A 57,671-nucleotide genomic window follows, 5' to 3' on the forward strand; every position below is an offset into this window, starting at 1 on the left:
CATCAACATCCCCATTGGGACTCAAATAAAAACTGGAAGAGTGGCTTAAATAATCTCCGTATACTTCTTATTCCTTTGATATGCTTTAACGTAATTCTCTATTGGTTAGAGGTCTTTCCTATCCCTCACTTATCTTTGGGGTTCCCACGATTAATTTCCTTGATTAATCGTGCTTGTCTTGCTCTCTTTCCTCTCTCTCTTGACCCTGATTTCTTATTTTCCTCTGCCTAGAGTGACAAAAGAGGGCTATTGTCAGTCCTCACATTGCTGGAGTAGCAAAGAAGGTGATCGCCAACCCTTAACCCGCCTTAGCGGTCAACTGGCTCTAGGCGGATGAGCTGGCCGTTCGATGCGTCTGTTAGCACATATAGCATCCCATCAGGGCCTTGTCGGACATCCCGTACGCGCTGACCGATCGCGATCGCCTCTTCATTTAACACATTTCCCGACTCGTCGAGCGCGATACGGCGCACATCTTGAGAAACCAAACCCCCAGCAAACAGGTTACCTTGCCACTCAGGAAACGTCCCCGAATAAACAGCCAGCCCAGAAGGAGCAATTGAGGGAGTCCAGATCACTTTAGGGTCTACCATCCCCGGTAGGGAGGTTTCTGGAGAAATCAGCCCGCCAGAATATTCCCGACTGTGGGTTGCCACCGGCCAGCCATAGTTTTCACCGGCTTTAACCCAATTGACCTCATCCCCTCCCCTAGCGCCATGCTCCGTCGCCCAAACCCGGTTGGCGATCGCATCGAAGGCCAGTCCTTGGATGTTACGATGGCCGTAGCTCCAAACTTCTGGGGCTGCCTGGGCATCATTCACCAAAGGGTTATCTGATGGGATCGAGCCATCGTCATTGATGCGGATAATCTTGCCCAGATGACTGCTGAGGTTCTGGGCTTGTTGGCGGATAAATTCTCCCTCAAGTTCTACAGGAGGATTACCCCCATCGCCAATGGATGCTAACAGCGTGCCATCGGGCAACCAGAGCAGACGGGAGCCGAAATGCTGTCCTCTAGATTTGGTTTGGGAAACTTCAAAAATCACCTGCCAATTGCTCAGGGAACTGCCATCAAAGGTGGCTCGCGCGATGCGGGTTCGGTTGGCTGAATTGTTTCCATACGCATAAGTAAAGTAAACCAGACGGTTGTCTGCAAAATTGGGATGCAAGGCAATATCGAGCAGGCCCCCTTGGCTCTGTGCAAACACTTCCGGTACTCCAGCAATCGGGGTGGGATCGAGGACTCCCTCTCGGACAATACGCAATTGCCCCGATCGCTCGGTAATCAGAATAGAACCATCCGGCAGCCAGGTCAAACCCCATGGATGTTCTAGATTCTCCACCACCGTAACACTCTGAACCTCTGGATTGCCCCTAGCAGATGCTGTTTCTGCTTGGATCGCAGTTGGAGGTTCCGATTGAACTTGTGTCGTACACCCCGTTACCCCTAAACAGGCGATCGCCGCTCCTACGGCAACCAGAGTGCAGGTCTTGATTGTTGTAGGCAATTTTCGATTGCGATCGATTGGAAACATCATCAATTGGCTCATTTACACACAGGCTATAGCTCTAGTTTTAAAGCAAATCCTGGTATTTGGGATTGTCTTTGAGCAGTCCCAACACTTTTTTAATGTCTTGGGTGCGCTCTTTTTTTACAATCAAAGTGGCATTGCCATCGCGCACAATCACGATATCTTCTAAGCCAATGGTCACGACTAAATCCTCTGGATCTTGATCGTAAACGATCGCCCCTTGAGTATCCAGACTCACATGGTTCCCCAACTCTAAATTCGGCTGCTCTCCTTGCAATAAACGCGCCATGGCATTCCAGTCTCCCAAGTCATCCCAGCCAAAATCAGCCGGTAAAATATAGGCCAGTTGGGTTTTCTCCATCAAGGCATAGTCGATGGAAATTTTCCCTAACTGACCATAGGCCGCTTTACCCTGGCTTTGCAGAGGGGTTAAAATTTCGGGCGCATGGGTAGCCAGTTCCCGCAACACCACCCCCGCGCGGAAGATGAACATGCCACTATTCCAGCTAAAGTTACCTTGAGCGATGAACCGTTCGGCGGTAGTAAGATCGGGCTTTTCCGTGAACCGTTGCACCCGATACACCGGTAAATCCAGATAGCTGCCCTTGGCTTCTCCCTGTTCGATATAGCCGTAGCCGGTGGAGGGATAGGTAGGCTTAATCCCTAGAGTAACAATCGCATCTTTTGTGGCCGCGAGTTCTACGGCAGCTTGAATGGTTTTCTCGAAGGCAGGATAATCTCCGATCCAATGATCGGCGGGGAAAAAGCCGATGACCGCATCTTCACCATAGCGCTTGGCAATTTCCAGGGTTGTCCATGCTACTGCTGGGGCGGTATCTCGGCCTTCAGGTTCTGCCAGAAGGTTTTCGGGGGGCAGTTCGGGTAACTGCTCTTGGACTCCGGTGGCAAGTTGGCTAGAGGTGCAGATCCAGAGTTTATCCCAACCTGGGGCCAGTTGAACCAGGCGATCGGCGGTAGTCTGCAACAAACTCGAACCCGTGCCACTGAGCTTCAAAAACTGCTTCGGCCGATGTTTGCGACTCAGGGGCCAAAAGCGTTCTCCTTTTCCCCCAGCTAAAATCACAGGCACAACGGTATGAGACATGGTGCAGAACTCCTAAAGGTTGCAAGGTTCAACTGTGGCTATGGTAGCATTCAATTAACAATTAACAATTATGAAATATTAGTGAGTTGAGGAAATTTTAGACGGACTCTCTTGAGAAATTTTAGCTCATATGATAAAATAAATCAAATCTCTATCGCCAGTTGATTCAAGAGTGCTTGAACGAGTAAGCGCTATAATTTAGAAATAAGCTCACAACAATTGCTCCAAAGATCGGAGGTTTCTCCCTATGGTGATGCAAGTAGAAAAAACTAAAACCTATACTCCCGAAGAGTATCTAGAGCAAGAAGTGAATAGTGATGAACGACATGAATATATGGATGGGGAGATTATTCTGATGACGGGTGGAATGCCAAATCATAACTTAATCGCTGGTAATTTATTCGCGACGTTAAACTTTTGTCTGAAACGTCAACCCTACTTTGTATTTGTCACCGATCAGCGCTTGTGGATTCCCGAAAAACGGATCTATACTTATCCGGATGTGATGGTTATTCAGGGAGAATTAGAATTACAAGAAGGACGGAAAGATACCCTCACCAATCCTATTCTGATTGCTGAAGTTTTATCGCAGTCTACCCAAGGATACGATCGCGGCCAAAAATTTCAAGCCTATCGCACGATTCCCAGCTTACAAGAATATCTGTTAATCGATCAATATACGATGCAAGTGGAGCGATATTATCGCACTGAAGTTAATCAATGGGTGTTATCAGAATATAGTCAGCCCGAATCTGTTATCCAGTTGAATAGCATTCCCGGCGAAATTTCCCTAGTGGATTTGTATGATAAGGTTGATTTTCAAAGGGATTCAAAATAGAAGGCATAGCGGTTTAGGGCTGTCATCAGCAGGGGAATAATGCCCAAACCCAGATAAACCAAGAGTGTCCAGATGACAGAAAGGTATTCAAAGCGTTTACCGGAACCGGAGACTGGAGAGCCTAAAAATTTATGGGCAAGAGTCCCGGAAATTCCCAACATTAGCCAAGTTGCGATCGCCAGGGGTAAGCCAAACCCAATTAATCGAGCGGCGATCGCACTCAGAACGGCCATAATTGTACAAACGGCTAACCAGACGAAAACCGCCCGTTTGCGTCCCCATAGGTAACTGTAAGTTTCTACACCCACTTCCTCATCTTTGGGCGATCGGATTTTGCGCCCAATTTCAATCATGACACCATTGAAAAAACTGACTCCTAAAAACCAGCCTAAACCCCTCGGCATCACCCCCGTGGTTACCTGCCAATCACAAGCCGTTGCCAAGCCATAGATTAAGGGCATAATCATCATATGGCTGATTAAATAAATGGCGGGATGAGCCTTCAGCCAATCGCGGATAAAAAATTCTTGGCTCATTAAGCCTAAATATAGCCAAACGGCCATCAGAGATAGCCCTAGGTTAACCCCCCCCAAATAGAGTGCCAAAGCCCCTTGAATTATGGCCGTGAAAGCGCCCAATTCGCCCAATTCGCCCAAACTAACCAAACCCCTGGGAACCGGTCGATAGGGGCGAAACTGGCAATCTTCTTCATAGTCCTTGAACTCATCGGCAATACGCAACTGCAAGAAGAACAAAAAGGCGATCGCAAAAGCCACTACACTAGAACCCAAAGGGGGAAGCCCTCCCCGCAGCAGCGCCGAATAACTCACCGCCGAATAACTAAACACTCCAATTAACAGCCCATTGGCTACAATTGGAAACCGCTCTTTCTGATACGTCCACCATCGGTTAACCATAGTTTTCAAGTTACCATCAATGTATCTAACACATATCAGTATATTGGCTGGACTGGTGTTGTTGGCGATCGCCACCTACCAAGTCTATCAACAAATTGCTCGTCGCCGCCGAGCCGAACTGAGCCTAAGACAACAAACCCAGCGAGAGCGATTAATTCACGAAATCGCCCAACATATTCGCCAATCTTTGAACCTCGATGAAGTCTTAGCCACCACCGTTGCTGATGTACGCCAATTTCTAGAGTGCGATCGCGTTTTAATCTATCAAATTTACGCCGATGGAACCGGTTGCGCCATTACCGAAACCGTTTTACCCGATTATCCCCGTATTTTAGGCGAAGTCTTTCCCGCAGAAGTCTTTCCCCAGGAATATCATCAAGCTTACCTCAACGGCAAAAGTCGGGCGATCGCCAATATCGAACAAGCCGAAATTGAAGCCTGTCTCGTCGAATTTGTGCAACAATTTGCCGTCAAAGCCAAATTAGTCGTTCCCATCATCCAAACCCTAACCGACATCGAAAACCCCCATCCAACCCCCCATCTGTGGGGCTTACTCATCGCCCATCACTGTCGCCAAACCAGACAATGGCAACCCCACGAAATCGAACTGATGAAACAACTCGCTACCCAAGTGGCGATCGCCATCCGCCAATCTGAACTCTATCAACAACTGCAACAACTCAACACCCAACTCGAACAGCGCGTCGAGCAACGCACCCAAGAACTCGCCCGCACCAACCACGCCCTCCGCCTCGAAATAGCCGAACGTCAACGCACCGAAATCGCCCTCCGGCACACCAACCACACCCTACAATCCCTCATTGCCGCCTCTCCCCGTGCCATCTTTACCCTCGATCTCCAAGATCGAGTACAACTTTGGAATCCAGCCGCCGAAAAAATGTTTGGCTGGACAGAACCAGAAGTCTACAATCAACCCAACCCCATCCTCTGCCAAGAAACTGTAGAAGACTACCGCAACCTTCGCCAAGCCTGTCTGCAAGGCATCACTCCCCCCAGTTTAGAACTGCGCCGATCTAAAAAAGACGGCTCCCCCATTGATATCGTCTTCTCTGCTGCGCCTCTACTCGATAGCAGCGATCGCATCAGTGGCATGGTCGCTGTTGTCGCCGACGTTACCGAACAAAAACGGCAAGCGGAACAGGTGCGCTTGCTTCAGTCAGTAGTCATCAATACCAATGATGCCGTCTTAATCACGGAGGCAATCCCCCTCGATCCCCCCGGCCCCCGAATTCTCTACGTCAATCAAGCCTTTACCCGCATGACCGGTTATACCCTCGAAGAAGCGATCGGCCAAACCCCCCGCATTCTCCAAGGGGCAAAAACTGACCGGCAAAAACTCGAACAAGTCAAAGCTGCCCTTTCTCAGTGGCAACCCTTAACCATGGAATTAATCAACTATCGTAAAGACGGCTCCGAGTTTTGGGTTGAGTTTAGTTTAGTTCCCGTTGCCAACAAACAGAATGAATATACCCATTGGGTTTCCATTCAGCGAGATATTAGCGAACGCAAACACACCGAAGAAGCTCTCAAGCGCTCCGAAGAACGGTTCCGTTCCCTGATTGAAAATGCCTTAGATATTATCACCATTGTCGATCGCCAAGGCACTATTTACTATGCCAGTCCCTCCGTAGAAAAAGTCCTGGGTTATCCCCCCACGAAACTGATGGGTCAAAACTTTTTTGACTTAGTGCATCCCGATGACTCCTGCAAAATCTATCAGCAGATCATCAATAGCTTAGAAAGCCAAGAAGGGCTACTGCCCATGGAATTTCGCGCCCAACATCAGGAGGGGTTTTGGCGTATCCTAGAAGCCGTTAGCCATGCAGATCGATCGTCCGTGAGGGAAAATGGCATAGAAAGCTACCCAGAACCCCGATTTGTGGTCAATTCCCGCGATATTACCGCCCGCAAGCGACTCAATGAGGTGAAACTGGCTCTAGAGCGAGAAAAGGAACTGCATACCCTGAAAACGCGCTTTTTCTCCATGGCTTCCCATGAGTTTCGCACCCCCTTGAGTACCGCTCTAGCAGCGACCCAATTGTTAGAACAGTCCTCCCCTCTCCATCAAGCTGAAGATCCCCTCAAGCGCTCTAGGAATTTACGCAGGATTCAGGATTCAATCAAACAAATGGTACATCTTTTAGATGATATTCTCACCATTAATCGCGCCGAAGCAGGTAAACTGGAATTCAACCCCCAACTCTTTGATTTACCTCAATTCTGCCGCCAGTTGCTCGAAGAAATTCAGTTGAGTGCCGGTCATCAATATTCCCTGAAATTTTTGAGTAATTATCAACAAAAAAGTGTTTATTTAGACCAAAAGCTGCTGCGATCCATACTGTCTAATTTGTTGTCGAATGCGATTAAATATTCTCCCGTTGGTAGTGAGGTGGAACTGCGCTTAAGATTGGAGCAGCAACACATTATCTTTGAAATTGGCGATCGCGGTATCGGCATTTCCCCAGAGGATCAAAACCACCTATTTGAACCCTTCCAACGAGGTCACAATGTGGGCCATATTCCCGGTACAGGATTAGGGCTAGTGGTGACTAAAAAATGTGTAGAATTGCAAGGCGGAACCCTCAAAGTCAATAGCCAGATCAACGTCGGCACAACCTTAACCGTCATCTTACCCTTGAATAATTGTTAATTGTTCTCGACTTTCCCCAAGCGATAGCCAATGCCATGCACCGTCTCAATAAAGTCTTCGGGCGCACCAGCAGCTTTTAACTTTTGACGTAAACTGCGAATATGCACTTTAATCGTATCTTCTTCTGGAGGATCTTTAAGCGACCAAATATGCTCAATCATCACATGACGACTTAACACCCGACGACCATTACGCATCAATAATTCTAACAGGGAATATTCTTTAGGCGTTAAATGTAGGGGTTGATGATTATAGTTGGCTTCATAGGTACTCGGATCAAACGTCAAAGCTCCCCACTCTAAAATCGGAGCCGATACGCTACCTCGACGCAAAAGAGCGCGAACCCTGGCAAATAATTCACCCAAATCAACCGGTTTAACAATATAATCATCTGCGCCAGCATCCAAACCCGCAATTTTATCGCTAACGGTATCGCGGGCTGTGATCATTAAAATCGGCATTTGATAACCTTGAAGACGCAGTTGCTTACAGAGACTAATGCCATCGAGATCGGGAAGCATCACATCCAAGAGCAAGAGATCGTAGTCAAGAGCGTCAAAGTATTCCCAAGCGACGGCTCCATTGGCGGCAATGTCCACAACATACAGTTGATCGGTGAGGGCTTCTGCTAGAGTCTCAGCCAGACTTATGTCATCTTCAATTAAAAGAATCCTCATAGGTTACAGTTGCCTTGACTCATTTATTTCAGCTTACAAGAAAACTAAGCATATTCCCTCAGCTCTGACGAGAGCAAGTATTACAAAATGTTAAAATCTGCGAAATTTTAGCAATCTTTCCGATTTCTTTACCGTTTCTTCCCTCTTTTAATTACTTCCCATCTGCTAAGTTCCTAAGTTATGGGAAAAGACAGACCCCAAGACTTGCAGAGCGGCGATCGCTCAGGGATTTAGAATAGAACTATTGAGTAAGTCCATCTTTAGGAATTTTTACTTACTCTAACCCGAAATAACCTAGGAGGTCTTATGGCAATTCCCTTACTTCAATATCCCCCAACCAGTCAAAATCATCGAGTGGAGGGATTTGAAATTCCGACTCCGGAAAAGCCTCGACTCTATACCACTGAACTCTTGACCTCATCCACAGACATGGATGAACTGATTTGGGCGGCCTATCGCCAAGTTTTTAATGAGCAACAATTGCTCTCGATCACCTATCAGAAGTCTCTAGAATCTCAGTTGCGATCGGGTCAAATTACAGTTCGTGATTTTATGCGATCGCTACTCCTATCCGAAGCTTTTCGGATTAACAACTATGAACCCAATAATAATTATCGGTTTGTAGAACTCTGTATTCAACGGGTACTGGGACGAGAGGTGTATGGAGAGCGAGAAAAATTAGCCTGGTCGGTCGTTTTAGCCACTGAAGGCTTACATGGATTCATCGACCAACTTCTCAATAGTGAAGAATATCTGACCCATTTCGGCGATCGCACCGTTCCCTATCAACGGCGGCGCATTTTGCCCCAACGTTCTCAGGGAAACTTACCCATTGCCCGGATGCCTCGTTATGGAGAAGATTATCGCCAGAAATTAGAAGAACTGGGTTATTTTCGACCGTCTCAAGAAGAGTATCGTTGGTCATGGCAACGGCCTCCTTATCCCGGTTGGATTCGCCTAACAGGTAAGCTGATTGCTTTCAGTGGTGCTGGATTACTAGCATTGGGAATCGGGGCGGTAGCCTTAGCTGCCTGGGGCATTATTCCCCTATAACAGCACCACCAATTCTGTTAAAAAACTTTGAAAAAAATTAGGACAATATCAATGAGTATTGTATTAGATGAACCCCTTGAACTTTGGAAAACCAATAGCTTAGATGAACAGCAAGCAGTGATTCGTGCTGTTTATAAACAAGTGTTGGGCAATCCCCATGTGATGGAAAGCGAACGACTGATTAAGGCTGAATCTCAATTGACTCAAGGGAAGATTACCGTGCGTGAATTTGTGCGGGCGGTAGCTAAATCCGACTTTTACCGTAGCCGGTATTTTGAATCTTGCGCTCCCTACCGCTTTGTAGAGTTAAACTTCAAGCATTTATTGGGACGTGCCCCTGTGGATCAAAAGGAAATTTCTGAACATATTTCTTTGTGTATTGAGCAAGGGTATGATGCCGAGATTGATTCCTACATCGATAGTATGGAATATCAAGAAAAGTTTGGAGAAAATATTGTTCCCTACTATCAAGGTGCAAAGAGTCAGAAGGGGCAAAAACAGGTTGGCTATAACCGCACTTTGTCCTTGTATCAGGGCAATGCGGGTGTAGATAGTGCGTTTAGGGATTCCCGGTTGGTGCAGGAAGTGGCTACCAACTCAGCCACTAAAATCAAATTGCCTTCCACTGGTGGTCGTCTCGTTGGGTACAAAGATGCCACAGAGAAGACGTTTGAAATTTTGGTGAAAGGCTCTAAATTTGATGCTCCCCGTCGCGTGAGTAATACTCGATATGTCGTCTCTGGGGCGAAATTGAGTCCCCAAATTCAGCGAATTCATCGAGCAGGCGGTAAAATTGTTAGCATTCAAGAGATCCGTTAACAAGCGTCAGACCCCAGTACCCCAGTGCCCTGGTAGTCAATGATTAGACAAAGAAACAAGGGGTTTAAGCCCCTTGTTTTGATCTAAGAGAGTTGAAAAGTGCTGAGTGGAGAGAGCTGTGATACCTTCAGTAGCTTGTCAAAAAATGCGAAATTGGATCAGAAATCGCTATTTAATCTGCTCCGGTAGTTTTTTTATCTTTCAAACTTTAGAATACTCGGCCGTAGAACGATTTGAAGAATGTGTCTCTAGTCTGGGTGGAACATTGATTTCAGTAGAACCGGCTAGACGGGTTTGGATTGGTCAACATCGACAGGTGATTTTGTATCAAGCAAAGGCCAGCTTACATACTCCCAATCATGGTTTAAAACAGTATTGGTTACAATACGGTAGTTTCTATACGAAATTTAATGACCCTTGCGGCTCTGATGGGTGATCCGGGAATTGCAACTGCTTTATTCGGTTCTACTCCTAGTCAATGGGCTGAAAATACCGATACCCTCACAGATATATAGCTGTCATAACTTGCAGAGATTGGGGGGACATGGTGATGTTTGAGTGGACGCTGCCAAGGTTAAGTGAGATTTTAGGGGGGGCTGAGGCGATCGCCGATCGCCAAAATAAGGCCGAACGGTGTTGGTATGGGGCGATCGCCGCCTTAAATGAGTTACTCGATCGAGCGGAAGTAGCTCAAGGGCTAATCCTCTCTAGCTCTCCGATTTTGGCCCATCCCCATCCTCACGTCACCAGTTGGCTGTTTTCGCCCCTACAAGAAGGCCACTCGACCCTATTTCAGCTCCCTCCAGCCTCTTCCCAACCGGGGCTGGGGTTGCGGTTTACGCCGGTATGGTCAGGCGATCGCCAATCTTGCCCTCTCACTCCCACCACCCCATTAGTCCCCGAAGATCCTCTGCGGGCTGAACAATTTGCCCTGGTGTTAACCCCCTCGTTTAGTTTGGTGATGGTGGTTTCCCCCCAGACGCAGACAGAGCTGGGTTTTCAGTTTTCCTTTGACCCCCAGGATATCGACAGCGCTTGGAGAGCCTTGCGATCGCGAGTCTCTGCCACCGGAATTCCAGACCAGATCGCCTATCTCGATCGCTTTTACGAGCAGTTTCCCCCCGTTGCTCCCCCCTATCAAACAGTGATGGCTTTTAGTCGATTAATCCTGCAATATCTCCCAGAACCCGAAGGAACTGGATCGAAGCCTGAGAACCCCTCAGAAATCGCCAAAACGATCGCTTCCCCAGCACCTTCTGCGACTAACCCTGCTCCTCAACCCGATCTGGAGTTACTCAAGGCGATCGCCCATGAAGTCAAAACCCCCCTAGCCACCATCCGCACCTATACGCGGCTATTGCTCAAACGCTCCAATCTTCCCCCGGAAGTCTGGAAACGCCTGCAAACCATCGACCGCGAATGTACGGAACAAATCGATCGCTTTAATCTAATTTTCCGGGCCGTTGAACTCGAAACTACTCCCACCAAGTCTCAATCGACTCATTTAACCCCAACCTCTCTAGCCCAGGTGTTTCAAGAGAGTATTCCTCGATGGCAAAAACAAGCCAGCCGTCGTAATGTCACCTTAGATGTAGTTTTACCTCAACAGACCCCTACCGTGGTCAGCGATCCCCATCTGTTGGATCAGGTGTTAAGCAATGTGATTCAAAATTTCACCTCCACCTTACCCACGGGTTCCCATGTGCAAGTCGAAGTAACTCCCGCAGGCGATCAACTGAAACTGCAATTAATCTCGGAAACCTCTCAAAGTTGCTCGAGTTTGTCAGGGTTTAAGGCCTTGGGTCATGTGTTGATGTTTCAACCGGAAACAGGGAACTTGAGTCTCAATTTGAGCGTGACCAAAAACTTGTTTGAGGCGATCGGGGGTAAACTGTTGATTCGTCAACGACCTCAGCACGGAGAGGTGATGACGATTTTCTTACCCATCCGATGAAGGATTCCATAGGCGATGCTAGATTAAAAGTATTGGGGCAAGAGCTGGATCGGTTAAAATTTCCAGTCCGATGCTGAATGGGGGTGCAGGGAGTGAACTCTCCATAAGAACCCTAGTTTATTTGTGCTAACACTGAAGGAACATTAAATCATGCAATTCCCCCTCATCCACCCAAAACTGGAAAAACCTCTGCCTTGGCTGTTGGGACTCGTAGCCGTTTCTGTCTTTACCGGCACTGGAATCATGTACCTGAGCAGTGGGAGATCGACTTCTCAAGGGGAGGCGATCGCCTCCTTGACGGTTCCTGCCCAAGCCTCGACCCTCACTATTCGCATCAATGCCAGTGGGGTAGTGCAACCCGTTAGGCGCGTTAATGTCAGTCCCAAAGTGCAAGGACGATTAGCCGAACTCTATGTGGAACAAGGCGATCGCGTGGAAAAAGGACAACCGATCGCCCGCATGGAACGGGAGGAACTCGAAGCCCAACTGCGGCAAGCCCAAGCCAGATTTACCCGCGTCCAAGCCGAACTCGATAAGGCGATCGCCGGAACTCGCTCTGAAGACATTGCCGAAGCCCAAGCCAGACTCAGACGCGCCCAAGCCAATTTAGCCGAACTACAAGCCGGAAGTCGTCCGGAAGACATTGCCGAAGCCCAAGCTGCCCTCAGCCGCGCCCAAGCTCTGGTGGCTGAAGCCCAATCTCGGTTAGATTTAGCCCAAGAACGGGCGCAACGGAATCAACGCCTCGCCGATGAGGGAGCCATTTCCAGAGATGAACTCGATCAACGGCTTGACGATCGCCGCCGCGCCCAAGCCTATCTGGAGCAAACCCAAGCTGGGGCGATCGAGGCCCAACGCCGTCTAGAGCGCCTGCAAAATGGCACGAGAATTGAAGAGATTGCCCAAGCCCAAGCCACCGTCGCCGAATCCCAAGCCGCCCTAGACCGACTGGTGAATGGTACTCGCCCCGAAGATATTGCCCAAGCCCAAGCCCAACTCGCGGAAGCCAAAGGAAATCTGGAATACTACCAAGTGCAACTCGACGATACGGAAGTCAAAGCCCCCTTTTCTGGGTTAATTGTGCAGAAATATGCCGACCCCGGAGCCTTTGTTACCCCAGTCACCGCCGCCTCTTCAGCAGACTCGGCCACCTCAACCTCGGTTGTGGCTTTGGCCCAAGGATTGGAGGTTCTCGCCAAAGTCCCCGAAGCGGATATTAGCCAAATTTACCCCAATCAAAAGGTGGAAATTGTTGCCGATGCCTATCCCGATCGCACCTTTGAAGGTCGCGTTCATCTGATTGCCCCGGAAGCAATTAATGAACGGGATGTTACTTTGTTTCAAGTGCGAGTAGAAATTGAAACGGGCTTAGACTTGCTCCAGTCGGGGATGAATGTCGATTTGTCGTTTGTTGGCGATGAACTTACGGATGCCTTAGTTGTGCCCACCGTTGCCATTATTACCAATCAGGGAGAAACCGGGGTGTTAGTGCCTGGCGATCGCGATCGACCGGAATTTCAACCAGTAACAATTGGTTCCGTCTTAGGCAATCAGATCCAAATTTTAGAAGGCATTGAACCCGGTCAACCCGTGTTTGTGGAATTACCCGACGGCAAAACCCTAGATGAAATTATTAAACGGGAGATCGAATAGAGCGTATGGACATTCTAGAAAGTATCACCATTGCCGGTAAAACCCTGCTGGGCAATAAAGTCCGCAGTAGTTTAACCATGCTGGGCATTATTATCGGTAACTCCTCTGTGATTGCCATGATTGGCATTGGTGAAGGGGCCCAAAATTTTGTCCGGGCTGAGGTCGATTCCTTGGGGCCCAATGTGTTATTTGTGTTACCCGGTAGTCCAGAAGCGCAAAGACGACCCGTTTTTTCTCCCCAAACCCTGGTGCTTGAGGATGCCGAGGCGATCGCCGAACAAGTCCCGGATGTGGAAGCCGTCGCTCCCATGCTCACCGCCAGTGAAATGATTCAGTATCGGGGTCAAAATGTCTCCAGTTCTATTACCGGAAGTACCCCGGAATTACTCCCCGTTCGGAGTTTAGATGTGGCTAAAGGTCGGTTTATTACGGAATTGGATTTGAAGCGCCGAGAAACTGTCGTGGCTTTAGGCTCGGAATTAGCAGAACGGTTATTTGGCGACTTAAATCCTGTGGGGGAAACCGTGCGCTTAAAGTCCGTCAGTTTTCGCGTGGTTGGCGTGATGCAAGCGAAGGGTTCATCCTTTGGCGATAACATGGATATGAGCGCCTATATTCCCCTGACTACCATGACCAATCGGATTACGGGGAACACTTCACCCTATGGGACTCAAGTGACGTTTATTTCCATTTCCATTCAGTCGGAAGATCGCATGGATGCCGCTAAGTTCCAGATCGAGAACCTGCTGCGTTTCCGACATAAAATCACCGATGAGGATGATTTTACCGTGCGCTCCCAAAAGGAATTAATGAGTATTTTAGGGAGCATTACCGGAGCGCTCACGGTGATGTTGGCAGCGATCGCCGGAATTTCCTTACTCGTTGGCGGCATCGGTATTATGAATATCATGCTCGTCTCTGTGACCGAACGCACCCAAGAAATCGGGTTAAGAAAGGCGATCGGAGCATCGGAGCAAGATATCTTGGTTCAGTTTATGATCGAAGCCGTAATTTTATCGATCATGGGTGGATTAATTGGTACGGGTGTGGGAATTGGTGGCATCTGGATCATTAGTATCTTCACTCCCCTAGAAGCCCAAATTTCCCTAATGGCCATTTCCACAGCCGTTGGTGTTTCCGGAAGCATTGGCCTATTTTTTGGCGTATTTCCCGCTCAACAAGCAGCCAAACTTGACCCCATTGTGGCCTTGCGTAGTGCTTAAGCCACCCTCAGATACCCATTACCCATTACCCATTTTTCCCTCCCCACCACTAAACCTGGAAAAAAGATAAATCCTTGACCGGTTTGCCAAAAGGATCTGGTAGCCTGGTACGTGCTTTAACCGAACACCGGTAAGCACAAATCCTTAATGTCAGGAATGATTACCTTATGTACGAGAAAATTACCCCTCCCGAAACCGGCGAAAAAATCACCTTTGCTGAAGGTAAACCCATTGTTCCCGACCATCCCATCATTCCCTTCATTCGTGGAGATGGTACGGGGGTAGACCTTTGGCCCGCCTCTCAGAAGGTCTTTGATGCGGCAATTCAAGCGGCCTACGGCGGAAAACGGAAAATTTCCTGGTGTAAGGTGTATGCGGGTGATGAAGCCTGCGATCGATATGGAACCTACCAGTATTTACCCGAAGATACCCTCAAGGCGATCGGCGAATATGGAGTCGCCATTAAAGGCCCCTTAACCACCCCCATTGGTGGCGGTATTCGCTCCCTCAACGTGGCTTTGCGGCAAATCTTCGATCTGTATGCTTGTGTGCGTCCCTGTCGTTACTACGCTGGAACGCCCTCACCCCACAAAACCCCAGAGAAAATGAATGTGATTATCTATCGGGAAAATACCGAAGATATTTACTTGGGTATTGAGTGGCGCGAAGGCACAGAGATCGTTAAGAAGTTAATTGAATACCTCAATACTGACCTCATTCCGGCCACCCCTGAACATGGCAAAAAGCAAATCCGCCTCGACTCTGGCATTGGCATTAAGCCCATCAGTAAAACTGGAACCCAACGACTGGTGAAGCGGGCGATCGAAAACGCCCTCCGGCTACCCAAAGAAAAACAAATGGTGACCTTGGTTCATAAAGGTAATATTATGAAATATACTGAGGGAGCCTTCCGCGACTGGGGTTATGAGTTAGCAACCACTGAGTTTCGCGACCAATGTGTTACCGAGCGCGAATCCTGGATTTTGAGCAATAAAGAAGAAAATCCAGACATTAGTTTAGAAGACAATGCTCGCAAACTTGAACCGGGTTATGATGCCTTAACCACCGATAAAAAACAAGAAGCCTGTGCGGAAGTTAAAGCCGTTCTGGAGGCGATCTGGGAAACCCACGGTAATGGCAAATGGAAAGAAAAAGTCATGGTCAATGACCGGATTGCCGATAGTATTTTTCAACAACTACAAACCCGTCCCGGAGAATATTCGATCCTCGCCACCATGAATTTAAATGGGGATTATCTTTCGGATGCTGCGGCTGCCATTGTCGGGGGTTTAGGTATGGGCCCAGGGGCAAATATTGGCGATACTTGTGCGATTTTTGAAGCCACCCATGGTACTGCCCCCAAACACGCAGGTTTGGATCGGGTTAATCCGGGATCGTTGATTCTTTCGGGAGTCATGATGTTGGAGTACATGGGTTGGCAAGAAGCAGCAGACTTAATCAAAATGGGCATCGAAAAGGCCATTTCTAATCGGGAAGTGACCTATGATTTAGCCCGATTAATGGAGCCTCCGGTTAAGCCCCCTCTGAAATGTTCGGAGTTTGCGGACGCGATTATTAAATACTTTGGCTAAGTCCAGATAAGCTGGGTAGGTTGGGTTGAGGCAGGTTTCAACCCAACCTACAATTTTAAGCTTGCTAGTCCAGTACAAAATAATACTGTAACTCCGTTACAGCGCAAAGCATTGCTTATTCGTGTATCCAGGACATCATGGTAGGCTGCCAAGACACTAATTCTTCTTCTTTAAACCATAGGGCAATTTCGTTTTGAGCCGTTTCAATCGCATCCGAACCATGGATCAAATTGCGGCCCACATCAACCCCAAAATCGCCGCGAATGGTTCCGGGTTCTGCACTTAAGGGATTGGTTGCGCCGATCATTTTCCGAGCTGATGCGACGACTCCATCCCCTTCCCAGACCATGGCGACTACTGGCCCGGACGTAATAAACTCGATTAAGCTACTGAAAAACGGCCGTTCTTTATGCACAGCATAATGCTGCTCGGCTAGTTCCCGACTGACATTGATCAACTTTAAGCCCACTAATGTAAAGCCTTTGCTTTCCAAGCGACTGATGATGTTACCCACGAATCCCCGTTGCACACCGTCGGGTTTAATGGCGAGAAAAGTACGTTCCAAAGTAATCTCCTTTTTAGATGAGCGCCTCCAATTATCTCATTAAACCCAAAATATAATGGAGAAATTAGGGGATACACTGGAGGCTCATCAACATGGCTCTACATCTTGGCTCTTTTATTTCCTTGTCAGAACAGGAATGGTTAGTGGCGGAAATTTCCAGTTGGCTGGAAGAGTACAGGCGATCGCTCCCACCCAGGATCTAGAACTTGACTATGATATCAACTGGAACTCAAAAATATAGTTTTTGATGGAAATGAAATAGCGCTATAGTGGAAAATTGCAAGCAATTGAGCAAAAAATAAACCGATAAGGTTATGACTGAGCATTACCGGATTACGTTACTTCCAGGGGATGGCATTGGCAGCGAAATTATCGCTGTGATGGTGGATGTCTTGAAGACGATCGCCCCGAAGTTTGATTTAGAGTTTACGTTTCAAGAAGCTCTCATCGGTGGATCGGCGATCGATGCGACGGGTAATCCCCTCCCAGAAGAAACCCTGAACACCTGTCGTGAGAGTGATGCGGTTTTGTTGGCAGCGATCGGGGGCTATAAATGGGATAATCTACCCCGTCATCAACGACCGGAAACCGGACTTTTAGGGTTGCGATCGGGGTTAGGATTGTTTGCTAATCTGCGACCGGCAACCATTTTACCCCAACTGATGGATGCGTCTACCCTGAAACGGGAAGTCGTGGAAGGGGTGGATATTATGGTCGTGCGAGAATTGACCGGTGGGGTCTATTTTGGCGAACCCAAAGGTGTTTTTGAGACCGAAACCGGGCAAAAACGGGGCGTGAATACCATGGCTTATACGGAAGGGGAAATCGATCGCATCGCCAAAGTTGCCTTTGAAACAGCTCAGAAGCGCAACGGTCAACTCTGTTCGGTGGATAAAGCCAATGTACTGGAAGTATCGCAACTTTGGCGCGATCGCATCACTGCCCTATCTTCCCAATACCCCGATGTCCAACTCTCCCACCTCTATGTGGATAATGCCGCCATGCAACTGGTGAGAGCGCCCAAACAATTTGATACCATCGTCACCAGTAACTTGTTTGGGGATATTCTCTCCGATGCCGCCGCCATGTTAACCGGGAGTATTGGCATGTTACCCTCGGCTAGTTTAGGCGCATCGGGCCCTGGAGTCTTTGAACCCGTCCATGGATCGGCCCCGGATATCGCGGGACAAGATAAGGCTAACCCCCTGGCTCAGGTTCTCAGTGCAGCCATGATGTTACGGTATGCATTGAATCAACCAGCAGCAGCACAGGCGATCGAAGATGCAGTTCAAACGGTTCTCAACCAAGGCTATCGCACGGGCGATATTATGTCTGAAGGACAACAGTTAGTTGGATGTCGGGAAATGGGAGACGCTCTGCTCAGAGCGCTGAATTCAATTAACAATTAACAATTAATAATTAATAATTAATAATTAATTATTGACTAAAACCCCGTAGGGGCGGGTTATACCCAAATCTTGTAGACTAACAACTATTGCAAGTAAACCCGCCCTCCCCCACCCTGTCTCTACAGTACGCAGAAAGTAGCAACCATTTAAGGATTTGATATTACAACATTGCTGACGTGGGGCAACTCAAAAATATGATAAAATAATCAACACTGACGCTTCCCGGTATCCAATCATCATGTTAGCCACTTCTTCAGCCTACAAAATTACTTGGGAAAAACTACCGGACGACTTTCAACTCCCCGACGATCCTGTGGATAATATTCATCAACCTGCCCTAGCTGCGGCTTTAACCGAAAGTTTAGACCAAGCGGGAAGATTACCCGAAAATTCCCTCACGCCAACGAACTATGGCATCTGTGCCAAAGTCAATGGCAAAATGGTGGTTAAAGCTCCCGATTGGGCTTATATTCCCCAGATTCGAGTGGAGCGTCCAGAGGTGATCCGCAGTTATACGCCGAACTTACAAGGAGATCTACCGGTTCTTGTCCTAGAATTTTTATCGGATACTGACGGAGGGGAATATTCAATCAAAGCTACCTATCCCCCAGGCAAGTATTTCTATTACGAGCAAATCTTGTGCGTGCCCAATTACGGCATTTTTGACCCAAAAACGGGAGAATTAGAATTCTATTGTTTAGGCAACCAGCAACGCTACGCTATCAAATCGCCGAATTCAGAAGGGCAATTTTGGATACCGGAAATGGGTTTATATCTGGGAGTTTGGCAAGGGTGTCGAGAAAATCTAGAGAGCTATTGGCTACGCTGGTGGGATGAACAGGGTAATCTCTTGCTGTGGGGTACAGAGAAAGTGGAGCAAGAACGGCAACGAGCCGATCGCCTAGCCGCCCAATTACGAGCCGCAGGCATTGAGGTCAATGAATAATGAATAATGAACAATTAACAATGAACAATTAACAATGAACAATTAATAATTAACAATTGACCAACTGCTATTTCAATAAAATGCCGTGAAATTTCCTTTATCTTCTATTCTGGTTTTGAGTACAGTGGCGATCGCCGCTCCTGCTTTCGCTGACTCTGATATCTTTATTGCTTATCCGAGCGATCGCCATCAAACCACCGCCGATCGCATCTTCCTCATTGGCACAGCTCCCGTTGGCGGCGAAGTCAAAGTCAATGGTCAAGTAATTTCCCGTTCTCCTAGCGGGCATTTTGCCCCCAGTTTTCCCCTGGAAATGGGCGAGAATACCTTCACCCTGCGCCATGGCAACCAGGAACACCAGATTACCATTATCCGCAAATCTGCCCTTCCTCCCCCTCCCGTCGGTCTCAACTTTGCCCAAGGATCGCTCACTCCCCAAGTCAACATCGCCAAACCTCCCGGAGAACAAATCTGTTTTTCCGCCGTTGCTCCCACCCAAGCCACCGTCAGCGTTACCCTAGGGCAACAAACCCTACCCCTAACCCCCCTCTCCACCCTTCCCCAACTGCCGCCCAATTCTGCGGTTCTCACCGGAGAAAACAAACCCACCACCGTCGAAAGCAACACCTATAAAGGCTGTGCCACCCTTCCCCTCACCTCAGCAGCGCAAAATTTGGGCAAACCCCAATTTACGCTTACTCTGAACGGCCAAACCTTAACCCAAGCAGCTCCTGGAGAAATATCCATCCTTTCGCCCCTAGAATTTCAAATTGCCGAAGTCACCGCCGAAAATGGAGTCGCTCGTACCGGCCCTAGTACGGACTATTCCCGCTTAACCCCCCTTCCCAAAGGAACCCGCGCCCAAATTACCGCCGAAGAAGGGGAATGGCTCAGATTAGACTATGGCGCATGGATCAAGCGGGAAGAAACCCGGATTTTTTCCAGTGCCGCCCCTCCCGTTTCCCGTATCCGGAGTATTCGAGGTCGTCAAATGCCGGAATGGACGGAAATTGTCTTTCCCCTACAAGTTCCCGTTCCCGTCAGCATTCAGCAGCGCCAAGACACTATAACCCTGAGTTTGTACAATACCACCGCCCAAACCGATACCATTTATCTCAACGATGACCCCCTGATTAAGCGCCTAGATTGGGAACAGGTTTCACCGACACGCATCGACTATACATTTGCCCTCAAAACCGAGCAACAATGGGGCTACAAGCTCCGTTATGAGGGCACAACCTTGATTTTGTCGTTACGCCATCCTCCCCAGGCTTCTCGGTCATCCTCGCAACCCTTGCAAGGGATGAGAATTTTGCTCGATCCCGGCCATGGCAGCGAGAATGATTTAGGCGCGAGGGGGCCAAATGGCTATCCAGAAAAAGATGTGAATTTGGTGGTCTCGAAGCTGCTGCGGGATGAGCTGCAAGAAAGAGGTGCAACGGTTGTGATGACGCGGGAAGGGGATGATGACCTCTGGCCCCATGACCGGGTGGAGATCATTGAAGCCCAAGAACCGGATCTAGCTCTGAGCATCCATTATAATGCCCTACCCGATGCTGGGGATGCGGAGAATACGGCGGGGGTAGGTATGTTTTGGTATCATCCCCAGGCTCATGGTTTGGCGGTGTTTTTGCATCAGTATTTGGTGGAGGAGCTAAACCGGCCCTCCTATGGGGTATTTTGGAATAACTTGGCCCTGACTCGGCCGGCGATCGCCCCTTCCGTCCTCTTAGAATTAGGATTCATGATTAACCCCCTAGAATTCGAGTGGATCGTCGATCCCCAGTCTCAACAAGAACTCGCCAACACTCTCGCTGATGGTATTGTTGTTTGGGTGAGTGAAAGCCAACAGTGAGATGACCTGGTGAGGGCGGGTTCAGGATATTGATGGGTTGGTATCCTAGATTTAGGTATAACCCGCCCCTACAAAATCAATCAAGAATTCCCCATTCCTGTAGGGGCAGGTTTAACCCTATCCCCCATATCCCATCCATAACTTTTGTAAACCTGCCCCCACAAACCCCAATTTTTAATTCTTAATTTTAAATTTTTAATTGATATCAGATAGGAGTATCTTCACCCAAGCTGCGGCTTTCCTAGAAAGTGCAGATCAATTCGGAAGTGATAACCGCCACGGTCATAAACCCCATCTAAAATGGGCTTTAGATCGAAGACTAAGGAATTCTCTCCACCCTGCAACGGTAACTCAACCTTGGGAATAGCGTCCGGCAAATTGAAGGCATAGAGTTGGGCATGGGGCCTGTTATCCCAACGACTCACCAAAATCCGATAGTCTTTAAACTGAGTTACCCCTTGCATCGGCATCGGTTTTCCCCCTCGGAGTAAATCAATCTCGACTAAGTGTGTGGCACTGGTCAAAATGCTCTGACGCTTACGCAGATAGGATTCTTTCCCCTCTCCCGCTCGTTTGTTCTTGGGTGAGAGTAGCTCAATTACGGTTACCACCCGTCCCGTTTTGGTCTCCCGAATTTCTAAATACCGCTCTTCTACCTCCTCTGCCAATGCTACCGTCACCGTTTGCGCTTCATCGGGTTTCGACAATGTTGCCGTTGAGGTTGGGTTTTGTTCCAATTCCTGTGCAGATTTCACCTCTGGAGCGATAACCGAAACATCGGGAATACCAATGAGGACGCTATCTTCTGGGGTACTCAAATAAACACGCTTTTCTATGGCCACATAATAGTTCGGCAGTAAGGTTGGTGCAATATTATCTGCAATAGCAACAATCAAACGGCTATGCACTTCAGACCAGAGGTCTGGATGCTCCAGATAGGGATTCATTCCAGGAAATGGGGAAGCCATGGGAATTTTATGTTATTTCTTAACTTATGATAAACGGCGCGATGCCCCATGCGAATGATCCAAGGTTGAGCGTTGGGATTGCCCTCAACTGAGTGTTTTGTCTTGATTATAGTCTCGGAATTGGGCGTTAGCAGAGCTTTCCGTAGGAATCGCCTGAATTTATGGTTGGGGGGCGGGTTCAGGACATTGATTTGTTGGTGTCCTAGATATTGGTATAACCCGCCCCTACAAAATTAATTAACGAAATCATGCGAGCAGTTGGAATGGTATACTTTTCCTAAGATTTGCAGTTTTGAGAAGAGGCAATGGTTAGTCAGGTTAAAGGGATTTATCACCAGGGATGGATAGAACTGATTGAACCGCCTGATGATTGGGTGGAAGGGAGTTCGGTTGTGGTGACGTTTGTAGGCTCCAATGAGATTAACTTAGAGGCTCAGGGAATCACTCAGGAGGAAGCAGGACGTTTACGAGAAAGTCTAGCCTCATTTGCAGAGGATTGGGAGAGTCCAGAAATGAGTGTTTATGACAACTATGACGCAGCCAAAACCAACGGTTAGCCGGGGTGATGTGGCCTTAGTGCTTTTCCCCAATTCTAATCTGACTTCTGCTAAAACTAGACCGGCTTTAATCGTGCAAGCCGATAATTTACAAACGGGGTTATCACAGATTATTGTGGCTATGGTAACTAGCCAAATGTTTCGAGCGGGTCATCCGAGTCGGGTGACTGTTTTACTCAATTCTCCTGTAGGAGGGCAGTCGGGTTTACTCACTGATTCAGTGATTATGACGGATAATTTAGCAACCATATCTCTGGCTGCGGTTTATCGCGTGATTGGTTCGATACCGACATCAGAGATTGATATAGCATTGAGGCATACACTGGGATTGTAAAGAGAGAAAACTGACCGATATAAAATCAAAAGCATGATTCCCAATTCTTGTAGGGGCAGGTTTAACGATATCCCCCATTTCCCATCCATAACTTCTGTGAACCTGCCCCCACCTCTACCGAAATGGTGAGGGCGGGTTCAGGACATTGATTTATGTGTGTCCTAATTGTTGGTGAACCCGCCCCTACGAATCAATTAATAATTCCCCATTCTTGTAGGGGCAGGTTTAACCATATCCCCCATTTCCCATCCATAACTTTGGTGAACCTGCCCCACCCCTACCGGAAGGGTGAGGGCGGGTTTAGGACATTGATTTATGTGTGTCCTAATTGTTGGTATAACCCGCCCCTACGAATCAATTAATAATTCCCCATTCTTGTAGGGGCAGGTTTAACGATATCCCCCATATCCCATCCATAACTTTTGTGAACCTGCCCCCACCTCTACCGGAAGGGTGAGGGCGGGTTTAGGACATTTGGATCAAATCCACATATTTTTGATACCAATCCGAATGACGCTCTTTCACCCATTTCGGGATCGACTCTAAGCCATCAGGATCATCACCTAACTTACGACCCAATGGATCAAGGATATCATCGATTTCTTTAACGAGATCAAAGATAAAGATATTGCAAGGATTTCCATCTTTATCTTTATTTGCTTTCCTCACATTAAAATCTAGATCCAAGAAATCTTCAACAACATTATTAACATCTTCTCCCATCCCTAACAAGAGAACTTTTAACTCAGTTTCATCAGTCAACTCTTTACAAGTTTTTTGTAGCAAAGCAGCAAATTCATCTCTATCATCTAACATCCCATCTGTATAGATAATGATGAATGCTTTTTTCCCTTCTCGACGACTACCCTCTTTCCAAGTATTTAAACAGGCTTCTAGAGTAGGGACAACAAAAGTATTACCATTAGGAAAATTTTCTTCAAAAATATTACTACCTAACTTGTTGGGTGGAATTTTGAATTTACGTCCTACTCGTTCTCGACTGAACAGGTATAGAGTGACATATTCACAAATTTTCTTCCCTCCTCCTTGGTCTTTGAGAAGCAAGTCGATATCACCTTGTAAGGCTTCTGGCATCAGTTCCCACCGACTTTTCTGTTTTCCTCTGTCTTTTTTAGTCATCGATGAGCTTTGATCGACTAAGATGAATACTTCACGGTTTAACATAGGATTCTCCTTTTCCCCTGAGATGAAATTTGAGATAAAATTCTGCGTTTCTTGTACCCATATATCATTAAAAATATTATGATACAGCCTGTTGGAAACGTTGATATAATTTTCAGATTTGGCTGCCAAACCTGATACAATCAGATTGATTTGCTCTTCACGACCTCCATCAAAGTAAATTTCATTTGCTGATGTTAACAATTGTTTATATAACTCTAGAGCGTGGATTCGCTCCTCAACCGTAGTATAGCCGTTTCTGAACCATCGTTCAATCTCTTGGAAATGGGACAGGGGGTCATGACTACGCCAGTTATTAATCAGTTTTTGTTCAAGCAAGTCTTGCAGCGCTGTAGGGATATCTTCATCTCCGGTAATGTTCAGTTCTTCAATACAGAGATTACAAACTACCTGAGTTAAAAATGGCTTACCCCCTGTCCAGATTAGAATCTCTGCAAATAGTCGCTTAGGATCGCAATTTAATTCTGATAATCCTTGAATTAAGGCGCTACAGTCCCCCTCATCTAACCGTCCTAATTCAATCCCTTTCGCTGTGTTGAACGCCACAGCCGGATCGGTGAGAATGTCTGTAGGTTTAGCCACACCTAAAAGCACAAACTTAACGGACTTCAAGGTTTCCTCTTGTCCTAACGCTCTGAGCAAACCCAGAAAACTATTTTGCAGCTTCCAAGAAATTAGACTCTGGATTTCATCCAAGAAAATGATCAGTTTTTCTGTCCCTTTTTTCCGCAGATACTGCATCAGATATTTTAAGGATTCTCTAAATTGTAAAGCGGACGGATAATTAGCCATCTCTTGCGAACGCTGCTCAATATTCTGAGTCAGCAGTCGAGCTTCAGGTGCGGGAAAAGTCGCTGCTATCTCCCAGAGTAAACTTTGGCAAAGTGAAGCTTCATTAATGGTTGAACCAAACCCTTGTAAATTCATCGTCACGCAATGATAACCAGCATCTTGTTGTAATTTATCGGCAATCCGAATCATTAAAGAGGTTTTACCCGATTGTCGTGCTGCGAGAATAAAACAACATTGTTGCGTCGTCTCTTGGGTTAAAATTTTATAGAGTGCCCAGTCAGCAAGACGCTGAATGTAGGTTAATGCTTCTAAGGATAACGCTCCTCCTTTTGCACCTTGAAAGTATTGGCTCATTTCCTTAATCCTCATGATTAACCGGTCGATGTTCTTGGAAATATTCCTGATACAACCTGCAACGCACCTGATATTGACCATTTTCGATTTTAATTAACCCAGCTTTTTCGAGTTGAAACTTAGCAAATTCATTCACACAGGGTTGCCCTTGCAGAATTTGTTCAAAGCATTGAGCGAGTTTGGGGTGGTCTTGCAGTAAGCTAAGTTTCTTTTGCAAATGCCCAATTAAAGGGCTATCGGGTTGTTTTACTTTGTCTAAAAATTCATTGAGATTCAGTCCTTTTTGTTTAATATGATAAAAGGCATGATTGAGTAACTCTGGATATCCCCCTAGCCAGTCTTTGAGTTGAAGAACTTCCTGTTTTTTCCACTTCAGATCGTATTTTTTAGCTAGAGATTCTATTTGACTATCATTGAATTCATGAAGCTCTAAAGGCAAGCCTACATTGTCCAAAGGACTGCCAGATAACTCATATTGGGCATACGGTTCGCTACTGTAAGCCAACAATAAATGAGGAAAAACTAACTGCTGATCGCGACTAACTTTTTTCATGTGCTGCTCATGCCATGAGCGCAGGAGCTGAAGAAATGGCGATTGAATAGGTTCTAGCCCGATGACTCTATCAACTCCGTCAATAATTAGGGTTTTAGGATCGGGAATTTGAGAAAAAACATAAGCCTCTAAGTAGTCCGTGCAACGAATGCCTACAGCGATCTTCTTTTGCCAAAAATCATCTAAACCATCGGAATTACATCCAAATGCTTGGGTAACTATATAGGCGAAATTATATAAAAATGTCTCCAAATCTTCAAAAACTGTATCCTCAAGATTCGATAAATCGATACGGGCAACTTGATGCTTAAGCTCAGTTGATAACCATTCTTCGATTCGCAATAATAAACTTGACTTTCCTAAACCCTGTGCGCCCTTGATCCGTAATAATAATCGCTGATCGTATGGAAGATTTCTAAACTCCTGCTCGATTCTATCTTGTATGTTTCGCCATACATAAAGAGGAGAATCAACGGAGAGAACCCCACTTGACGAAGGTATAGGGCGCTCTTTCTGTATCTTCGCCCTCAACGGATGATCCTCTGCTACCATCTCAGGATTATGTTGTATAAATAGACTCAGTAGCTTGGGTTGCTTGCTTCCCTTGCCTGCGATCTGGAAATGCTTGTACACCTCCGACAAATGCTTTCTCACAGTTCCATCAGCTAGATGCTTGGCTTGAGCAATATCTTTTGCTGTCTGTCCGGCCAAAAAGGACAGAAGGATCTCGTAACGCTCTGGTGCTGAGTCCTTGAGCGTTTGGAGTCGTTGGTGAAATTGACTTTTGTCCATACGCGGATTATACCATAGTGTTGAGATGCGTAGTCGATAAAATTAAGTGCGTATTCTTATGTTGACACTGTGTAAGCAAGTGCGTTAGTATCGAAATTAAGACTAGACAATAAAAAAGCCCAAGACAATTGGGTTGTTGTCTCAGGCCTTAAATTTTTATCTACAACCATCATAACATGATGGTCACGCCTATGAAATTTTTCCGAAAAGAGCGCCATGTCAGGGTTCTGATAGGTTTCTGGACTCTGTTCCATGCTTGGCCCCTACTGCTGGGAATGTGCAAGACCTTTGGCGGTTTTACCCTCTATCTATGCGTTGGAGGGTGGCAAAACCGTAAAGGTATCCCCATTTTAGAAGTTAATTGGGTGGTGGAGGCACATTACTAATGAACGATGAATTTGAATTTTCTGACGCTTCCTCTAATGAAGAGATCTTAGATCTGCTCTATGAACTCTTACAAGACTACGGAAATAAGGCAAATCAGGAAGCTGTTTACCTAGAAGTTAATGGCGATGTTTTCATTGTCCCCATTGCTCCTAGCTAATCTCGTGCCCGATCCCTCTTCTCAAAACCTTACCAGAAGAGGGATTACCCCAAGTTTTACCCTATCCATTCAATCGAGTTATCGGCTTTAGGAATAACGCTTATAGGGGCGATCGGGGGATCGATATCTGCCAGTTCCCGATATACGGCTTCTGGAATAATGATGGGACTGTAGAGTTGAGGTAACAAGTCTAAATGGGCGATCGCTGCCAAATTCGTTATTACTGAAGTATCGCTAACAACAATCACAAGCGCCCCAACTCCCGCAGATTTCTGACATCCAACTCAAAATCCTCCACATCATAGGAATAAAGAGGAATCTGGCGCTGCTCTAGAAGCTGACGGAACTGATGCAGTGACAAATTAGCCAACTGAGCTGCATAACCTACCGTCAAGCGTCCGCTTTCAAACAAATACAACGCAATTTCCTGACGAAACTCATCAGGAGTCAGTCGAGAAGCTTGCAGGATTTCATCAGAAATAACAATACTCATCCGACTAACTCCACCTTCAATTCCACTTCATCAAATGCTGGCAGTTCATCGCCCCTAGCAACACCAATTAACACCCATTCTTTCAACACCTCTAACAGCTCTTGGCGACATTCTTCAACAGTCTCACCCATTGCCCAGACTCCAGCCGCACCAGGAATTGACCCATAAAAACCCTCTTCTTCCAGGAATTCATAACTCGCTGTCTCCATGGCTTTTTGTAGATACTCTTGAATCACAACCAATGCCTCCTATTGTCCAATTTGTCGCTGTTCCTTATAATGATAATGTTCATCGTAATCAATCGTGCCAAACAACTCAACGATCTTCAGTTGTCTTTGACGTTGAATATACTCTTGCAAAGCCGCTTCAATTAACTCTGTAGGTGTAGGATAGTCACTCAAATCGAGAGCTTCTTGAAGCAATTTAGGATTAATTTCAATTAAAGTGCCTATGCTCTTCTCTTCCATCCGTTTATTTAGGGTTGTATTCATCCTAACCATATTAGCATCAAACAGAATCCTCATCACTTATACTTTTCTAGCAAATAGCTAACATACTCATCCTCAATCCTTTCCTCGTCCCATTCGACATCTGCTAAAATCCCTCTTAAACCCGTTAACGTTCCCGGTTTAATAGGCTGACTTTCTCCAGAATCCGGGTCAGTTGACAACAGAAAATCAACATAGTCTAAAACCTTCGACTGTAAAGACTGAGGCAACCATTGCAATCGTTCCACGACTTGCTTGCTGATGGTATTCTCGGATGGTATTCCTGCCATGGGTCTCTCCTAAGTCAACGGATTAATACTATGGTAAACTGAAAAACTCATATGGCGATATCCCTGTGGCGATTTTCAGAGCGATCGCCCCTAACCACCCCAATCAACACCCATGGCTTCTTGTAGATCCTCTTGAATCACAACCAACATCCCCCATTTGCCCAGGTTTTGGGCGCACCTACCGCTTATTGAAGTCCCAAAAGCCTTTTGACCCCAATTACCCGATCCGCCTCCCCAATCCCCTCTCCTTGATATGCCAGGCACTCTCTACAACGATAAGGGAACATTCCGATAGCAATATTTCTTTAAGAAATGTGTCACAGGGGACACAAACCTGATACATTGACCGAGTATCGGTAAATGATTTTGAATCGAGTTACGTTATGAAAGTCCTGGTTATTGGTGGCGACGGCTATTGTGGGTGGGCTACCGCACTCTATCTGTCTGACCATGGTTATGAAGTAGGGATTCTGGATAATCTCGTGCGCCGTCATTGGGATCAACAGCTTTGTGTTGAGACCCTGACACCGATCGCACCTATTCAGCAACGGTTACGCAAATGGCATGAATTAACTGGCAAAAAGATCGATCTGTTTATTGGCGATATCAATGATTATGATTTCTTGATTCGCTCCTTGCGTCAATTTGAACCAGAGGCGATCGTCCATTTTGGCGAACAGCGATCGGCTCCCTTTTCCATGATTGACCGCGAACATGCGGTGATGACTCAAACCAATAATGTGGTTGGAAACCTGAATCTTCTGTTTGCGATGAAAGAGGAGTTTCCTGACACCCATTTGGTGAAATTGGGAACCATGGGTGAATATGGAACGCCCAATATCGATATTGAAGAAGGATATATCGAGATTAACCATAATGGCCGTACAGATACCCTTCCTTATCCGAAGCAACCGGGAAGTTTCTATCATTTGTCTAAGGTTCATGATAGCCACAATATCCATTTTGCCTGCAAGATTTGGGGTCTGCGAGCCACAGATCTAAACCAAGGGGTGGTTTATGGGGTGCATACGGATCAAACCAGACGCGATGAAATGCTCATCAACCGTCTGGATTATGATGGGGTGTTTGGGACAGCCCTGAACCGGTTCTGTATTCAAGCGGCGATCGGCCATCCCCTCACCGTTTATGGTAAAGGTGGACAAACGAGAGGCTTTTTAGATATCCGCGATACGGTGCGCTGTATTGAAATTGCCGTGAATAATCCTGCAAATTCCGGTGAATTTAGAGTCTTTAACCAGTTCACTGAAATGTTTAGCGTCGGTGATTTGGCTCTCATGGTTGAAAAAGCAGGCAAGCACGTAGGATTAGATGTGGAAATTAACCATTTAGATAATCCCCGTGTGGAATTGGAAGAGCATTATTTCAATGCCCAAAACACCAAACTCAAAGACCTGGGTTTAGAACCGCACAATTTGGAAGAGTCCCTTCTCGATTCTTTGATTAATGTGGCTCAACACTACAAAGATCGGGTCGATGAAACTCAAATTCTTCCCAAAGTGTCTTGGCGACGGGATTAGACAGACGCAGGAAAAGAGATAATGGGTAATGAAGACTTGATTGAGGATGATTCATTATCCATTATCAACTCTCCGTATCGATTCAAGTTTTAGGATGTAAGCTTTTTTATGAGAATTGCTCTGTTTACAGAAACTTTTCTACCGAAGATTGACGGTATTGTAACTCGTCTAACCCAAACCGTCGATCATCTGCAACGATTGGGCGATCGCGTATTGATTGTTTGTCCGGAGGGGGGACTGACAGAATATAAGGGGGCGAAAATCTATGGTGTATCGGGAATGCCCTTGCCTTGGTATCCAGAGTTGAAAATGGCGTTTCCACGACCGGCCATTGGGGAGGCGATCGCCGATTTTAATCCCGATCTCATTCATGTGGCCAACCCTGCCATCCTCGGTTTAGCGGGACTCTATTATGGCAAGAAGTTCGAGATTCCCCTAGTCGCTTCTTACCATACCCATCTCCCCCAATATTTGCAACACTATGGCTTTGGGATGTTAGAACCCCTATTATGGGAGTTTCTCAAAGGGGCCCATAATCAAGCGGATCTCAACCTGTGTACCTCCAGTGTGATGGTACAAGAACTCATTGACCATGAGATTGAACGGGTGGATTTATGGCAGCGTGGAGTCGATACGGAACTCTTCCATCCCAGTTTAGCCTCTAGAGAAATGCGCGATCGCCTCTCCCAAGGCCATCCCGACAGTCCTCTACTGCTCTACGTCGGTCGCTTAGGGGCAGAAAAAGAAATCGATCGCATTAAACCCGTCCTCGAAAGCATCCCCGGTGCTAGGTTAGCCCTCGTGGGCGATGGCCCCAACCGGGCCGTTTTAGAAGAACATTTTGCCGGGACTCCCACCCATTTCGTCGGCTATCTGCGTGGCCAAACCCTGGCTTCTGCCTTCGCCTCCGCCGATGCCTTTATCTTCCCCTCCAGAACCGAAACCCTAGGCCTCGTTCTCCTTGAAGCCATGGCTGCGGGTTGCCCTGTTGTTGCTGCGGGAACCGGCGGCATCATCGATATTGTCACCGATGGCGTAAATGGCTATCTGTTTGATCCGAGCGATGAAAATGGAGCGATAACAGCGACTCAAGCATTACTCAACAATCAAGCCGAGCGGGAAAGCCTGCGTGAAAATGCTCGCCAAGAGGCGGAACGCTGGAGTTGGAGTTCGGCCACTAGGCAACTGCACCGATATTATCAAGCAGTGGTGAATACCCGACAACCCCTAGCTGCTTAAGGATCTCAAAGTTATAGTCTATTGAATAGCAGTTTACAACAATCTGTAGGGGCGTTTCATGTTGGCGGTAGCCGAAAACGGCCGGAAAGCCCCTACAGACTAGACTCGTGCATGGTAAAACCAGACTTTTGCCTAGCACACAGCGCTGTATCAACTCTCCACAGATAGATAGGTATAGCGGTCGAGACTTTCCTTATAGCTATTAAGCAACCGTTGGGACTCGGAGATGGAGATGGTTCCATCTTCTAGGGCTGACTCTGTTTGCTGGCGGATACTTTCTACTAAGTCTTCGCGATCGTATTCTACATAGCTTAAAACATCTCCCATGGTATCTCCTTTCACTACCTGTTTAACGTGATAGCCTTTAGGAGTGAGGGCAATGTGAACGGCATTGGTATCGCCAAATAAATTATGGAAATTTCCCATAATTTCTTGATAAGCTCCGCCTAAAAACAATCCTAAATAATAGGGTTCTCCGGGTTTGAGGGAATGCAAATCTAAGAGAGATTTGACATCGCGCAGATCGATAAACTGGGTAAATTTGCCATCACTATCGCAGGTGAGATCGGCTAGGGTTCCTTGACGGGTGGGTTGTTCGTTTAAGCGATGTAGGGGCATGATGGGAAACAGTTGATCGATGGCCCAACTATCAGGAGCTGATTGGAACACCGATAGATTCACATAGTAAATCGAAGCCATGTTCATCCGCAGGGTTTCGAGATCGTCGGGAACATACTCTTCCTTTTGAAGAATGGGTAAGATTTTCTGGCAACATGCCCAATAGAGCTGTTCGGCTTTCGCCCGTTGACTTAAACTCAAATAGCCAAAATTAAACAAACTAATGGCTTCTTCTTTGAATTGAATCGCATCATGGTAGCATTCCTGATAATTTTCTAGCTGAATCAATTGGTAGGTTTCCCATAAATTACGGATAATTAAATGATCGCTACTTTGGGCTGCCACAGTGTCTTGAGTCATCACTTCACTGGTTCCCAGGACATCAAAAATGAGTACGGACTGATGGGAGGCGATCGCCCTTCCGCTTTCGCTCACTAGCACCGGTGATTTCACCTTAGCCTGTTCGCAGGCTTCTTTGACCTCAGCGACAATATCATTGGCATAATTCTGCATATTGTAATTTTTCGAGGCGTAGAAGTTGGTTTTGGAGCCATCATAATCGACCCCTAAACCACCCCCGACATCTAAATAGCGCATATCTGCGCCACTTTTAGCCAACTGCACATAAATTTGACTGGCTTCCCGGATGGCATCTTTAATCACACTAATGGAGGAAATTTGAGAACCTACATGGAAGTGCAATAGTTGCAGAGAGGATAACAGATTCACCGATTCCAGGCGTTCAATCACATGGACAATTTCCGGGATGGTTAAGCCAAATTTGGCCCCATCTCCCGTGGAGGTGGCCCAACGGCCTTCTCCTTTGGCGCTCAGTTTGGCCCGCACTCCCACCACGGGAGTCACTCCTAATTGTTGATGGGCCTTGATGACCAAATCTACTTCTTCGAGTTGCTCTAAAACGACGATCGTTTGTTTGCCGAGTCTGCGGGCTAAGATGGCGGTTTCGATATATTCCCTATCCTTATAGCCGTTGCAAATTAACAAGGAATTGGGGGTTTTTAGCAGGGCTAGGGCGATCAGCAGTTCGGGTTTCGATCCGGCTTCGAGACCAAATTGGAAGGGTTGGCCAAAGTGAACCAAATCTTCTACCAGTTGCCGATGTTGGTTACATTTGACTGGAAAAACGCCCTGGTAACTACCGGGATAGTTGTAGCGGGTAATGGCTTGGGAAAAACACCCATTCAGCCGTTCCAGGCGATCGGCCAAGATATCGGAAAAGCGGATCACGAAGGGCAGATGAATATTGCGCTGTTTCAGACCTTCTACCAGCTCATAGAGGTCTAGGGAACCCCCGCGATCGCCCTTCGGAGAGACCACCACATGGCCGGCTGCATTAATGGAAAAATAGGGGTCTCCCCATCCATCGATCCGATATAGGGCCTCAGAATCTTCGATCGTCCAAGGGGAAGGTTCTGGAGTCTCTACTGGGGCGATCGCCTGTTGTGCGGTTGATGTTGCCTCAACACCCATAGTCTATTCCTCTGAAGATTTACTGACCCAAGATTGTTGATGATCTGCTGTAGGGGCGGGTTTTCCTAATATCTAGAGTACCCATAGATATCTTACCTAAACCCGCCCCTATTCCCCATTTCCAAACTAGATTCTTGCAACGCCTGAGTTAAAAGGCGATACCGTGAGATAAATTAGGGTTTAGTTGATTGTACCGGTTAAAGGAGAGCTGGCGCTGGCATAGGCCTTAATGGGAATTCGGCCTGCAACAGCCGCGACTCGTCCGGCTTCTGTCGCCAAGCGGAAAGCGTGGGCCATAGCCGGAGGATTTTCGGATTGGGCGATCGCCGTATTAATCAACAAAGCATCAGCGCCCATCTCCATTGCTGTTGCTGCTTCTGAAGGCGTACCGATACCGGCATCCACAACAACCGGCACAGTCGCATTTTCGATAATAATGCCAATATTGGCCGCATTTTTAATCCCTTGTCCAGAACCAATCGGAGACCCCAAAGGCATCACAGTAGCACAACCGATTTCTTGCAAACGTTTGGCCAGCAAGGGATCGGCATTAATATAGGGTAAAACCGCGAATCCTTCTTTCACCAGTTGCTCGGCTGCTTCCAAAGTCCCGATGGGATCGGGAAGCAAATATTTAGGATCGGGAATCACTTCTAACTTGATAAAATTATTATCTTCCTGACCCAGTAATTTAGCCATTTCGCGCCCCAGTCGGGCCACTCGCACGGCATCTTCTGCGGTTTGACAGCCCGCAGTATTGGGTAACATCCAGATCTTTTGCCAATCAATGGCTTCCGCTAATCCTTCATGGCCAGGGGCTTTCGTTTGCACGCGCCGCACTGCCACCGTTACCATTTGGCAACCACTGGCAACAATGCTCTGTTGCATTTCGGTAAAGGAGCGATATTTACCTGTGCCAGTCATTAGACGCGAGTTAAAGGTTTTGCCCGCAATTTCTAAGGGGGAATCCCCTGGGATATCAGTATCGGCTTGTTGTTGAGAAATACTCTGATCGAGGGTTTGCATGGTTGGGTATAACGTGGGACGATTGTCTAGATTAACGTTTCTTCTCCCGTTATTGAGGGGGATAGGTTCTGAATCGGGATGACAGGATTTGAACCTGCGGCCCCCTCGTCCCGAACGAGGTGCGCTACCAAGCTGCGCTACATCCCGGTAAACCATGTAGGTTATCTGATGATAACATGCGATCGCCCCATTGAGGTAAAAATTCCCCAATCTTGTTAGGATAAACGTCAGTAACTCAACACAGGAAAAAGAGTACGGTGACGGTTAAACCAGATTGGCTCAGGGTTAAAGCTCCCCAATGGCAGCGAGTGGGTGACGTGAAAACGACCCTCCGCGATTTAGGCCTCAATACAGTTTGCGAAGAAGCGTCCTGTCCCAACATCGGTGAATGTTTCAATGCCGGTACAGCGACCTTCCTGATTATGGGGCCCGCTTGTACAAGGGCTTGTCCCTATTGTGATATCGACTTTGAGAAGAAGCCCCAACCCCTTGACCCCACTGAACCGCAACGGTTAGGGGAAGCGGTGCAACGGATGGGACTTAAGCATGTGGTGATTACGGCCGTCAACCGGGATGATTTACCCGATGGGGGGGCCAGTCAATTTGTCCGTTGTATTCAGGCTGTCCGCGCCTTGATGCCCCAAACCACGATTGAAGTATTGATTCCGGATCTCTGTGGCAATTGGCAGGCTCTAGAGACGATTTTGAACGCCGAGCCAGAAGTTCTCAATCACAATACGGAAACGGTTCCCCGGTTGTATCGGCGGGTGCGTCCCCAAGGTGACTATCAGCGTTCTCTAGATGTTTTAAGGCGATCGCGACAACTCTCTCCCCAAATCTACACCAAATCAGGAATTATGGTCGGATTAGGAGAAACCGATGCAGAAGTCCGCCAAGTCATGCAGGACTTACGTGAAGTAGACTGCGATATCCTCACCATCGGTCAATATCTGCAACCAACGCCCAAACATTATCCCCTGAACCGGTTTGTCCCTCCCGAAGAATTCGACGCTTGGCGCGTATTCGGAGGATCATTAGGCTTTCTGCAAGTCGTCTCTTCTCCCCTGACTCGGAGTTCCTACCATGCTGAACAAGTCCAAGATTTGATGAAGCAAGCACCCAGATAACCCCTGAATCTCTGGGTGATTTTCTCAGGCAACCGTAAATCAGCACCCTTGGTGGGCAGGGTCTGCTTGTAGACTTGTAGAATTTGAATCATATTGCCGCCTTTTCCTGCCCACCCTACCGGCCAATGACGGGGTTTGAGACCCAGGAATGATAGGCTAAACCCAGATGTATCTGGCATCACTCTTTGATGGATAGTCCCAATTTTGCTCGCTCTTCCTCCACACCTAGCCCCAAAACCTTAACCCGACGTTTGGGAACGGTGGCTCGAACGCCTCAGCAACGATGGCAAATTTTTGAGCCAGATCCAGAGATTGAACACTTTGCCCAACAGGTGAATTTATCTCCGTTAATTGCCCAGGTATTGCATAATCGAGGGATTGGAACTCTCTCAGAAGCCCAAGGATATCTCAATCCGGATCGGCTTCAACTTCCCCATCCCTTGGCAGAATTCCCCGATTTAGAAAAAAGTGTGGCGTTGCTGAAAGAGGCGATCGCCCACAGACAAAAAATTGCGATCTGTGGAGATTATGATGCCGATGGCATGACCAGTACCGCCCTCTTATTACGCAGCTTGAAGCACTTGGGCGCTCAGGTTGACTATGCCATTCCCAGTCGCATGAGCGAAGGCTATGGGATTAATCGCCGGATTGTAGAAGAGTTTCACCAAGAAGGGGTAGAGGTTATTCTCACGGTAGATAATGGGATTGCAGCCTATGACCCCATTGCACGGGCGATTGAATTGGGCTTAACGGTGATTATTACCGATCACCATGACTTACCTAGCCAATTACCGCCAGCAACGGCTATTTTAAATCCTAAACTCTTACCCCTTACCTCTCCTTACGCTTCAGTGGCCGGAGTTGGGGTAGCCTACATTCTTGCCATTACTTTAGCACAAGAGTTAGGGCAAGCCAAAGCCATTTATCCCCTCTGTTTAGAATTATTCACATTAGGCACGATCGCCGATCTCGCGCCCTTAACCGGAGTCAATCGTCGCTGGTTAAAACGGGGATTAAGGCGTTTACCCCATTCCGAGTTAGCCGGAGTACAAGCCTTAATTCAAGTCTCTGGAGTCGGCGATCGCCAGAAAGCCTTGAAACCAGAAGATATTGGCTTTCGTTTAGGGCCGAGGATTAATGCGATCGGACGCTTATCCGATCCCCAAATTGTCATCGAATTATTAACCACCGATGAACCTGGAATTGCCCTAGAGCAGGCGATGAAATGCGAACAAATTAATCGCCGTCGGCAAGAACTCTGCGAGCAGATTACCCAAGAAGCGATTGAGATCGTTGAACCTCAAAAAAAATCCCTTTATGACGACCGAGTATTGCTCTTAGTTCAACCCGGTTGGCATCATGGAGTGATTGGCATTGTCGCTTCCCGTTTAGTCGAGCGATATGGCGTTCCGGTCTTTATTGGCACTCATGAAGGCAAAGAGCAAATTCGGGGTTCAGCACGGGGAATTCCGGAATTTCATGTATTTGAAGCCTTAGAACATTGTGATTCTCTGTTGAGTAAATATGGCGGCCATAAAGCGGCTGGAGGTTTTTCCTTACCTCGGAAAAACTTAGACCTTTTTCAAGCACAACTGAGCGAGTTTGCCCATCACTGTTTGCAACCGCAATGGCTAAAACCCTTAGTCCGTATTGATGGATTAGCCGAGTTTAGCCAATTGGATCTGGATTTATATCATCAAATCGATCGCTTACATCCCTGTGGCATCGAAAATGATTTACCCATTTTCTGGACTCCAGATGTACGGATTCTAGAACAAAAAATCGTAGGAAAAGGCCATATTAAACTGACGTTAACGGAAGAAAAATCAAAACGGATCTTAAAAGCGATCGCTTGGCGTTGGCAAGACTACTTTCCCCTGCCATCAAGATTAGATATCGCCTACAGCTTACGGGAGAATACTTGGAATGGAAACACAACCCTAGAACTAGAGTTAGTCGGGGCAAGGATTTAGCGGCACGCTTGGGCAGGTGCTTTGGGCAATAGAGGCAACCGATTTATAGCGCTGCGCGCGGTAATAGGTAATAGGTATTGTTTAGGCCAAGAAATCATGAGATAAAGATAAGAATTAGTCTAACAGGCGTAATTCTTTACGAATCACTTCGAGCTTCTGGGCATATCCTAACATTTGATATCCCTGTTGGGCTTCGGTGAGCCAATGGAGGGTTTGGGCGCGATCGCCCATTGCCTGGTAAATTTGTGCAAGACTATGGGCAATTTCGGCTCGATCTTCTAAATTATCTGAAGCGATCTGATTCAACCCTTGTTGATAATACTCTTGAGCGAGAGGAACCAGCCCCAAATTAAATAAATAGACATCTCCTAATGCTCGGTATATGCTGGCTCCTTCGATACCGTCACTTATCACTGCTTCTAAATGCTCGATCGCCTCAGCCATGAGGTTAAAGTTCAAATACAGCCGCGCTAAAGCGAGATGTTCGGCGATCGGATCGAGGGACTGTTGGCGAATTTCGGCTTCTTTTAAGGAGAATTCAGCTTGTTTTTCTGGCTCTAGAATTTGGAAATGAATGCCCCCAGCCATCGGTTGTGCATCGAGAGAGGAAGCGCCACGATCGCTTTCAATCTGTAGGGTATAACTGATTCCTGGTTGTAGGGAGCTTTCTCCAGAATACATAATTTCCGTAGGGGCAGGTTTCAAACCTGCCCCTACTGTGGTGCGCCAAATCTCCATTCCATCCGCTTTCAAGATTACCGTATAGCTTTGGCTATCGGGTACTGAATGCCAACGCAAGCGAGGGCTTGGGTTCATCAGATAGGTGCGCCGAGGGCTGATAATATAGGGCACATCAACATAGAGTTGAAAATCTTTATCGCCTCGATGGGGACAATCATAGGAAGTCGTAGAACATTCAGGATCTTTGGTAGCCGTATCATTGTTACTGATGCAAGTATTCGGCTGAGTTTCTCCTGGGGCGATCGCCTGAAAACTTAAATTCAAACACTGTATCAACACCGAACCATCCGTACCCAGGAAGCGATCGCCTGCAAACACCGGCATTCCTAACCTAGCCGTAACTCTACGTCCATCTTGACGCTCAAGTTCCCCTTGCCCTTCCACCTGCACGATCCAACCATTGGGAAATTCATTACTCGCAGCAAAAGCGATGGGAGTAAAACTCAATACCCCAGCACTCAAGAGGGGAGCGAGCAGTAGGTCTCTCTTGACGTTCATAGCTTGGTTCGGCGATCATAGCTTTGTTACCTATTGTACTCTAAAAATCCTCTTTTCAAAAGTTAATTGATGATTCAATTTACTCCGTCTGCGTTCCCCCATCAATGCCTAACTCAATATTGGAGCGACACAACTGTTGGGTTGCCTCATCCGGCGTGGCGATCGCCAAATTCCACTCCGTTTCCAAGGTAGGATCGGTTTCATCCGCTAAATATCCCTGAGCCATAATCTGATTATTCTCATCATCGGGAATCAAAACTAGCTCTTTCTCTTCAGGATATTCTCTCTTCAGCGCCGAAACTCTCACCGTTCTGGGTAAAGGAGTCATGCGAACCGACTTCATCTGCTCCTCTTCCATTTCATCAAAGGCGATCGGCCATTCTGCTGCACCTAAGCCAGAAAACAGATAACTGACAAACTCTGAAGCCTTGCCATCAGGATAAACCAGATAAAAACAAGAGCGAGTTAACATTCTAGGCGTTGCCATTTGAGCCATTGCCGATGAAGCTTGTTTAATCTCCGGGTCGGCAGGCTCTTCGCATCCTCCGAGGAGAAGAGCGCCAATTAAGGTTAGTCCTAAAGCGGTTCTAGAAATCATCTTTGTTCCTCCCTATCGGGCTTATCTATAATAGTGAACAGTTAGGGGCAATTAACGTTTATTCAGGTTAAACAGAAATGATGAATAGCACTCAGGGATTTGAAACGACGATTAACAAGGTCGTCCGGATGCCTCAAGATGGTCAACTGTGCGATCGCGTCCGAACACTAGGACTCAATGTCGTTAACGTCATGTGGGAAGATACGGCCCGGACTGCCGGTTCAGTCTGGGGGCCCAATATTACCGATATGACACTACAAGTGCGCCATGGCAATAATGGGCAGAAGAAAGAACTCTTACCCGTCATTCGCCATCCCAATTTTACTGATAAAACCGGCGATGTGCCTTTAGAGTATGTCCACCTCAAAATTGGCAATGAAAAGGGAGAACCCTTAGAGGCAATACCGCTTAAACTCTACCTGAATCATCTCTCTCAATATATTAGTTATCCAGAGAAATATAATCCCCAAAACCAACCCCTGGTAACCGATAAGGATACCCACGTTTTAGTCAGCGCTCAAGCTTGCTTTCTACCCATTCCACAACAAGGGAAATGCGAGTTTAACCCGGTTCTGTTTAATTATCAGTCTCGTCAGGATAGTCCCGCAGTTTTAGCGATTCTAATGACCACAGAAGGAAGTAGCGCAACTGTACTCGATAATAGCAGCGATCGCGCCCAATGGGGACAAAACGTCTACTTCAACAACAACGGTCAAAAAACTTGCCTCACCGGAGAGCGCCTGAGCGACTACAAAGACAACCAAGCTCAAGAACTCGCCACTCGTCAAGGCCTTTCCCTAGAAGAAGCTCGCAGCCAAGTCACCGTTGCCGAAGATGTCAACATGGTGATGATTGTGCAAGTCCCCTTGAAGCAAAAGCAAGAAGATCCTGATGGCTTACTTTTTATGGCTGCTGGGAGTTGCGATTTTATGGTAGAGGAGAGGGCCAGGGGGATAACCTTGGGAGAGAGCGATATGGAAGATGCCGTTATCAGCCATGGAGAAGACGAAGGGGAACATTTAGAACTTGGAAATCATAAACTCGAACGAGATCCCGACTACCCTATCCGTATCACCGTGCAATTCTATAAAGCCACCAGCAACGGCATTATCGATGACGAAGATTTAGTCAATATCCATAACTGTATTGAAAAAGCCTACACCAGCGCCGATTATATCGGTTCTTTAGTCGTCGGAACTCTAGAAAAAGGCAACTTAGGCATGGGTGAAGCCCGTCCCACCCAACCCGCCCCCTCTGCCGAACCCGTTCTTGGGCCTCCGAAAGATTTTTTACAGGTCGTCAATCCGTTTGCTCCCCACCAGAAGCCGAAAGCTCAGGAATAATGAACCATTTTTGAGGTTTTCGGCTCTAAGTGAGATAATTCATCGGATCGACAGGCGTGCCATTTTCCCGGACTTCAAAGTGTAAATGAGGCCCCGTGGACAGTCCAGTTGAACCCGTCGTGGCGATCGCATCCCCTTGAGTAACATTTTGTCCTTCCTGCACATAGACTTGACTGGCATGGGCATAGAGCGTTGTCACCCCATTACCATGGTCGAGAATCACCGTATTACCATAACCTCCATACCATCCAGCAAAGAGTACCACCCCATTTTGAGCAGCATAAATGGGACTGCCATACTCAGCAGCAAAATCCATCCCAGCATGAAACCGTTGATAGCCAAAAATCGGATGAGTGCGCCAACCAAAATTACTGGAAAATTCCCCATAACTGGGAGTCAGCATTTTGCCAGGTTTGAGCTTTAAGATTTTGCGTAGGGATAAAGAATCCGTTTGTAGGCGCTGGCGAATTAACGCTTCTATACCTTCGGAGTCTTTTTGTAATTGCAGATAGGCGGCTTCTAGAGCTTCTCGATCCGTATTTAAGCGTTCAATTAATTGGGTTTGCACTTGGCTTTGAGTTTGATAATCACTTTTTTGATTTACTAATTGTTGGCGCATGAGTAACAGATCATTATAGGTTTGTTCAACCTCTAGGGCCTGTTGTTGGGTTTCATCTAAGGCAGTTTTGACCGTCAGTAAAAGTTGGCGATCGGCAAGGGCAAGTTGTTTTAAGCGATGACGACGACTAAGAAAATCCGTTAGGGTTTCGCTCTGAAGCAATACGGATAACCCAGAGTGACGCGGTTGCCTCTGGAGAAATTGGAAGCGGGCGATCGCTCCTTGGGCTAAGTCTTGATACTCTTGTTCTTGGGTATCTAGCTCTCCTTGGAGACGATCGAGGTTAGTAGTGGTCTCTTCAATTCGATCTTCAATCCCCTTGAGTTGACGATCTGTGAGCTGCAACGTACTTTTAACACCTTTCAGGTGTTCTTGAGCGGCTTGCTCTAAGTTTTTCAACCGCTCTTGTTCCTCAGAAATCAGTTTTTGATCCTGTTCCAGTTGTTCCTGTTGTTTTTGAAGCCGATCGATGGAGGGTGAAGCCTGGGCGATCGCACTGAGCGACAACCACAGACAAACCATCATCCAAACCGCAAAAAGCAACGTTAGAAACCTTTGCCTCACCCCAGCAAACTCGACCGACTTACTTAACTCCATAACTGAAACACTCAATCAAGCGTACAATCATGCTATTGTAGTCAATAACTCAAAGTCTAAAAATTTAAGTGACCACAAAAAATAGTTCACACCATCTCAATGATTTGGAGCCAGCACTATGGGATTATTTGATGCGTTTCGCAAAGAAGGTGTAAAAAACAGCCAAGTGACCCTCGGCCCGGCGGAATCCTTTGCCGCCATTATGTTATTAGTGGTTGCTGCTGATGGCTATTTAGCCGATGATGAAGTCCGCCTTCTCAATACCACCCTCAGCCGTATGAGGCTGTTTCGGAGCTATTCTGAGGATGTAATGCGGCGCATGTTTGATAGTCTTTGTGGTACGCTGCGGCGCGATGGGGGGAAAGTTCTGTTTGATGCGGCGATCGCCACCTTACCCCATGATTTGTACGATACCACCTTTGCGATCGCCACTGACCTGGTGCTGGCTGATGGTCAGGTTACAGACGAAGAAGAAAACCTCCTCGGTAGTCTCTGTCGCGCCCTAGAATTACCCGATACTCTCGTCAATCAAATCATTCAAGTCATGATGATTAAAAATAAAGGATAAGTCTTTCTTATTCCTAAATTCACGCCACAACCCCATGTCGGATCACAAAGTCATCACCATTAGCGGTTTAACCCTAGAGGAAATTCAACAGAAAATAGGCAAACCACTCAATTAGAATTCACTGAAACTCCATTGACCTGTAAGGGTGGGTGTACTCAGATCTAAGCATCTAAGAAAACCAAGATTGTATCCATCCACCCTAACCGTCAACTCCCCCATCAACTTCCAATGGGCAGTCAATGGGGATCTCAAACTAATCTAACGAGCGCTACTACGAGATCTCGACAGTCTGGCAGTGCGTTTGGCAAACGTCAACAGCACATACACAGACATTAGATACATAGCAGCTAAAGCAACGATTATGAGGGGCAAACCAGTGTACATAGGGCATCAATATTAAGTAGCGGAGAAGGAACAAGTACAAGGATTTCAAAGCTGAGGTAACTTCCAGTTAAGCCAGCGGCCAGTCTGACTCTGGAGATAGACTTAAACCAGTCCACTCGATCGCTTTCAACTGCTTTGCCAAAGACTCTTCGCACTCTGAAATATATTGGCTATATCAAGAGGAACAAATTATCCTGGCACACCTAAAAAATATACAAACGACAGTTTAGGTTCTGATAGCTCCTCGATCGAATAGACTCGGAAAGACACTTAACTCCAAAAGAGTCTAGGATAAGACCTAAAAAGGCTTACCAAAATAGAATCCTTCCACCAACAAGACTTGATCGAGGTTAACTTGTATCAGACCTGACTTGTACGACGAAAGCAGTTTTCCAGTTGGGTTCCTGAGTGATTTGAAATCCTTATTATTCAATCTAACACAAAAGTTTCAATTTGCTGAGGGAATAGCGGCAAATTTTTAAAAAAATCCCAAAATTGGTCAACTCGTTCCTTATTGGCTCCATAGAGCGTCCCTATGGGCCCTTTCGCTCGGCGACCCGTATCGGTAGAAGGGTCTCGATTCCAATTCCCTGACAAACGGCAACATCGTATTAGAATAAATATGTAAAGTTTCGTAACTAACGGCAGAGTCAGCTTAATTCATGACCTCAACGACCTCCTTATTCCATCCAGTTGAAGCAGATGTTGATCTGCTAACGGAAAACTTGAAACAGTTGGTTAGTGCGCGTCATCCGATCCTCTTTGCAGCCGCCGAGTACCTCTTTGGAGCTGGGGGGAAGCGCTTAAGACCCGCTATTGTCCTCTTAATCTCTAGGGCAACCACTGACAACCAAGAAATTAGCGATCGCCATCGGCGTTTAGCGGAAATCACCGAAATGATCCATACCGCCAGCCTTGTTCATGATGATGTCGTCGATGAATCCGATCTGCGCCGGGGTCTTCCCACGGTTCACAGCAGCTTTGGCAACCGCATTGCCGTTTTAGCTGGAGATTTCCTCTTTGCCCAGTCTTCCTGGTATCTCGCCAATTTAGACAATCTTGCGGTAGTGAAACTGCTATCAGAAGTAATTATGGACTTGGCCGAAGGAGAAATTCAACAAGGACTAAGACGATTTGATACCAGTTTATCCCTGGAAGACTATTTAGAAAAAAGTTATTACAAAACCGCATCGCTAATTGCAAATAGTGCTAAAGCAGCCGGAGTTTTGAGCAATGTTTCCGAAAAGATGGCCCAAAACCTCTATCTCTATGGGCGCAATCTAGGGTTAGCCTTTCAAATTGTCGATGATATTCTCGATTTTACCGGTTCTGATGAAGCGTTGGGGAAACCCGCAGCATCAGACTTGAAAAGCGGCAACCTCACCGCTCCCGTATTATACGCCCTGGAAGAACACCCCAGTTTAGAAGCACTGATTGAGCGAGAATTTAAGGAACCCGGAGATTTAGATCAAGCCTTAAATTGGATTGATAAGTCTGAAGGATTGCCCCGTTCCCGCGAACTCGCAGCCAACCATGCTCGTCGAGCAGGCGAATGTTTAGCGGATCTGCCGAAAACCGAATCTTACGAAACCCTGATTAACCTAACCGACTATGTGCTGCGTCGTTTATATTAGACTTCTTCCAGAAGTCAAGGGGAAAGCAAGAGCAACTCATGCAAGAGGCAATGCAAGAAAACTTGGTTTTCCCCTTTCTTTAGACAGTTCATAAACCCATAGAGTCATTGCGATAAAATTAAGAGAAATTCCTCGTCAGCTTATGCAACTCGAATACCATCCCAGAGATTACTACCCCTCGGCACAAGATCTACCTGACTCAGATGAAACTCCCGTGGATAACGAACTGCAAGATTTAATTCCTACTCTCCTCAAAGCGATGTTGGCTTCTATTTGGTCGGAGCGCATGGATTGGTTTTTTGGGGTGGACATGGGAATTTACACCGATCCGAACCAACCAGCCATTGTCCCCGATGGTTTTTTAAGTATCGGTGTCCCCAGAATCATTGGTGAAGGTTTGCGCTTATCCTATGTTCTTTGGCAAGAGCAACAAGTTCCCACTTTAGTGTTAGAGGTCGTTTCGCAAACGAGAAGAGGAGAATATAGCCAGAAAAAACAACAATATGCACAACTCGGAGTTCTCTACTATGTCATCTATAATCCCCTGCGGACACAACAACCCAGATTAGAAGTTCATCAACTTAAGGGAGGTGAATATCAATTATTATCGGGGGAACCCGTGTGGTTGCCGGAACTGAATTTAGGCATTGGTCGAGATCGAGGGAAGAATCAAGGAATAGAGAGAGAATGGCTCTATTGGTATGATGAGAATGGCGATCGCTATCTGACTCCAGAAGAAAGAGCCGATCGCCAACAAGAAAGAGCCGATCGCCAACAAGCAGTTATTGAGCAAAAAGAACAGACCATTCAACACTTAAGAGAACGTCTTAAGCAACTGGGTATCGATCCCGATACTCTGGCGTGAACTTCATCAAGCCATATTCGGGGGAATATTCGAGTTAGGTGGAGCCGAACCCGAAGAGAGTTGAGTCAAATAAGACTGAATTAAATTTTTCACATCTTCAGAGCGCACTTCTACAGCAGATTGAAAATCACCTGGCGTTTCAAAGAAAACCAAACTATCAATCGGCAACGTCACGATTTGAAACAAAAGGGCCGTAATGGCGATCGGTGCAGCCATCAGGTTAGGATCGTCTTTAGCTGAAGGAGACTGGGCCGCATCTTTGAGGGTGGGAAAGACATAAATCACCTTTTTAGTGAATTCCGGTTCCTCATTATTGCGTAGGGTGGTGAACACCCACTCCTGGTTGACCGATTGCAAAATATAATATTGAGAATGTTGAAGTTGTTGGGCCAATGCTTTCAGGGCAGGAGCGATCGCCGCTATGATCCGGGGTGTTGTACCATCTTGAGGCGCTTGATCGATTAAGGCTTGAATCTGGTCATCTAAATCCATAGGTTGAGCTTCGGTAGCATCGTCTTTAGTCTAGATTCCCAGTCTAGCCCATCGAAAGAGCGAAAAGACCACAATTAACCTATTCTCACAACACTTCAACCCAAGCTATGTTACCTTCATCTAAACAAATCACTCTGGTTAGGGGGGAATAAAGGAACTTGTGGAGCAGATTTATACAACTATCTTTGAACTCCTATGGCAACAACTCCAGAAGTCAACCCAAGCAGGAGAACAAAACTCTCAGCAAGTCGCCCATCGCATTGCCGGGGAAGTGACCCGAATTTGCGTAGAGAGTCAAAGGATTCAAGCATCAGGCGAAGTAGAAGGATGGGCAAGGAAGCTGGCTCAACTGCGTCTCAAGCAATGTTTGCACTATTACCAGCAAGGTTCGGTCAAAGGTCGCCGAGATCTCCATAGTACCTTAGCGGCGATCGTCTATGGCTATATTAATCCATCTTATCGGTCAGCCAGTTATGCGGCTCGCACCACCTTGATCGAAGATTTTTTACAAGCCTTTTACCTCGAAGCCTTTAATGCCTTTCGTCGAGAAACGGAACTGCCCTTTACCTATCATCCCAAAACCCGGTTAGACATTGCCGAATTTATGGCCTTTGCAGAGCGCTATGGGAAACGCCGTATTCGTCTGAGAGGAAACCGATCGCAACAACTGATTATTTTACGAGCGCAAACCTTTTCTCAACAACAACCTCCAGAAGATTTAGTAGATATTGAAAGCGCCTCAGAAGCGGGAAGTGCTGACCCAGATTCTCAACGGTCAAGCCCCGGACTTGCCCAAGTCCGCAAGGCCATCAGTAACCAGGAACAGATCCCAGAAGTTAATGAGATTACTGAAAAAGTTACTCAAATGCTTTTAGCCTATCTAGAAGAACGAGGGCAGCAACAGTGTGCCGATTATTTTGTGTTCCGTTTACTCGATTTAGCTACCTCACAAATTGAATGGATTTTAGAGATTACCCCTAGGGAAAGGGATTATCTGCAACAACGGTTTAAATATCACTTAGAGCGGTTTGCCCTTGGGCCCCATTGGGAATTAGTGCATGAATGGTTAGAAGCAGGTTTAGAACAAAATTTAGGCTTAATGCCCCAAGAGTGGGAAACCTTTACCGAGCAGCTCTCGGAAGAGCAACAGCAACACTTAAATTTGAGACAAAATAACCTTAACGATGAAGCGATCGCCGATCGATTAGGCTGTACGCTCACTCAAGTGCAAAAACGATGGATCAAAATCCTAGCCCAAGCTTGGGCGATCCGCAATGCTTAAATTATCCGGAGAATTCACAATTTGCCATGAATAGAGACCCAGAAGCCAAAATTGAAGCCCTGTTTAGTTGGCTCCTCAATCCTCCAGTGGATGACTCTTCTCCACATTCAGAAGAAGGGATATCTAACCCCAACCCCGATGAACATTCATCCCGATGGATGGATCGACCCGATGAATCATCTGGGGATGGGGAGGAACTCGATCCATTGGAGTCAGAAGATATCGATGGCATCTATCCCCCCCATTTAAGTTCCCAGGGCCAACCTTTAGAGATAGGAGAGATACCCGCCGTGCAAGATCGTTTCCAGGCTTTATTAAAGCGACGAATTCAAGCTGAAATGCAATCCAATCTTCCCTTATTTCCTTGGGAGACCACGATTATGGACTATGAGGATGACCCCTGTGAGGTCATCTCCTCCCCCCCTGTCCTTTCTCAACCTTGGATGCTACAGCTCAAACAATTAAATCTTCCCGTTCCAGTAGAATTTCCTGAGTCTTTACTCGCCCAATTACTCGATCGCTGTCAACAAGTCGCCCAGTCTACCCTGCAAGAGCCAGCCAAACTGGTGCAAGCGGTAGAAAATTTATTTCCCAATGACTTTCTGACATTGAACCAGATTACCAGTCGGTTATTATTCGTCTATCGCGACCCCAACCCTAACCCAACTGAACCTCGTCCCCCTTTGGTGTATGAGGAAGCCCAACAATCGCAGAAAATGCGGTTATCTCTATTAGCGGCCCAAAAAATTCTCCAAACCCTAACCTTAAATCCTGTGGTCAATCAAGCCGCTACTGAACGGGAATGGGAAACTGAAGTGGGATTACTCAGAGTTTGGGCAAATTATACCCAAGGTGAAAAGGGGTCTCAACTGAAAGTCGAAGCCCTGCTGCCTTGTGCAGGAAGTATGCAGATCCAGGGGGAAGGGGGACAGGCGATCGCCAAACGCTATGATGCCGGATATGTGAGTGCAGACGTATTTGACGTTATCGCTGATGGCCCGTATAGCTTAATTATTGAGCTAGAAAATAATCCCGAAGCGCCCCTGATGTTTGCGATTAAACCCACCCCTACCGGAGCGTAACCCCAGATTCAGACACCAGACAGAAAAAATCTTGTTACCGAAAATTTGGGTTTAAAGCCCCGTCCTTTAAGGACGGCTTTGTGTTAAGATGCAAGAGGTTTGAATCCCCTGAGTGGGCGGTACTGAATGAAAACCCGTAAAAGCTTTTTGTCGCCAGACAGGTAGGGTAGGGCATACCCGAACCTCTCCTGAAATGGAGAAACGCTTGGAGAGTGAACCCCTAAAGGACATCTAGATAACAAGTGATCTTCTAGCAAGTTCGGTTCAGATATAATAATCGTGTAAGACCTAAGTAGAGGTGACTTGAAAGGGCTGTGATTAGCTCAAGAATCCCCGTACCATTAGGTCGGGGAGTGTCAAACTAGCTCTTAACTGAACATCAGTTGTTACTGAGCAACCGTAACCAGATACCAACTATGGCAAACTCATCAGGGACGCGCCAGCGAGCAAAGCTGCCCTTCCTATCGGATTTGTGGAAGAATTTACAGAATCTTCCTAAACCCGTGGCTGAAGAATCCATGTTCTTAAGAATTTTGGTTCAGGCTTTAGTCAGTGTGGGAATTATGGCCACTGATGTGGCGGCTGGAAGCCAAATGAGTCTGTGGGCTGTTCCAGTAGGTGTCGTTGGGGCCTTGTGGAGTTGGTATCGACGCAGAGATCGCAATGTGGTCACGAAATTTGCGATCGCCATTGGCATGTTAATTGCCCTGTTTGTATTCTTCGGCAACCTCTTTACCCAGCTCAATGATACCCGCTTTGTTCTCGCTGAACTGCTGGTTCATCTCCAAGTCTTACATAGTTTCGATCTACCGCGCCGCAAAGACTTGGGCTATTCCATGATTATTGGGCTAATTTTAATCGGTGTCGCTGCAACTCTGAGCCAAACCTTAGCCTTTTCGCCCCTGTTATTTGTGTTCTTGGCGATCGCCCTGCCGACCCTAGTCCTAGATTATCGCTCACGCCTCGGATTATCTCCCCTCACCTGGACTCGAAAGGGCAGATCCTCTTCAGATAACCGACTCTCCTTAGCGCCTGAACTTGCGCCCAAACAACTGGGATTTATGCTGCTCGTGATTCTGGGATTAGGAATGGCTTTGTTTGCAGCGTTTCCCAGAGTTCCCGGCTATCAATTGCGTAACTTCCCGGTTAGCGCTCCGCCGATGATGCAAGAAGAAGAACAAAATTTTCAAGGCTTACCGGGAACCATTACGAACCCAGAGACGGCCGAGGATGGAGAAGGTGTGGGTGCAGGGGAAGGGGGAGACGCTCCTAGTGAGGGAGCCGGTCAAATGGATGACACCTTTTACTATGGGTTTAATCGCCAAATTAATCAGAATTTGAGAGGTCAACTAACTCCCAAGGTAATGTTACGGGTTCGGTCTCAAGCAGAAGGATTTTGGCGGGTTTTAGGGTTCGATCACTATACCGGTCAAGGATGGGAAATTCGCCAAGAGAATACGGCCTTGGTTGAACGTCCCCATTGGTCGTATAAGTTTTATCTTCCTCGGAGTCCTTCCCTGGCAAGAAGTCGAGAAATTGTGCAAACTTATACCGTAGTCGAAGCCTTGCCGAATCTGATTCCAGCCCTATATCAAGCAGAGGATTTATATTTTCCCACGCGGGAAGTAGCCATTGACCAACATGGAGCGATGCGATCGCCCCTGAACCTGCGGGAAGGATTAACCTATACAGTCATTTCCGAAGTTCCCTATCGCGATCGCTCCATTTTGCGCCAAGCTTCAACCAACTATCCCAAAGACATTCGCGACCTGTATCTGCAAATTCCCCCAGAAATCGCAGAGCGCGTGCGCCAGAAAACCGAGGAAGCCTTAGCAACCTCAGAAAATCCCTTAACCGATCCCTATGAAAAAGCCCTTTATCTGGCTCAATATCTGAAGCAACGCTATACTCTGGAGCCAGAATTACCCTTTTTTGACAACAATGAAGACCTGGTAGAAGCCTTCTTATTCAAGTATCAAGGGGGCTATCCCGATCACTTTTCCACCACCTTAACGATCATGTTAAGGGCGATCGGCATTCCGGCCCGTCTCGCAGTCGGCTTTGGCCCCGGAGAATTTAACCCCTTTACCGGACTGTATGTGGTTCGCAATATCGATGCCTTTGCCCTCACAGAAGTCTACTTTCCAGAATATGGCTGGTTTGGCTTTGACCCCATCCCCGGCCATCCCCTGATTCCCCCCTCAATTTCCGATTATCAGAGCTTTAGCGTCCTGCGTCAGTTTTGGAACTGGGTGGCTGGTTGGTTACCGTCTCCCGTGAAAAATGCTTTTACGGCGATCGGGGCGTTTATTATGACCGTTTTAGTGCGATCGCTCATTCGCCTCTGGCAAATAATTTCCAGTGGCTGGACAGGCTTCTTTATCGGGGCAATCTTAGCCATTGGCCTCTCCTTTTTCCTCTGGGTTTTATTCAAACAATGGCAAAAATGGCGGCGGCAAAGATGGCTCTCTAAACTCCATCCCATGGAGCGCATTTATCAAGAATACTTAAGCATTCTCAGGGAAGCAGGTTATCCCAAACATCCGGCCCAAACCCCTCAAGAATATGCCCACAGTTTGCACGGTAAGTATACTTCAGAGGCAGAAAAAGTGATTGACGAGATTCCTAACGCTTACGTGCAATGGCGCTATGGTGGCATAGAAGCTCAATCCATCGCCCATTTACAGCAGAGTTTGCAACACTTACAACAAAGCTCTCGCCAAAGGAAATTGCAAACCCAGGGAAAATAGTAGGCGCTTACATATTTTCGCCCCCTACAAATTAGGGACTCTGGGCCAGACAGAGGCTAAAATGGTTGGCGTTACAATAAAGCTCTAGCATGACCCCTGCCATGAACAATCATCCTATTCATAATGCGTTTAAGATTCTTCCCCTGATTGCCAGTGCTATGGTGTTAGCCTCTTGTGGCAAAGAGCAAATACAGGCAACAGCAACGGCTCGTCCTGCGGTTCCCGTCGCTTTTGGAGAAGTGGAATCGGGACGGGTTAGCGATGGTACAGAATATAACGTGGCATTAGTTTCTAGGGAAATTGCCAATGTGCGCCCTAGGGTGAGCGGAAATGTTTTAGAGCGATATGTGGATTTAGGCGATCGCGTCACCGCAGGACAACGAATGTTTGTCATCGATCCCATTGAACAACAGGCAGCCGTAAATTCCCAACTGGCGCAAGTGGGATCGGCTACAGCCGCCGTAGAACAGGCAAAAAGTAATCTGCAATCGGCGATCGCCGATCGCGCCCGCATTGCTGCCGAAAAAGACCTCAACTCCGCCCGCGCTGACTGGGAAAACGCCAAATCCACCCTACTCTCCCAAGAAGCCGAACTCTCCCGCAGGCAAGCCCAACTCGATTACCAAACCCTGGAAAATGAGCGCTATGAATCCCTAGCAGCCGATGGAGCCGTTTCCCAAGAAACCGCCGATCAAGCCAAACGCACCTATCTGCAAGCCCAAGCGGATGTTGAAAACCAAAAAAAAGTCATCGAAGCAGCCCAATCCCAAGTAGACAGTAGCCGCCGAGCCTACGATCGCCTTATTGCCTCCGTAGATGCCCAACTAGCTGCCCAAGATCAAGTCATCGCCGGAGCCAAGGCTGAAATTGCCAGGGTAGAACAAGACCTGCAACGCACCAGACAACAAGCCGCCGAACAAGAAGCTCGGTTAGGATTTTATGAAATTAACGCCCCCTTTTCCGGAACCGTGGGCAATGTCCCCATCAAAGTCGGCGATTTTGTCGATAGCCAAACCCTCCTCGCCACCGTCAGTCAATCCCAGCCCTTAGAAGTCCTGATTCAAATTCCCATTGACCGCTTGTCCCAAGTGCGAGTCGGGACAAAAATCGAACTCAAAACCCAAAACAATCAACCCATTGCTACGGTTCCCGTCTCCTTCATCTCGCCCCAAACCGATCCCAATACCCAAACTATTACCATCAAAGGCATCTATGGCAACGTCCAAAACCAACTCCGCACCGATCAACTGGTCAAAGCCAAAGTCGTCTGGGAAGATCGACCCAGTTTAACCATTCCCACCACTGCCATCAAGCGTATTGGGGGCCAGGCTTTTGTGTTTGTGGTCAATGAATCAGAAGGGCAACAAGTAGCCACCCAAACCCCAGTCACCCTAGGCAGTATCACCGGGCAAAAATTTGTCGTGCAAGAAGGTTTGCAGGGAGGAGAAACCATCGTCACCGAAGGAGTGGTTAAACTCGTCGATGGATCGCCTGTAGTGGATGCCAGCACCTTGCCCAGTTCTCCAGATAATTAGGGAATAGTTACAGCCCTTCAGGATTAACAGTCGTTCTGGAGTTAGCGTTTTTTAAGGCCTTTTCCAGGCCGTCAAAAGGGGCTATCCCGACATGCGATCGCCAACAACAAAGAGCAGACGGTGCTGAGTTATAGCGCGATCGCGCCAAATCCGATTTACAACAGCTACGGGAGAAACTGCGACAGTTAAATATTGACTAGCAAATTATTTCATAGGCAGGGTATAAATAGGGGAATGTAACCTGCCGATCTTGTGAAAATCCCACCTTGAGATAAACTGGAGAAACTTCAATGCCAGTTGAATGTTGAGCTTGCTTCGTGCCCCTTGATTGTCTTGACTAATGACCTATGCTCCTAAGTATTGCCGATACCTTCATTAAGCGACCCGTCTTAACCACAGTTTGCTCGATCCTCATTGTCCTGGTAGGGGGAATCTCTTTACCTTTGCTACCGATTTCCCAATTGCCCCAGTTGGCGAATACGGAGGTGCAGGTGACTGCCAGCTATATTGGCGCAGATGTGCAAACGGCGGAAACCACTACCACGACCATTATCGAGCGAGAAATCAATGGGGTGGAGAACATGAAATATATGTACTCCAACACCAATAATGGGGGGTTGAGTTCCATTCGGGTAGCCTTTCCCCAAGAAGTAGACCGGGATATTGCTCAGGTGAATGTGCAAAACCGGGTTTCTGTGGCTGAACCCCAACTCCCGGCTGAAGTGAAGCAAACGGGGGTGAAAACGGATAAAGCTTCACCCAATATTTTGTTGGTGCTGGGATTTTCGTCCGATCGCGATGAGTCGGGAAATTATTTTTACGATGAGATCTTTATGAGTAACTATATCGATCTCAATATTCTCGACCAGCTTAAACGACTTCCAGGGGTAGGACAAGCGACCTTACTCGGCGATCGCAAATATGCCATGCGGATTTGGCTTGACCCGAATAAAATGGCAGCACGGGGACTGGCAGCTTCAGATGTGGTCAATGCCCTGAGAGAACAAAACCTACAAGTGGGAGCCGGGAAAATTGGCCAAGCCCCAGCCCCAGAGGGGCAACTGTTTGAAATTCCTTTGCAAGCCACGGGTCGATTTGCGGATGTTAGCGAATTTGAGGAGCTGGTGGTTAAGGTTGGCTCTGGGGGAACCTTAGTCAAGCTTAAAGATGTGGCGAAAGTGGAACTGGGGGCACAGGATTATACAGTAAATGTACTCTTAAATACTGATCCAGGTGTGGGGATTGCTATCTATCAGTTGCCGGGATCAAATGCTTTGGAAACCGCTCAAGCCGTGAAGTCAGAGATGGAGCGGTTATCGGTTGATTTTCCACCAGGCATGAATATGGTCGTTGCTTATGATACAACGACATTTATTAATAAGTCCCTGGAAGAAGTGGTGATTACCCTGTTCCAGGCAATCGGTTTGGTGATCCTGATTCTGTTTGTGTTTCTCCAGGACTGGCGCTCGACTCTGGTTCCGGCGATCGCCATTCCCGTAGCTCTGATTGGGGCGGCGGCAGGCTTGAAAATTGTGGGCTTTGAAATCAATACCCTTACCCTATTCGCCTTCACCCTGGCTTCCGGTTTAGTGGTCGATGATGCGATCGTGATTGTAGAAGCGGTATCGAGCAAAATAGAAGAGGGAATGCAAGCAAGACAAGCTGCCCTCGATGCCATGGAAGAACTCACCGGCGCAACGATCGCCACCTCAGCCGTCCTCATGGCCGTATTTATCCCCGTCTCCTTCTTCCCCGGAACCACCGGCATTATCTACAAACAATTTGCCCTCACCATCGCCTTTGCCGTTGCCTGCTCCACCTTTAACGCCCTCACCTTCTCCCCCACCATGTCCGCCTTGCTATTGCGGCGCAAACAAGAACCCCATGGGCCCCTGGCTTGGCTATTCCACAAATTTAACCAAGGATTTGGTTGGGTACAGGATCGCTATGGAAATTTGATTGAATTTCTCACCCGCATTAATACCCTAGTCATTGGCGTATTTGTTGTGGGTTTAGTGGCAACCGTCTGGATGTATAACACCGTTCCCAGTGGGTTTGTCCCAGAAGAAGACCAAGGCTATTTTCTAGTCATTTATCAAGGCTCGGATGGGGTCTCCCTGAACTATACGGCCGAAGTCGCCAAAAAAGTCGAGGAAAAAATCCGTTCTGTGCCTGAAGTAGAGCATACCTTTGGAGCAGCCGGTTATAGCTTTGATGGTCAAGACCCCAGTAAGGGGATCTTCTTTGTCAACTTAAAATCTTGGGATGAGCGGCCCACCGCCGAACAGTCAGTGTATGGTACTTTGCAAAAGGTCAACCGCTCCTTGGCGACCATTCCCGAAGTCTTTGCCCTTGCCCTGAATGCGCCTCCGGTACAAGGGATGGGTAACACCGGTGGCTTTGAGTTCCAACTGCAAGACCGTACCGGTAATGCCACAGTTCAAGACCTGCTCAATAATGCCAACCGCTTAATTGGGGCGGTTAACTCGGATGACTATCCGGCTATTGGTCAGGCATTTACCCAGTTTACCGCCAATAAAGCCCAAAAAAGGGTGGAGGTATTGCGCGATCGCGCTAAAGCCCTGAATGTAGATGTCAGTGAAGTCTTTTCCACCCTCGCTACCTATCTCGGATCGAGTTACGTTAATGATTTTGTCCTCGGACAGCGCCAATACCGGGTTTATGTGCAAGCCGATGCTCAATATCGCTCCGATCCCGAAGATATTAACCAGCTCTATGTGCGCTCTAGGGACAATCAAATGGTTCCCTTGGGCAGTTTAGTCACACTCACGGAGTTTACTGGGCCGGAGATTATCCAACACTTTAACGTCTTCCGGGCGATTAAAATCCAAGGTAACCCAGCCCCTGGGTATAGTTCTGGACAGGCGATCGCCGCCATGGAACAAGCCGCCCAAGAAGTTCTAGACCCTGGTTTTGGCTACTCCTGGCAAGGAACTGCCCTAGAAGAAAAAGCCTCTGGAGGCAGCGCCCCCATCATCTTTGGTCTCGGCTTTATCATGGTCTTTTTGGTCTTGGCAGCTCAGTATGAAAGCTACATTGACCCCACCATTATCATGTTGTCCGTTCCCCTCTCCGTCCTAGGGGCACTCTCCGCCATTTGGTTCCGGGCCAATATCATTCAAGCGGGAGGCCTTTGGCCGGTGGTCACCAATGATGTGTACTGCCAAGTTGCCCTCGTCATGCTCATCGGGTTAGCTTCCAAAAACTCCATTCTGATCGTCGAGTTTGCTAACCAACTCCATGAAAAGGGTCTAGACTTTACTAAAGCAGCCACCCAAGCGGCCGAGCAGCGCTTCCGACCCATTCAAATGACTGCATTTTCAACCCTGGTCGGCTTTTGGCCCCTGGTGACAGCATCCGGTGCAGGGTCGAGCAGTCGTTGGTCTTTGGGAACCGCCATCTTTGGGGGGATGCTCTTGGGAACGATCCTCTCTTTGGTAATTACGCCCAACTTGTATATTGCTGTCAAAACCCTAGAAGCCCGTTTACTCAAGGGTGAAAAACCCCAGAAACCGACAGGAGGTTCAGGAGGTTTAGGAGCGCTGGGGAATTTGTCTGGTTTATTGAAGAAACCCATAGCCAAGAATGGCCACAGCACCAATGGGACGACTGAAGATCGGCCAGAGGGGCCAACGGAACCGGATACCTTACCGGAAGAGTCCGAACGCGGTAAATGGTGATCTTTTCCTGTAAGCCTAGTGGTGGAAAGGTCTCGGAAGATCCAATTTAGGAACTAAACATCAATTGATTAAGTTTGAGTGAGTTTGAGAGAGGAGATTTCAACCCAAGGCGATCGTAGGGAATTTTAAATTTTTAATTGAACTCCCCCCGTTATGGGCAACTTCTTGTAAGATTTGTAAAGATTGCCCATCAAGCCGATCGCCGGGACTGCCAGCCAAGCACAACCCCTTTCTTGAATAACCTCTTAACTAAACTATCCCATTCGCAAGTATTACAACAATGATGGAGGCTCCTTCGGGTCATCTACCTAGAGATGAACGATTACAAAAAATTTTATCTCGTTGGGGAGTGGCTTCCCGACGACAGGCAGAGGTCATGATTCAAGCGGGTCGAATTCGCATTAATGGCCAGGTTGTTTATCAACTCGGCCAGAAAGCCAACCCCGATCGCGATGCGATCGAAATCGATGGTTCTCCCCTCTCTAGTCACCACCGCCCCCAGCGCTTTTATGTCTTACTCAACAAACCCCTAGGAGTGATTTGTACCTGTGCCGATCCCCAAAATCGTACCACCGTCTTAAACCTACTTCCTCCCACTCTGTCTGAAAATACCGGTATTCATCCAGTCGGTCGTTTAGATATTGATTCCACAGGTGCGCTACTACTGACCAATGATGGAGACTTTACCTTTCAGATGACCCACCCTCGCCATAGTATCCCCAAAACCTATCGGGTTTGGGTCGAAGGTATTCCCCCAGAATCTGTTCTTGACGACTGGAGAAACGGTATAGTCTATGAAAACATCAGAACTCTACCGGCTAAAGTGAAGCGAATTCGTTCGCAAGGCACTTACAAGACCCTGCTAGAGATTATCTTATGGGAAGGTCGCAATCGACAAATTCGTAAGGTGGCCCAAACCCTAGGGTATCCAGTGGTGAGTCTCCATCGCAGTGCCATTGGATCGATTCGACTACAATCTTTACCTAGAGGCCAATATCGAGATCTGAGCGCCTTGGAAATTGAAGCATTGAGAGGAAACTGTGGTACAAAACATATCGGTGGTGAAGGAGCGTAATCGATGAAGAAACAGAAAACTATACAATCCTCGGTCAATGAGTTGGAGTCCTTGAAAGGTGTTCTGATTGACCTGGGGTCTCAATTGCGAGACCGCCGTCAGGAAAAAGGTTTGAGTTTAGACTGCATTGCGACGAAAACTTGTATCCGCCAACGTCTGTTAAGGGCGATCGAAGAAGGAAAACTCGAACAACTCCCGGAACCGGTTTATGTCCATTACTTTCTCAGACGCTATGCTGATTTTCTAGGATTCGATGGCCAAAGCTTTGCCAGTCCTTTCCCCTCAGAATCTAGATTTAATTTACTCAAGTCCTCTTGGATGCGTTGGCCCATGTGGCAACTGCGTCCCGTTCATTTGTATCTGTTATATGTGGGGATTATTTTTGCTTCAGTCAATGGCCTCTCTTATTGGATCGAGCGTTCTGTGGGGACATCGGTTGAGTATTTAGTGGAACAACCGGTAACTTCAACGGAGGCGATCGCCTCTAGTCCCCCTTCCCCCTCCGTTGAAGTGCCTGAACCTGCCCCCACCTCCCTGGTGGTCAAATCCCAACCTGAGAGTGAGTTTGCAGAACCGGTTCGCGTTAGTGTGGTGGTCACTGAACCTGCTTGGGTACGCATTGAAGCGGACGGAGAAACGGCCTTTGAGGGAACCCTCAATGAAGGAACCCAACAAACTTGGGTCGCTAACCAAAAATTGATTATCTTAGCGGGTAATG

At 47.3% G+C, this 57,671-nt stretch carries 48 protein-coding genes, 1 tRNA gene and 2 pseudogenes (1 of these 51 running past the window's edge); 31 read left to right on the top strand and 20 right to left on the bottom strand.

Going from position 1 to position 57,671, the window contains the following annotated elements; genetic code table 11:
- Positions 1-308 precede the first annotated feature (308 nt).
- Positions 309-1,535, bottom strand: coding sequence for a PQQ-dependent sugar dehydrogenase (locus PJF56_RS13405; protein ID WP_430540887.1), 1,227 nt, complete (start codon positions 1,533-1,535; stop codon positions 309-311).
- Between the two features lie 40 nt (positions 1,536-1,575).
- Positions 1,576-2,637, bottom strand: a complete 1,062-nt coding sequence (locus PJF56_RS13410; protein ID WP_283763187.1) for a mannose-1-phosphate guanylyltransferase — start codon at positions 2,635-2,637, stop codon at positions 1,576-1,578.
- A 247-nt stretch (positions 2,638-2,884) separates the two neighbouring features.
- Between PJF56_RS13410 and PJF56_RS13415 the strand changes: the two genes are divergently transcribed.
- The gene (locus tag PJF56_RS13415) at positions 2,885-3,475 is read left to right on the top strand and encodes a Uma2 family endonuclease (protein ID WP_283763188.1); all 591 of its coding nucleotides are present in this window, start codon (positions 2,885-2,887) and stop codon (positions 3,473-3,475) included.
- Here PJF56_RS13415 and PJF56_RS13420 read toward each other — a convergent pair.
- On the bottom strand, positions 3,457-4,392 hold the full coding sequence (locus tag PJF56_RS13420; protein WP_283763189.1) for a UbiA family prenyltransferase: 936 nt from the start codon (positions 4,390-4,392) through the stop codon (positions 3,457-3,459). The genes PJF56_RS13415 and PJF56_RS13420 overlap by 19 nt on opposite strands.
- A gap of 19 nt (positions 4,393-4,411) precedes the next feature.
- Here PJF56_RS13420 and PJF56_RS13425 point away from each other — a divergent pair, with 19 nt between their 5' ends.
- A complete protein-coding gene (locus PJF56_RS13425) occupies positions 4,412-7,063 on the top strand; it encodes a PAS domain S-box protein (protein WP_283763190.1) in 2,652 nt (883 codons plus the stop codon).
- Here PJF56_RS13425 and PJF56_RS13430 read toward each other — a convergent pair.
- Complete coding sequence (locus PJF56_RS13430) at positions 7,060-7,740, bottom strand: response regulator transcription factor (RefSeq protein ID WP_283763191.1); 681 nt, start codon at positions 7,738-7,740, stop codon at positions 7,060-7,062. The two genes, PJF56_RS13425 and PJF56_RS13430, sit on opposite strands and share 4 nt — an antisense overlap.
- 306 nt (positions 7,741-8,046) lie before the next feature.
- Here PJF56_RS13430 and PJF56_RS13435 point away from each other — a divergent pair, with 306 nt between their 5' ends.
- From PJF56_RS13435 to PJF56_RS13465, 7 genes are all read left to right on the top strand, one after another.
- Entirely contained in the window at positions 8,047-8,793 is a 747-nt protein-coding gene (locus PJF56_RS13435) for a phycobilisome rod-core linker polypeptide (RefSeq protein WP_283763192.1), read from the top strand.
- A gap of 51 nt (positions 8,794-8,844) precedes the next feature.
- Positions 8,845-9,612 (top strand): phycobilisome rod-core linker polypeptide, encoded by a 768-nt coding sequence (locus tag PJF56_RS13440; protein ID WP_283763193.1) that lies wholly within the window; start codon positions 8,845-8,847, stop codon positions 9,610-9,612.
- A 118-nt stretch (positions 9,613-9,730) separates the two neighbouring features.
- The gene (locus tag PJF56_RS13445; RefSeq protein WP_283763194.1) at positions 9,731-10,048 is read left to right on the top strand and encodes a hypothetical protein; all 318 of its coding nucleotides are present in this window, start codon (positions 9,731-9,733) and stop codon (positions 10,046-10,048) included.
- 108 nt (positions 10,049-10,156) lie between these two features.
- The gene (locus tag PJF56_RS13450) at positions 10,157-11,566 is read left to right on the top strand and encodes a sensor histidine kinase (protein ID WP_283763195.1); all 1,410 of its coding nucleotides are present in this window, start codon (positions 10,157-10,159) and stop codon (positions 11,564-11,566) included.
- Positions 11,567-11,716: 150 nt separating this feature from the next.
- Positions 11,717-13,219 carry an efflux RND transporter periplasmic adaptor subunit gene (locus tag PJF56_RS13455; protein WP_283763196.1) on the top strand — a complete coding sequence of 501 codons (1,503 nt, stop codon included), beginning with the start codon at positions 11,717-11,719 and terminating at the stop codon, positions 13,217-13,219.
- A 5-nt stretch (positions 13,220-13,224) separates the two neighbouring features.
- A complete protein-coding gene (locus tag PJF56_RS13460) occupies positions 13,225-14,442 on the top strand; it encodes an ABC transporter permease (RefSeq protein ID WP_283763197.1) in 1,218 nt (405 codons plus the stop codon).
- A 167-nt stretch (positions 14,443-14,609) separates the two neighbouring features.
- Positions 14,610-16,034 carry an NADP-dependent isocitrate dehydrogenase gene (locus PJF56_RS13465; RefSeq protein ID WP_283763198.1) on the top strand — a complete coding sequence of 475 codons (1,425 nt, stop codon included), beginning with the start codon at positions 14,610-14,612 and terminating at the stop codon, positions 16,032-16,034.
- A gap of 115 nt (positions 16,035-16,149) precedes the next feature.
- Here the strand turns inward: PJF56_RS13465 and ndk are convergent, their stop codons facing one another.
- The gene (ndk, locus tag PJF56_RS13470; RefSeq protein ID WP_283763199.1) at positions 16,150-16,599 is read right to left on the bottom strand and encodes a nucleoside-diphosphate kinase; all 450 of its coding nucleotides are present in this window, start codon (positions 16,597-16,599) and stop codon (positions 16,150-16,152) included.
- A gap of 55 nt (positions 16,600-16,654) precedes the next feature.
- On the opposite strand from ndk, the gene PJF56_RS13475 reads away from it, so the two are divergent.
- The 4 genes from PJF56_RS13475 to PJF56_RS13490 all read left to right on the top strand — a co-directional run bounded on the left by PJF56_RS13475 (position 16,655) and on the right by PJF56_RS13490 (position 20,809).
- Complete coding sequence (locus PJF56_RS13475; RefSeq protein ID WP_283763200.1) at positions 16,655-16,840, top strand: hypothetical protein; 186 nt, start codon at positions 16,655-16,657, stop codon at positions 16,838-16,840.
- A gap of 73 nt (positions 16,841-16,913) precedes the next feature.
- Positions 16,914-18,008, top strand: coding sequence for a 3-isopropylmalate dehydrogenase (gene leuB, locus PJF56_RS13480; RefSeq protein WP_283763201.1), 1,095 nt, complete (start codon positions 16,914-16,916; stop codon positions 18,006-18,008).
- Positions 18,009-18,246: 238 nt separating this feature from the next.
- Positions 18,247-18,954 carry a Uma2 family endonuclease gene (locus PJF56_RS13485; RefSeq protein ID WP_283763202.1) on the top strand — a complete coding sequence of 236 codons (708 nt, stop codon included), beginning with the start codon at positions 18,247-18,249 and terminating at the stop codon, positions 18,952-18,954.
- Positions 18,955-19,039: 85 nt separating this feature from the next.
- Positions 19,040-20,809, top strand: coding sequence for an N-acetylmuramoyl-L-alanine amidase (locus PJF56_RS13490; protein ID WP_283763203.1), 1,770 nt, complete (start codon positions 19,040-19,042; stop codon positions 20,807-20,809).
- 221 nt (positions 20,810-21,030) lie between these two features.
- Here PJF56_RS13490 and PJF56_RS13495 read toward each other — a convergent pair whose 3' ends face one another.
- Positions 21,031-21,777, bottom strand: a complete 747-nt coding sequence (locus PJF56_RS13495; protein WP_283763204.1) for a DUF4058 family protein — start codon at positions 21,775-21,777, stop codon at positions 21,031-21,033.
- Positions 21,778-22,082: 305 nt separating this feature from the next.
- On the opposite strand from PJF56_RS13495, the gene PJF56_RS13500 reads away from it, so the two are divergent.
- Positions 22,083-22,334 (top strand): hypothetical protein, encoded by a 252-nt coding sequence (locus PJF56_RS13500; RefSeq protein ID WP_283763205.1) that lies wholly within the window; start codon positions 22,083-22,085, stop codon positions 22,332-22,334.
- Entirely contained in the window at positions 22,309-22,668 is a 360-nt protein-coding gene (locus tag PJF56_RS13505) for a type II toxin-antitoxin system PemK/MazF family toxin (RefSeq protein WP_283763206.1), read from the top strand. The genes PJF56_RS13500 and PJF56_RS13505 overlap by 26 nt, the downstream gene beginning before the upstream one ends.
- Positions 22,669-23,133: 465 nt before the next feature.
- Here the strand turns inward: PJF56_RS13505 and PJF56_RS13510 are convergent, their stop codons facing one another.
- Together PJF56_RS13510 and PJF56_RS13515 are read right to left on the bottom strand one after the other, a co-directional pair.
- Positions 23,134-25,098 carry an AAA-like domain-containing protein gene (locus PJF56_RS13510; RefSeq protein ID WP_347179544.1) on the bottom strand — a complete coding sequence of 655 codons (1,965 nt, stop codon included), beginning with the start codon at positions 25,096-25,098 and terminating at the stop codon, positions 23,134-23,136.
- Complete coding sequence (locus tag PJF56_RS13515; protein WP_283763208.1) at positions 25,022-26,362, bottom strand: AAA-like domain-containing protein; 1,341 nt, start codon at positions 26,360-26,362, stop codon at positions 25,022-25,024. The genes PJF56_RS13510 and PJF56_RS13515 overlap by 77 nt, the downstream gene beginning before the upstream one ends.
- 385 nt (positions 26,363-26,747) lie before the next feature.
- On the opposite strand from PJF56_RS13515, the gene PJF56_RS13520 reads away from it, so the two are divergent.
- A complete protein-coding gene (locus PJF56_RS13520; protein ID WP_283763209.1) occupies positions 26,748-26,906 on the top strand; it encodes a hypothetical protein in 159 nt (52 codons plus the stop codon).
- A gap of 110 nt (positions 26,907-27,016) precedes the next feature.
- Here the strand turns inward: PJF56_RS13520 and PJF56_RS13525 are convergent.
- From PJF56_RS13525 to PJF56_RS13545, 5 genes and pseudogenes are all read right to left on the bottom strand, one after another.
- Positions 27,017-27,154, bottom strand: a pseudogene (locus tag PJF56_RS13525) (PIN domain-containing protein); the annotation flags it as partial.
- Positions 27,151-27,399: a UPF0175 family protein gene (locus tag PJF56_RS13530; protein ID WP_283763211.1), complete on the bottom strand. Its 249-nt coding sequence runs from the start codon at positions 27,397-27,399 to the stop codon at positions 27,151-27,153. The pseudogene PJF56_RS13525 and the gene PJF56_RS13530, both read right to left, overlap by 4 nt.
- The gene (locus tag PJF56_RS13535; RefSeq protein WP_283763212.1) at positions 27,396-27,635 is read right to left on the bottom strand and encodes a type II toxin-antitoxin system HicB family antitoxin; all 240 of its coding nucleotides are present in this window, start codon (positions 27,633-27,635) and stop codon (positions 27,396-27,398) included. The genes PJF56_RS13530 and PJF56_RS13535 overlap by 4 nt, the downstream gene beginning before the upstream one ends.
- Positions 27,636-27,647: 12 nt before the next feature.
- Positions 27,648-27,890 (bottom strand): type II toxin-antitoxin system VapB family antitoxin, encoded by a 243-nt coding sequence (locus PJF56_RS13540; protein WP_283763213.1) that lies wholly within the window; start codon positions 27,888-27,890, stop codon positions 27,648-27,650.
- A gap of 32 nt (positions 27,891-27,922) precedes the next feature.
- Positions 27,923-28,177: a DUF2281 domain-containing protein gene (locus PJF56_RS13545; RefSeq protein ID WP_283763214.1), complete on the bottom strand. Its 255-nt coding sequence runs from the start codon at positions 28,175-28,177 to the stop codon at positions 27,923-27,925.
- Between the two features lie 383 nt (positions 28,178-28,560).
- Here PJF56_RS13545 and PJF56_RS13550 point away from each other — a divergent pair, with 383 nt between their 5' ends.
- Complete coding sequence (locus PJF56_RS13550; RefSeq protein ID WP_283763215.1) at positions 28,561-29,715, top strand: UDP-sulfoquinovose synthase; 1,155 nt, start codon at positions 28,561-28,563, stop codon at positions 29,713-29,715.
- Between the two features lie 108 nt (positions 29,716-29,823).
- Complete coding sequence (locus tag PJF56_RS13555; protein ID WP_283763216.1) at positions 29,824-30,954, top strand: glycosyltransferase family 4 protein; 1,131 nt, start codon at positions 29,824-29,826, stop codon at positions 30,952-30,954.
- A gap of 150 nt (positions 30,955-31,104) precedes the next feature.
- Here PJF56_RS13555 and speA read toward each other — a convergent pair whose 3' ends face one another.
- From speA to PJF56_RS13570, 3 genes are all read right to left on the bottom strand, one after another.
- The gene (speA, locus tag PJF56_RS13560; RefSeq protein ID WP_283763217.1) at positions 31,105-33,063 is read right to left on the bottom strand and encodes a biosynthetic arginine decarboxylase; all 1,959 of its coding nucleotides are present in this window, start codon (positions 33,061-33,063) and stop codon (positions 31,105-31,107) included.
- A 180-nt stretch (positions 33,064-33,243) separates the two neighbouring features.
- The gene (locus PJF56_RS13565) at positions 33,244-34,089 is read right to left on the bottom strand and encodes a thiazole synthase (RefSeq protein ID WP_283763218.1); all 846 of its coding nucleotides are present in this window, start codon (positions 34,087-34,089) and stop codon (positions 33,244-33,246) included.
- 73 nt (positions 34,090-34,162) lie between these two features.
- Positions 34,163-34,236, bottom strand: a tRNA-Pro gene (locus PJF56_RS13570).
- A gap of 98 nt (positions 34,237-34,334) precedes the next feature.
- Here PJF56_RS13570 and lipA point away from each other — a divergent pair.
- Positions 34,335-35,216 (top strand): annotated as a pseudogene (gene lipA / locus PJF56_RS13575) (lipoyl synthase); the annotation flags it as partial.
- Between the two features lie 188 nt (positions 35,217-35,404).
- Positions 35,405-37,189 carry a single-stranded-DNA-specific exonuclease RecJ gene (gene recJ / locus PJF56_RS13580; RefSeq protein ID WP_283763219.1) on the top strand — a complete coding sequence of 595 codons (1,785 nt, stop codon included), beginning with the start codon at positions 35,405-35,407 and terminating at the stop codon, positions 37,187-37,189.
- A gap of 114 nt (positions 37,190-37,303) precedes the next feature.
- Here recJ and PJF56_RS13585 read toward each other — a convergent pair whose 3' ends face one another.
- Both PJF56_RS13585 and PJF56_RS13590 read right to left on the bottom strand, forming a co-directional pair.
- Positions 37,304-38,428, bottom strand: a complete 1,125-nt coding sequence (locus tag PJF56_RS13585) for a tetratricopeptide repeat protein (protein WP_283763220.1) — start codon at positions 38,426-38,428, stop codon at positions 37,304-37,306.
- 79 nt (positions 38,429-38,507) lie between these two features.
- Complete coding sequence (locus PJF56_RS13590) at positions 38,508-39,026, bottom strand: hypothetical protein (RefSeq protein WP_283763221.1); 519 nt, start codon at positions 39,024-39,026, stop codon at positions 38,508-38,510.
- A 77-nt stretch (positions 39,027-39,103) separates the two neighbouring features.
- Here PJF56_RS13590 and PJF56_RS13595 point away from each other — a divergent pair, with 77 nt between their 5' ends.
- Positions 39,104-40,369 (top strand): hypothetical protein, encoded by a 1,266-nt coding sequence (locus tag PJF56_RS13595; RefSeq protein ID WP_283763222.1) that lies wholly within the window; start codon positions 39,104-39,106, stop codon positions 40,367-40,369.
- A gap of 25 nt (positions 40,370-40,394) precedes the next feature.
- Here PJF56_RS13595 and PJF56_RS13600 read toward each other — a convergent pair whose 3' ends face one another.
- A complete protein-coding gene (locus PJF56_RS13600) occupies positions 40,395-41,585 on the bottom strand; it encodes a murein hydrolase activator EnvC family protein (RefSeq protein WP_283763223.1) in 1,191 nt (396 codons plus the stop codon).
- A 118-nt stretch (positions 41,586-41,703) separates the two neighbouring features.
- Here PJF56_RS13600 and PJF56_RS13605 point away from each other — a divergent pair, with 118 nt between their 5' ends.
- The 3 genes from PJF56_RS13605 (at position 41,704) to PJF56_RS13615 (ending at position 45,036) form a co-directional block, all read left to right on the top strand.
- Positions 41,704-42,153: a tellurite resistance TerB family protein gene (locus PJF56_RS13605; RefSeq protein ID WP_283763224.1), complete on the top strand. Its 450-nt coding sequence runs from the start codon at positions 41,704-41,706 to the stop codon at positions 42,151-42,153.
- Positions 42,154-43,199: 1,046 nt separating this feature from the next.
- A complete protein-coding gene (sds, locus tag PJF56_RS13610) occupies positions 43,200-44,171 on the top strand; it encodes a solanesyl diphosphate synthase (RefSeq protein ID WP_283763225.1) in 972 nt (323 codons plus the stop codon).
- Positions 44,172-44,313: 142 nt separating this feature from the next.
- Complete coding sequence (locus PJF56_RS13615) at positions 44,314-45,036, top strand: Uma2 family endonuclease (protein WP_283763226.1); 723 nt, start codon at positions 44,314-44,316, stop codon at positions 45,034-45,036.
- A 6-nt stretch (positions 45,037-45,042) separates the two neighbouring features.
- Here the strand turns inward: PJF56_RS13615 and PJF56_RS13620 are convergent, their stop codons facing one another.
- On the bottom strand, positions 45,043-45,528 hold the full coding sequence (locus PJF56_RS13620; RefSeq protein WP_283763227.1) for a hypothetical protein: 486 nt from the start codon (positions 45,526-45,528) through the stop codon (positions 45,043-45,045).
- A 160-nt stretch (positions 45,529-45,688) separates the two neighbouring features.
- Here PJF56_RS13620 and PJF56_RS13625 point away from each other — a divergent pair, with 160 nt between their 5' ends.
- The 7 genes from PJF56_RS13625 to PJF56_RS13655 all read left to right on the top strand — a co-directional run.
- Complete coding sequence (locus PJF56_RS13625) at positions 45,689-46,810, top strand: hypothetical protein (protein WP_283763228.1); 1,122 nt, start codon at positions 45,689-45,691, stop codon at positions 46,808-46,810.
- Complete coding sequence (locus PJF56_RS13630) at positions 46,765-47,892, top strand: hypothetical protein (protein ID WP_283763229.1); 1,128 nt, start codon at positions 46,765-46,767, stop codon at positions 47,890-47,892. Before PJF56_RS13625 ends, PJF56_RS13630 begins: the two co-directional genes overlap by 46 nt.
- A gap of 416 nt (positions 47,893-48,308) precedes the next feature.
- Positions 48,309-50,642, top strand: coding sequence for a transglutaminase TgpA family protein (locus PJF56_RS13635; protein ID WP_283763230.1), 2,334 nt, complete (start codon positions 48,309-48,311; stop codon positions 50,640-50,642).
- Between the two features lie 101 nt (positions 50,643-50,743).
- The gene (locus PJF56_RS13640) at positions 50,744-52,177 is read left to right on the top strand and encodes an efflux RND transporter periplasmic adaptor subunit (RefSeq protein WP_283763231.1); all 1,434 of its coding nucleotides are present in this window, start codon (positions 50,744-50,746) and stop codon (positions 52,175-52,177) included.
- A 347-nt stretch (positions 52,178-52,524) separates the two neighbouring features.
- Positions 52,525-55,878 carry an efflux RND transporter permease subunit gene (locus PJF56_RS13645; protein WP_283763232.1) on the top strand — a complete coding sequence of 1,118 codons (3,354 nt, stop codon included), beginning with the start codon at positions 52,525-52,527 and terminating at the stop codon, positions 55,876-55,878.
- A 280-nt stretch (positions 55,879-56,158) separates the two neighbouring features.
- The gene (locus PJF56_RS13650; RefSeq protein ID WP_283763233.1) at positions 56,159-56,953 is read left to right on the top strand and encodes a pseudouridine synthase; all 795 of its coding nucleotides are present in this window, start codon (positions 56,159-56,161) and stop codon (positions 56,951-56,953) included.
- 3 nt (positions 56,954-56,956) lie between these two features.
- A protein-coding gene (locus tag PJF56_RS13655; RefSeq protein ID WP_283763234.1) for a helix-turn-helix domain-containing protein crosses the window boundary here: on the top strand, positions 56,957-57,671 show its 5' portion. The gene runs 107 nt beyond the window's last position; only the first 715 of its 822 coding nucleotides appear in the window; it begins with the start codon at positions 56,957-56,959; the stop codon falls past the right edge of the window.

This window comes from Roseofilum halophilum BLCC-M91, assembly GCF_030068445.1.
Lineage (GTDB): Bacteria > Cyanobacteriota > Cyanobacteriia > Cyanobacteriales > Desertifilaceae > Roseofilum > Roseofilum halophilum.

Coding starts and splice junctions, on each gene's coding strand:
- PJF56_RS13405 (WP_430540887.1), bottom strand. CDS start 1,535: ATGTTTCCAATCGATCGCAATCGAAAATTGCCTACAACAATCAAGACC.
- PJF56_RS13410 (WP_283763187.1), bottom strand. CDS start 2,637: ATGTCTCATACCGTTGTGCCTGTGATTTTAGCTGGGGGAAAAGGAGAA.
- PJF56_RS13415 (WP_283763188.1), top strand. CDS start 2,885: ATGGTGATGCAAGTAGAAAAAACTAAAACCTATACTCCCGAAGAGTAT.
- PJF56_RS13420 (WP_283763189.1), bottom strand. CDS start 4,392: ATGGTTAACCGATGGTGGACGTATCAGAAAGAGCGGTTTCCAATTGTA.
- PJF56_RS13425 (WP_283763190.1), top strand. CDS start 4,412: ATGTATCTAACACATATCAGTATATTGGCTGGACTGGTGTTGTTGGCG.
- PJF56_RS13430 (WP_283763191.1), bottom strand. CDS start 7,740: ATGAGGATTCTTTTAATTGAAGATGACATAAGTCTGGCTGAGACTCTA.
- PJF56_RS13435 (WP_283763192.1), top strand. CDS start 8,047: ATGGCAATTCCCTTACTTCAATATCCCCCAACCAGTCAAAATCATCGA.
- PJF56_RS13440 (WP_283763193.1), top strand. CDS start 8,845: ATGAGTATTGTATTAGATGAACCCCTTGAACTTTGGAAAACCAATAGC.
- PJF56_RS13450 (WP_283763195.1), top strand. CDS start 10,157: ATGGTGATGTTTGAGTGGACGCTGCCAAGGTTAAGTGAGATTTTAGGG.
- PJF56_RS13455 (WP_283763196.1), top strand. CDS start 11,717: ATGCAATTCCCCCTCATCCACCCAAAACTGGAAAAACCTCTGCCTTGG.
- PJF56_RS13460 (WP_283763197.1), top strand. CDS start 13,225: ATGGACATTCTAGAAAGTATCACCATTGCCGGTAAAACCCTGCTGGGC.
- PJF56_RS13465 (WP_283763198.1), top strand. CDS start 14,610: ATGTACGAGAAAATTACCCCTCCCGAAACCGGCGAAAAAATCACCTTT.
- PJF56_RS13475 (WP_283763200.1), top strand. CDS start 16,655: ATGGAGAAATTAGGGGATACACTGGAGGCTCATCAACATGGCTCTACA.
- leuB (WP_283763201.1), top strand. CDS start 16,914: ATGACTGAGCATTACCGGATTACGTTACTTCCAGGGGATGGCATTGGC.
- PJF56_RS13485 (WP_283763202.1), top strand. CDS start 18,247: ATGTTAGCCACTTCTTCAGCCTACAAAATTACTTGGGAAAAACTACCG.
- PJF56_RS13495 (WP_283763204.1), bottom strand. CDS start 21,777: ATGGCTTCCCCATTTCCTGGAATGAATCCCTATCTGGAGCATCCAGAC.
- PJF56_RS13500 (WP_283763205.1), top strand. CDS start 22,083: ATGGTTAGTCAGGTTAAAGGGATTTATCACCAGGGATGGATAGAACTG.
- PJF56_RS13505 (WP_283763206.1), top strand. CDS start 22,309: ATGACGCAGCCAAAACCAACGGTTAGCCGGGGTGATGTGGCCTTAGTG.
- PJF56_RS13510 (WP_347179544.1), bottom strand. CDS start 25,098: ATGGTCAATATCAGGTGCGTTGCAGGTTGTATCAGGAATATTTCCAAG.
- PJF56_RS13515 (WP_283763208.1), bottom strand. CDS start 26,362: ATGGACAAAAGTCAATTTCACCAACGACTCCAAACGCTCAAGGACTCA.
- PJF56_RS13520 (WP_283763209.1), top strand. CDS start 26,748: ATGAACGATGAATTTGAATTTTCTGACGCTTCCTCTAATGAAGAGATC.
- PJF56_RS13530 (WP_283763211.1), bottom strand. CDS start 27,399: ATGAGTATTGTTATTTCTGATGAAATCCTGCAAGCTTCTCGACTGACT.
- PJF56_RS13540 (WP_283763213.1), bottom strand. CDS start 27,890: ATGAATACAACCCTAAATAAACGGATGGAAGAGAAGAGCATAGGCACT.
- PJF56_RS13545 (WP_283763214.1), bottom strand. CDS start 28,177: ATGGCAGGAATACCATCCGAGAATACCATCAGCAAGCAAGTCGTGGAA.
- PJF56_RS13550 (WP_283763215.1), top strand. CDS start 28,561: ATGAAAGTCCTGGTTATTGGTGGCGACGGCTATTGTGGGTGGGCTACC.
- PJF56_RS13555 (WP_283763216.1), top strand. CDS start 29,824: ATGAGAATTGCTCTGTTTACAGAAACTTTTCTACCGAAGATTGACGGT.
- speA (WP_283763217.1), bottom strand. CDS start 33,063: ATGGGTGTTGAGGCAACATCAACCGCACAACAGGCGATCGCCCCAGTA.
- PJF56_RS13565 (WP_283763218.1), bottom strand. CDS start 34,089: ATGCAAACCCTCGATCAGAGTATTTCTCAACAACAAGCCGATACTGAT.
- recJ (WP_283763219.1), top strand. CDS start 35,405: ATGGATAGTCCCAATTTTGCTCGCTCTTCCTCCACACCTAGCCCCAAA.
- PJF56_RS13585 (WP_283763220.1), bottom strand. CDS start 38,428: ATGAACGTCAAGAGAGACCTACTGCTCGCTCCCCTCTTGAGTGCTGGG.
- PJF56_RS13590 (WP_283763221.1), bottom strand. CDS start 39,026: ATGATTTCTAGAACCGCTTTAGGACTAACCTTAATTGGCGCTCTTCTC.
- PJF56_RS13595 (WP_283763222.1), top strand. CDS start 39,104: ATGATGAATAGCACTCAGGGATTTGAAACGACGATTAACAAGGTCGTC.
- PJF56_RS13600 (WP_283763223.1), bottom strand. CDS start 41,585: ATGGAGTTAAGTAAGTCGGTCGAGTTTGCTGGGGTGAGGCAAAGGTTT.
- PJF56_RS13605 (WP_283763224.1), top strand. CDS start 41,704: ATGGGATTATTTGATGCGTTTCGCAAAGAAGGTGTAAAAAACAGCCAA.
- sds (WP_283763225.1), top strand. CDS start 43,200: ATGACCTCAACGACCTCCTTATTCCATCCAGTTGAAGCAGATGTTGAT.
- PJF56_RS13615 (WP_283763226.1), top strand. CDS start 44,314: ATGCAACTCGAATACCATCCCAGAGATTACTACCCCTCGGCACAAGAT.
- PJF56_RS13620 (WP_283763227.1), bottom strand. CDS start 45,528: ATGGATTTAGATGACCAGATTCAAGCCTTAATCGATCAAGCGCCTCAA.
- PJF56_RS13630 (WP_283763229.1), top strand. CDS start 46,765: ATGGATCAAAATCCTAGCCCAAGCTTGGGCGATCCGCAATGCTTAAAT.
- PJF56_RS13635 (WP_283763230.1), top strand. CDS start 48,309: ATGGCAAACTCATCAGGGACGCGCCAGCGAGCAAAGCTGCCCTTCCTA.
- PJF56_RS13640 (WP_283763231.1), top strand. CDS start 50,744: ATGAACAATCATCCTATTCATAATGCGTTTAAGATTCTTCCCCTGATT.
- PJF56_RS13645 (WP_283763232.1), top strand. CDS start 52,525: ATGCTCCTAAGTATTGCCGATACCTTCATTAAGCGACCCGTCTTAACC.
- PJF56_RS13650 (WP_283763233.1), top strand. CDS start 56,159: ATGATGGAGGCTCCTTCGGGTCATCTACCTAGAGATGAACGATTACAA.